At 33.3% G+C, this 57,671-nt stretch carries 56 protein-coding genes, 13 tRNA genes and 1 rRNA gene; 14 read left to right on the forward strand and 56 right to left on the reverse strand.

Going from position 1 to position 57,671, the window contains the following annotated elements; translation table 11 throughout:
• Positions 1-89 precede the first annotated feature (89 nt).
• A complete protein-coding gene (locus FS935_RS10850) occupies positions 90-1,187 on the reverse strand; it encodes a GGDEF domain-containing protein (protein ID WP_146948464.1) in 1,098 nt (365 codons plus the stop codon).
• 189 nt (positions 1,188-1,376) lie between these two features.
• Positions 1,377-1,847, reverse strand: coding sequence for a DinB family protein (locus tag FS935_RS10855; RefSeq protein ID WP_146948466.1), 471 nt, complete (start codon positions 1,845-1,847; stop codon positions 1,377-1,379).
• 344 nt (positions 1,848-2,191) lie between these two features.
• Here FS935_RS10855 and FS935_RS24185 point away from each other — a divergent pair, with 344 nt between their 5' ends.
• The gene (locus FS935_RS24185; RefSeq protein WP_146948468.1) at positions 2,192-3,898 is read left to right on the forward strand and encodes a methyl-accepting chemotaxis protein; all 1,707 of its coding nucleotides are present in this window, start codon (positions 2,192-2,194) and stop codon (positions 3,896-3,898) included.
• Positions 3,899-4,013: 115 nt separating this feature from the next.
• On the opposite strand, the gene FS935_RS10865 is transcribed toward FS935_RS24185, so the two are convergent.
• Positions 4,014-4,376: a hypothetical protein gene (locus FS935_RS10865; protein ID WP_240050887.1), complete on the reverse strand. Its 363-nt coding sequence runs from the start codon at positions 4,374-4,376 to the stop codon at positions 4,014-4,016.
• Between the two features lie 190 nt (positions 4,377-4,566).
• Between FS935_RS10865 and FS935_RS10870 the strand changes: the two genes are divergently transcribed.
• On the forward strand, positions 4,567-5,427 hold the full coding sequence (locus FS935_RS10870; protein ID WP_146948470.1) for a methyl-accepting chemotaxis protein: 861 nt from the start codon (positions 4,567-4,569) through the stop codon (positions 5,425-5,427).
• 89 nt (positions 5,428-5,516) lie between these two features.
• On the opposite strand, the gene FS935_RS10875 is transcribed toward FS935_RS10870, so the two are convergent.
• From FS935_RS10875 to FS935_RS10910, 8 genes are all read right to left on the reverse strand, one after another.
• The gene (locus FS935_RS10875; protein WP_240050888.1) at positions 5,517-5,834 is read right to left on the reverse strand and encodes an immunity protein CdiI family protein; all 318 of its coding nucleotides are present in this window, start codon (positions 5,832-5,834) and stop codon (positions 5,517-5,519) included.
• A 306-nt stretch (positions 5,835-6,140) separates the two neighbouring features.
• Positions 6,141-6,503 (reverse strand): hypothetical protein, encoded by a 363-nt coding sequence (locus tag FS935_RS10880; protein ID WP_146948474.1) that lies wholly within the window; start codon positions 6,501-6,503, stop codon positions 6,141-6,143.
• Positions 6,504-6,516: 13 nt separating this feature from the next.
• Entirely contained in the window at positions 6,517-7,236 is a 720-nt protein-coding gene (locus FS935_RS10885; protein WP_146948476.1) for a cytochrome c biogenesis CcdA family protein, read from the reverse strand.
• A gap of 745 nt (positions 7,237-7,981) precedes the next feature.
• Positions 7,982-8,230: a protein YuzH gene (locus tag FS935_RS10890; RefSeq protein WP_146948478.1), complete on the reverse strand. Its 249-nt coding sequence runs from the start codon at positions 8,228-8,230 to the stop codon at positions 7,982-7,984.
• A 50-nt stretch (positions 8,231-8,280) separates the two neighbouring features.
• Positions 8,281-8,613 carry a DUF3895 domain-containing protein gene (locus tag FS935_RS10895; protein WP_146948480.1) on the reverse strand — a complete coding sequence of 111 codons (333 nt, stop codon included), beginning with the start codon at positions 8,611-8,613 and terminating at the stop codon, positions 8,281-8,283.
• Between the two features lie 66 nt (positions 8,614-8,679).
• Positions 8,680-9,039, reverse strand: a complete 360-nt coding sequence (locus FS935_RS10900; protein WP_146948482.1) for a DMT family transporter — start codon at positions 9,037-9,039, stop codon at positions 8,680-8,682.
• 17 nt (positions 9,040-9,056) lie between these two features.
• Entirely contained in the window at positions 9,057-9,371 is a 315-nt protein-coding gene (locus FS935_RS10905) for a DMT family transporter (RefSeq protein ID WP_146948484.1), read from the reverse strand.
• Between the two features lie 3 nt (positions 9,372-9,374).
• Positions 9,375-9,911: a TetR/AcrR family transcriptional regulator gene (locus tag FS935_RS10910; RefSeq protein ID WP_146948486.1), complete on the reverse strand. Its 537-nt coding sequence runs from the start codon at positions 9,909-9,911 to the stop codon at positions 9,375-9,377.
• Positions 9,912-10,443: 532 nt separating this feature from the next.
• Here FS935_RS10910 and FS935_RS10915 point away from each other — a divergent pair.
• Positions 10,444-11,802 carry a YjiH family protein gene (locus FS935_RS10915; protein ID WP_146948488.1) on the forward strand — a complete coding sequence of 453 codons (1,359 nt, stop codon included), beginning with the start codon at positions 10,444-10,446 and terminating at the stop codon, positions 11,800-11,802.
• A gap of 76 nt (positions 11,803-11,878) precedes the next feature.
• On the opposite strand, the gene FS935_RS10920 is transcribed toward FS935_RS10915, so the two are convergent.
• Positions 11,879-13,072: an ornithine--oxo-acid transaminase gene (locus FS935_RS10920; RefSeq protein WP_146948490.1), complete on the reverse strand. Its 1,194-nt coding sequence runs from the start codon at positions 13,070-13,072 to the stop codon at positions 11,879-11,881.
• 267 nt (positions 13,073-13,339) lie between these two features.
• On the opposite strand from FS935_RS10920, the gene FS935_RS10925 reads away from it, so the two are divergent.
• Positions 13,340-14,755, forward strand: coding sequence for a sigma-54 interaction domain-containing protein (locus tag FS935_RS10925; RefSeq protein ID WP_439116639.1), 1,416 nt, complete (start codon positions 13,340-13,342; stop codon positions 14,753-14,755).
• A gap of 67 nt (positions 14,756-14,822) precedes the next feature.
• Here FS935_RS10925 and rocF read toward each other — a convergent pair whose 3' ends face one another.
• Positions 14,823-15,731: an arginase gene (rocF, locus tag FS935_RS10930; RefSeq protein WP_146948492.1), complete on the reverse strand. Its 909-nt coding sequence runs from the start codon at positions 15,729-15,731 to the stop codon at positions 14,823-14,825.
• Positions 15,732-16,067: 336 nt separating this feature from the next.
• Here rocF and FS935_RS10935 point away from each other — a divergent pair, with 336 nt between their 5' ends.
• Positions 16,068-16,859: a formate/nitrite transporter family protein gene (locus FS935_RS10935; RefSeq protein WP_146949003.1), complete on the forward strand. Its 792-nt coding sequence runs from the start codon at positions 16,068-16,070 to the stop codon at positions 16,857-16,859.
• Positions 16,860-16,955: 96 nt separating this feature from the next.
• On the opposite strand, the gene FS935_RS10940 is transcribed toward FS935_RS10935, so the two are convergent.
• The 3 genes from FS935_RS10940 to FS935_RS10950 all read right to left on the reverse strand — a co-directional run bounded on the left by FS935_RS10940 (position 16,956) and on the right by FS935_RS10950 (position 20,426).
• The gene (locus FS935_RS10940; protein ID WP_146948494.1) at positions 16,956-17,510 is read right to left on the reverse strand and encodes a hypothetical protein; all 555 of its coding nucleotides are present in this window, start codon (positions 17,508-17,510) and stop codon (positions 16,956-16,958) included.
• Positions 17,511-17,638: 128 nt separating this feature from the next.
• Complete coding sequence (locus FS935_RS10945) at positions 17,639-18,256, reverse strand: acetate uptake transporter (RefSeq protein WP_146948496.1); 618 nt, start codon at positions 18,254-18,256, stop codon at positions 17,639-17,641.
• 454 nt (positions 18,257-18,710) lie between these two features.
• Entirely contained in the window at positions 18,711-20,426 is a 1,716-nt protein-coding gene (locus tag FS935_RS10950) for an ABC transporter ATP-binding protein (protein WP_146948498.1), read from the reverse strand.
• Positions 20,427-20,684: 258 nt separating this feature from the next.
• On the opposite strand from FS935_RS10950, the gene FS935_RS10955 reads away from it, so the two are divergent.
• Complete coding sequence (locus FS935_RS10955; RefSeq protein ID WP_146948500.1) at positions 20,685-21,731, forward strand: lactonase family protein; 1,047 nt, start codon at positions 20,685-20,687, stop codon at positions 21,729-21,731.
• Between the two features lie 316 nt (positions 21,732-22,047).
• On the opposite strand, the gene FS935_RS10960 is transcribed toward FS935_RS10955, so the two are convergent.
• The 6 genes from FS935_RS10960 to FS935_RS10985 form a co-directional block, all read right to left on the reverse strand.
• Positions 22,048-23,019, reverse strand: coding sequence for a Gfo/Idh/MocA family protein (locus FS935_RS10960; protein ID WP_146948502.1), 972 nt, complete (start codon positions 23,017-23,019; stop codon positions 22,048-22,050).
• Between the two features lie 225 nt (positions 23,020-23,244).
• The gene (locus FS935_RS10965) at positions 23,245-23,880 is read right to left on the reverse strand and encodes an HAD-IA family hydrolase (RefSeq protein WP_240050889.1); all 636 of its coding nucleotides are present in this window, start codon (positions 23,878-23,880) and stop codon (positions 23,245-23,247) included.
• Between the two features lie 217 nt (positions 23,881-24,097).
• Positions 24,098-25,603, reverse strand: coding sequence for a glycosyltransferase family 2 protein (locus tag FS935_RS10970; RefSeq protein ID WP_439116648.1), 1,506 nt, complete (start codon positions 25,601-25,603; stop codon positions 24,098-24,100).
• A gap of 307 nt (positions 25,604-25,910) precedes the next feature.
• The gene (locus tag FS935_RS10975; protein WP_146948504.1) at positions 25,911-26,306 is read right to left on the reverse strand and encodes a VOC family protein; all 396 of its coding nucleotides are present in this window, start codon (positions 26,304-26,306) and stop codon (positions 25,911-25,913) included.
• A gap of 237 nt (positions 26,307-26,543) precedes the next feature.
• Positions 26,544-26,924, reverse strand: coding sequence for a DUF2500 domain-containing protein (locus FS935_RS10980; RefSeq protein WP_240050890.1), 381 nt, complete (start codon positions 26,922-26,924; stop codon positions 26,544-26,546).
• A 70-nt stretch (positions 26,925-26,994) separates the two neighbouring features.
• Positions 26,995-28,800, reverse strand: a complete 1,806-nt coding sequence (locus tag FS935_RS10985) for an ABC transporter substrate-binding protein (RefSeq protein WP_158638596.1) — start codon at positions 28,798-28,800, stop codon at positions 26,995-26,997.
• A 101-nt stretch (positions 28,801-28,901) separates the two neighbouring features.
• On the opposite strand from FS935_RS10985, the gene FS935_RS10990 reads away from it, so the two are divergent.
• Positions 28,902-30,155: an MDR family MFS transporter gene (locus tag FS935_RS10990; RefSeq protein ID WP_146948508.1), complete on the forward strand. Its 1,254-nt coding sequence runs from the start codon at positions 28,902-28,904 to the stop codon at positions 30,153-30,155.
• Positions 30,156-30,253: 98 nt separating this feature from the next.
• On the opposite strand, the gene FS935_RS10995 is transcribed toward FS935_RS10990, so the two are convergent.
• Positions 30,254-30,796 carry a hypothetical protein gene (locus FS935_RS10995; RefSeq protein ID WP_146948510.1) on the reverse strand — a complete coding sequence of 181 codons (543 nt, stop codon included), beginning with the start codon at positions 30,794-30,796 and terminating at the stop codon, positions 30,254-30,256.
• A 212-nt stretch (positions 30,797-31,008) separates the two neighbouring features.
• Between FS935_RS10995 and FS935_RS11000 the strand changes: the two genes are divergently transcribed.
• Positions 31,009-31,473: a YndM family protein gene (locus tag FS935_RS11000; protein WP_146948512.1), complete on the forward strand. Its 465-nt coding sequence runs from the start codon at positions 31,009-31,011 to the stop codon at positions 31,471-31,473.
• Positions 31,474-31,990: 517 nt separating this feature from the next.
• Here FS935_RS11000 and FS935_RS11005 read toward each other — a convergent pair.
• The 3 genes from FS935_RS11005 to copZ form a co-directional block, all read right to left on the reverse strand.
• A complete protein-coding gene (locus FS935_RS11005; protein ID WP_146948514.1) occupies positions 31,991-32,842 on the reverse strand; it encodes a DUF8832 domain-containing protein in 852 nt (283 codons plus the stop codon).
• 16 nt (positions 32,843-32,858) lie between these two features.
• Complete coding sequence (locus FS935_RS11010) at positions 32,859-35,276, reverse strand: heavy metal translocating P-type ATPase (RefSeq protein WP_146948516.1); 2,418 nt, start codon at positions 35,274-35,276, stop codon at positions 32,859-32,861.
• Positions 35,277-35,350: 74 nt separating this feature from the next.
• A complete protein-coding gene (copZ, locus tag FS935_RS11015) occupies positions 35,351-35,554 on the reverse strand; it encodes a copper chaperone CopZ (RefSeq protein ID WP_146948518.1) in 204 nt (67 codons plus the stop codon).
• A gap of 590 nt (positions 35,555-36,144) precedes the next feature.
• On the opposite strand from copZ, the gene FS935_RS23430 reads away from it, so the two are divergent.
• Positions 36,145-36,333, forward strand: coding sequence for a hypothetical protein (locus FS935_RS23430; RefSeq protein WP_158638597.1), 189 nt, complete (start codon positions 36,145-36,147; stop codon positions 36,331-36,333).
• A 62-nt stretch (positions 36,334-36,395) separates the two neighbouring features.
• On the opposite strand, the gene FS935_RS11020 is transcribed toward FS935_RS23430, so the two are convergent.
• From FS935_RS11020 to rrf, 18 genes are all read right to left on the reverse strand, one after another.
• Positions 36,396-36,869 (reverse strand): hypothetical protein, encoded by a 474-nt coding sequence (locus FS935_RS11020; protein ID WP_146948520.1) that lies wholly within the window; start codon positions 36,867-36,869, stop codon positions 36,396-36,398.
• Between the two features lie 102 nt (positions 36,870-36,971).
• Entirely contained in the window at positions 36,972-38,246 is a 1,275-nt protein-coding gene (locus FS935_RS11025; RefSeq protein WP_158638598.1) for a DUF2254 domain-containing protein, read from the reverse strand.
• A 333-nt stretch (positions 38,247-38,579) separates the two neighbouring features.
• Entirely contained in the window at positions 38,580-38,894 is a 315-nt protein-coding gene (locus FS935_RS11030; RefSeq protein WP_146948524.1) for an iron-sulfur cluster biosynthesis family protein, read from the reverse strand.
• Positions 38,895-39,018: 124 nt separating this feature from the next.
• On the reverse strand, positions 39,019-39,207 hold the full coding sequence (locus tag FS935_RS11035) for a YbxH family protein (RefSeq protein ID WP_146948526.1): 189 nt from the start codon (positions 39,205-39,207) through the stop codon (positions 39,019-39,021).
• 165 nt (positions 39,208-39,372) lie between these two features.
• Positions 39,373-39,446: transfer RNA gene (locus FS935_RS11040), tRNA-Arg, on the reverse strand.
• Between the two features lie 38 nt (positions 39,447-39,484).
• Positions 39,485-39,559 (reverse strand) — tRNA-Asn (locus FS935_RS11045).
• A 13-nt stretch (positions 39,560-39,572) separates the two neighbouring features.
• Positions 39,573-39,652 (reverse strand) — tRNA-Ile (locus FS935_RS11050).
• 12 nt (positions 39,653-39,664) lie between these two features.
• Positions 39,665-39,738 (reverse strand) — tRNA-Gly (locus FS935_RS11055).
• Positions 39,739-39,745: 7 nt separating this feature from the next.
• Positions 39,746-39,819: transfer RNA gene (locus FS935_RS11060), tRNA-Cys, on the reverse strand.
• A 180-nt stretch (positions 39,820-39,999) separates the two neighbouring features.
• A tRNA-Trp gene (locus FS935_RS11065) sits at positions 40,000-40,073 on the reverse strand.
• A 115-nt stretch (positions 40,074-40,188) separates the two neighbouring features.
• A tRNA-Tyr gene (locus tag FS935_RS11070) sits at positions 40,189-40,272 on the reverse strand.
• 50 nt (positions 40,273-40,322) lie between these two features.
• A tRNA-Met gene (locus FS935_RS11075) sits at positions 40,323-40,399 on the reverse strand.
• Between the two features lie 88 nt (positions 40,400-40,487).
• Positions 40,488-40,580: transfer RNA gene (locus FS935_RS11080), tRNA-Ser, on the reverse strand.
• Between the two features lie 9 nt (positions 40,581-40,589).
• Positions 40,590-40,663 (reverse strand) — tRNA-Ile (locus FS935_RS11085).
• 19 nt (positions 40,664-40,682) lie between these two features.
• Positions 40,683-40,756, reverse strand: a tRNA-Met gene (locus tag FS935_RS11090).
• Between the two features lie 40 nt (positions 40,757-40,796).
• Positions 40,797-40,872, reverse strand: a tRNA-Ala gene (locus FS935_RS11095).
• A gap of 93 nt (positions 40,873-40,965) precedes the next feature.
• A tRNA-Val gene (locus FS935_RS11100) sits at positions 40,966-41,041 on the reverse strand.
• A 46-nt stretch (positions 41,042-41,087) separates the two neighbouring features.
• A 5S ribosomal RNA gene (gene rrf, locus FS935_RS11105) occupies positions 41,088-41,202 on the reverse strand.
• A 505-nt stretch (positions 41,203-41,707) separates the two neighbouring features.
• Between rrf and FS935_RS11110 the strand changes: the two genes are divergently transcribed.
• From FS935_RS11110 to FS935_RS11125, 4 genes are all read left to right on the forward strand, one after another.
• Positions 41,708-41,971, forward strand: a complete 264-nt coding sequence (locus FS935_RS11110; protein WP_239589373.1) for a DUF1292 domain-containing protein — start codon at positions 41,708-41,710, stop codon at positions 41,969-41,971.
• A 19-nt stretch (positions 41,972-41,990) separates the two neighbouring features.
• A complete protein-coding gene (locus FS935_RS11115) occupies positions 41,991-42,377 on the forward strand; it encodes a hypothetical protein (protein WP_146948528.1) in 387 nt (128 codons plus the stop codon).
• Between the two features lie 18 nt (positions 42,378-42,395).
• A complete protein-coding gene (locus FS935_RS11120) occupies positions 42,396-43,661 on the forward strand; it encodes an erythromycin esterase family protein (protein WP_146948530.1) in 1,266 nt (421 codons plus the stop codon).
• Between the two features lie 117 nt (positions 43,662-43,778).
• Positions 43,779-43,973 (forward strand): hypothetical protein, encoded by a 195-nt coding sequence (locus FS935_RS11125; protein ID WP_146948532.1) that lies wholly within the window; start codon positions 43,779-43,781, stop codon positions 43,971-43,973.
• A gap of 195 nt (positions 43,974-44,168) precedes the next feature.
• Here the strand turns inward: FS935_RS11125 and FS935_RS11130 are convergent, their stop codons facing one another.
• The 4 genes from FS935_RS11130 to FS935_RS11145 all read right to left on the reverse strand — a co-directional run bounded on the left by FS935_RS11130 (position 44,169) and on the right by FS935_RS11145 (position 47,622).
• Positions 44,169-44,900 (reverse strand): ABC transporter permease, encoded by a 732-nt coding sequence (locus tag FS935_RS11130; RefSeq protein ID WP_146948534.1) that lies wholly within the window; start codon positions 44,898-44,900, stop codon positions 44,169-44,171.
• Entirely contained in the window at positions 44,893-45,813 is a 921-nt protein-coding gene (locus tag FS935_RS11135) for an ABC transporter ATP-binding protein (RefSeq protein WP_146948535.1), read from the reverse strand. The genes FS935_RS11130 and FS935_RS11135 overlap by 8 nt, the downstream gene beginning before the upstream one ends.
• Before the next feature lie 77 nt (positions 45,814-45,890).
• Positions 45,891-46,916: a sensor histidine kinase gene (locus tag FS935_RS11140; RefSeq protein WP_146948537.1), complete on the reverse strand. Its 1,026-nt coding sequence runs from the start codon at positions 46,914-46,916 to the stop codon at positions 45,891-45,893.
• On the reverse strand, positions 46,903-47,622 hold the full coding sequence (locus FS935_RS11145) for a response regulator transcription factor (protein WP_146948539.1): 720 nt from the start codon (positions 47,620-47,622) through the stop codon (positions 46,903-46,905). The genes FS935_RS11140 and FS935_RS11145 overlap by 14 nt, the downstream gene beginning before the upstream one ends.
• 276 nt (positions 47,623-47,898) lie before the next feature.
• Between FS935_RS11145 and FS935_RS11150 the strand changes: the two genes are divergently transcribed.
• On the forward strand, positions 47,899-48,849 hold the full coding sequence (locus FS935_RS11150) for a 3'-5' exonuclease (RefSeq protein WP_146948541.1): 951 nt from the start codon (positions 47,899-47,901) through the stop codon (positions 48,847-48,849).
• Positions 48,850-48,883: 34 nt separating this feature from the next.
• Here the strand turns inward: FS935_RS11150 and FS935_RS11155 are convergent, their stop codons facing one another.
• From FS935_RS11155 to kamA, 8 genes are all read right to left on the reverse strand, one after another.
• Entirely contained in the window at positions 48,884-49,939 is a 1,056-nt protein-coding gene (locus FS935_RS11155) for a hypothetical protein (protein WP_146948543.1), read from the reverse strand.
• A gap of 391 nt (positions 49,940-50,330) precedes the next feature.
• The gene (locus FS935_RS11160; protein WP_146948545.1) at positions 50,331-51,626 is read right to left on the reverse strand and encodes an aminotransferase family protein; all 1,296 of its coding nucleotides are present in this window, start codon (positions 51,624-51,626) and stop codon (positions 50,331-50,333) included.
• A gap of 49 nt (positions 51,627-51,675) precedes the next feature.
• Entirely contained in the window at positions 51,676-52,974 is a 1,299-nt protein-coding gene (locus FS935_RS11165; protein ID WP_146948547.1) for a peptidase, read from the reverse strand.
• Between the two features lie 24 nt (positions 52,975-52,998).
• Positions 52,999-53,661 (reverse strand): 3-oxoacid CoA-transferase subunit B, encoded by a 663-nt coding sequence (locus FS935_RS11170; RefSeq protein ID WP_146948549.1) that lies wholly within the window; start codon positions 53,659-53,661, stop codon positions 52,999-53,001.
• A 68-nt stretch (positions 53,662-53,729) separates the two neighbouring features.
• Complete coding sequence (locus FS935_RS11175) at positions 53,730-54,434, reverse strand: CoA transferase subunit A (RefSeq protein ID WP_146948551.1); 705 nt, start codon at positions 54,432-54,434, stop codon at positions 53,730-53,732.
• A 15-nt stretch (positions 54,435-54,449) separates the two neighbouring features.
• Complete coding sequence (locus FS935_RS11180) at positions 54,450-55,784, reverse strand: aspartate aminotransferase family protein (RefSeq protein WP_146948553.1); 1,335 nt, start codon at positions 55,782-55,784, stop codon at positions 54,450-54,452.
• A gap of 25 nt (positions 55,785-55,809) precedes the next feature.
• Entirely contained in the window at positions 55,810-56,082 is a 273-nt protein-coding gene (locus FS935_RS11185) for a YokU family protein (protein ID WP_146948555.1), read from the reverse strand.
• Between the two features lie 33 nt (positions 56,083-56,115).
• Complete coding sequence (gene kamA / locus FS935_RS11190; protein WP_146948557.1) at positions 56,116-57,516, reverse strand: lysine 2,3-aminomutase; 1,401 nt, start codon at positions 57,514-57,516, stop codon at positions 56,116-56,118.
• Positions 57,517-57,671: the final 155 nt, after the last annotated feature.

Raw genomic sequence — 57,671 nt, forward strand, 5'->3', positions numbered from 1 at the left:
GAACTCATTTTACCCAAGTTGCCTAAAGAAATAACCGTGTCTAACTTTAAGGGGTCACTTCATTTCTCAGAAGGTTTTTTGTTTCTTAATTAATTTTCAAACATCACTTGATTCTTCCCATTACGTTTTGCCTTATATAAAAGGGCATCCGCTTGCTTGAAAAAATGGAGCTTACTGAGTCCCGCGTTAAAGTCCTTTAAACCAATACTTACGGTTACTTTCACAGCTTTCATTTCTTCATGGTTTATCTGAGAAATATGTAATCGAATATCTTCTATAAGTTGATAAGTTTCTTCAAGACTTTTGTTTGTTAGTAAAAGAGCAAACTCCTCACCACCATAACGAGCAACAATATCATTTTCAGTTACTTTATCAACAATTGCGTTTGCCAGACGCTTTAATACTAAATCACCAACACTGTGTCCGTACGTATCATTAATCGTTTTAAAGTTATCAATATCTAGGATTGCTAGTTGAAGAGGCATTTCATATTTTAAGCTTTGTTCAACAAATTGATCTAAATATTCTTGAAAGGTCTTATGATTATATAAATTTGTAAGTGCATCTATTTTCGTCAATCTTTCCATCATCGTACTTTTAACAAGCAATTCCTTTTCCTTCTCAGAAGCTTTTTTTACAATTTGTAATACTTCATTTCCTCTTTCAAGTATGGCCAAATAAATAAAATAACCTGCAAATAAAGAAAGTAAATAAGAGAAAAATTCGTATTCAGATACAGATTCTCTTATAGCTGGAAATATATAAATAACCGATAATGCAACCATATTAACAATAAAGCTAAAAAGCAGCTTACTTTTGTCAAAATAAATTAAAGCCACTGACATCGGCAATAACAACATAACCTGTAATCCTGGAACATCAGGATGTGTCAGAATAATAACCAGAGCTACCAAAGTACCAGAAATGGTCAAGAACCTAGAGCTGTAAATTTTCTTTACTTTAATAAAATAAACACAACCTAGCATAATTAGTAGTTGCACACTTGTTGGTAAAATTATTTTGTATACAAGAAATTCACTTATCCAATCTGGGTAGTTGAGAAATGTAACAAATAAACCTATACATTGTCCTAAAACAGATATTATCACCATTAACCAATAAAATCCGAGGATTTTCTCAAACCATTGTTTATAATCCATTCTTGATAGATTATGATACTTCTCCACTGAAAATCCCTTCCTTCAACATAGCTATCGAACTAACTGTTTTATAATTCATTATACACCTAAAATAGGTCTATACACCCAAAAATATGAAAATACCAATCATGTCTTTTTCGACAAAAAGTTCACTTTTCCCTTCTTTAAGTAGATATTAAGAGTCAAATTACCCATAAAATTCTTCAGCTGTATTATTTATTCAAACAGTGAAACCTTTAATTCTTTGTTACAACAATGAACAAGCATAGCATGTAGCTGGCCTCTATGATGATATAGATGTGCTAAGATCTCTAAAAGCCATTCATACCTTGTATAAGAAACACCCCAATATGTTGTTACTTTCTCTGTAAGATCTACCCCAGACAAACTTAAATAATGCTTTTTTAATTGAAGAAAGTTACGATTTATAGCTATTTTCATTTCACTTATTGAATTATATGAAACACTAGAATAATAGTGTTTCATTTCTCTTTCTGACACAGAGTTCCCAATCATCAAATCCGCCTCACAAATATTTGTTAGATGTTCTAAGAGTTCACCTATTGATGCCTTGTTTGTAGTTGGTCTTTTATTAAGGTCAGAATTGTCTAACTCATCCATCATTTGTATCAATGTTTTTATTGCAAATTCAATCTGATGTAAAACACTTTGAACGTGATTATTCATTCCATTCAACTCCATATTAAGTTTAGTTTAAAATCTAGATGCACCCAGAAAGTCATGTTACATATTTTTAAAGAAGGCTGTTTTCATAAACTTTGTTGTTTCTAGAAGCATGATGGAAATAACAAAGTTTAGTGGCATCTTTTCTTCTACAAATCGCACCTTTTATGCGATAACACACTGGTTGCAACAAATAATGAAGTCTAATAGAAACAATCTTTCAAAAAAGAGCATTAAAGAAAGATCAAATTAAAAACAATTAATTGATTAATATATTAAGATTTCACACAAATTTGTCGATATATAGGAATATAACACCAAATCTTTTGTATTGAGGAGATTCAAAAATGATCGTAAAACTTTTAAGAAATATTAAAATAGGCTGGAAGTATAGTGTAGCATTAATTTTTTCAATTGCTCTATTTGGAATATCGGCATTGATTATTTTCGGACAAATGCAAAATGTAAGCGAAGAACTTAACGCATTGGAAAGACGAAGTGAAAGAGCAGTTAAAACAGAGGAAATGTCCGCTCTATTTTCTAGTAAAGATATTAGAATTGCAGATTACATTAACAACCGAAATGATAACTATATTAAAGAATTCGAAGAGAGAAGAACTGAATTCAATACCTTACAAGAAGAACTTCAAAAGTCTATTGATACAAAAAAGGAAGAAGAATTATTTACTTTAATCGCAAAAAATGATCAAAAAGTAAACGACATTTTCTTAAATGAAATCGTACCTGCAGTTAATAATGGAAATACAGCAGTAGTATTAACAAATAGGGAGCATACACAAATTTTAAGAAGTGCTTCAATCAGATTATTAGATGATTTAAGAGAACTTATTAATGACCAACGTGATGCTGCAATGACTAACACTAAAAATAGTATACAACAATCCATCTACACGTTAATCATTTGTATTTCTATTTCTATCATTGTGGGGATTGCTATCGTACTTATTGTTAACCGTATCGTACAAAAGGGCTTAAATTCAGTAATTGACATGGCTAAAGAGATTTCTGAAGGCAATTTATCTATTGAAGAAAATACGTATTCTGGAAAAGATGAGATTGCTCAACTAAGTACAGCGATGAATGAAATGCTTGTTAACTTAAAGGATATGGTAAATCAAATATCTAATGTTTCAGAAGTAGTATCTAGTCAAAGCGAGGAGCTAACTCAGTCTGCAAATGAAGTAAAAGATGGAAGTAATCAAGTTGCAGCAACTATGCAAGAACTTTCCGCTGGTTCGGAGTCACAAGCAAACGCTTCAACAGATCTAGCTGAAACTATGATCTCTTTTATTGGCAAAATACAAGAATCTAACTCCTACGGTGAAAACATTGTCACATCATCTCATTCTGTTTTGGGATTAACTGAAGAAGGAAGTACTTTAATGAGTTCTTCTATAAATCAAATGCAAAATATCAATCATATAGTCAAGAGTTCTGTAGAGAAGGTCAAGCAACTTGATACGAAATCAAAAGAAATCTCTAATTTAGTAGGTGTTATTCAATCTATTGCTGAGCAAACAAATTTACTTGCACTTAATGCAGCAATCGAAGCGGCTCGTGCAGGAGAACATGGAAAAGGCTTTGCAGTGGTTGCTGATGAAGTGAGGAAATTAGCTGTAGAAGTATCAGATTCAGTAGCGAATATTACTGGAATTGTTGAGAGTATCCAAGTTGAATCCAATAACGTTGTATCAACTTTAGAATCTGGTTACGAAGAGGTGGAAAAAGGGACGTCTTCTATCCAAACAACCGGTAAAACATTTGAAGATATTAAATCAGCTATTTCAGCTGTTGTCAATCAAGTTCAAGATGTATCAAATAGATTAAAAGAAATTGATCAAGATTGTGGAAATATGAGTCATTCTATTGATAATATCGCATCTATTTCTGAAGAATCAGCAGCAGGAATTGAACAAACATCTGCTTCTATTCAACAAACAAGCAGCTCAATGGAAGAAATATCTTCTAGTGCAGAACATCTGTCAAAATTAGCAGAAGATCTTAACGGATTAGTAAGAAAATTTAGATCTTAATTATTAACTTATATAATGATGACTCAAAGCCGACATTATGTGGCTATTGAGTCATCTTTTATTATGTAGAGAAAGACCTTACAAGAGTATTTCCCTTAATCGTTTCCATACTAGTTCAAAAAGCATAATGATATAATCCATAATATAATGGACCTATAAGTATCACTAACATTAGAAATGATAAAACGATTCTGACAGTCTTAGGTATTTCCTCAAAATCCTCATCCTCATAATGATCTTGGATAAATAGTCCAAAAAAGATATCCCAAGCAATCCCTCCAAAGAAGACTATTTTCCATACAAGCGGTGTTAATATTTGTATATTTGTAACAAACCCAAATAACCCAATCCATGTGATAATTGAAATAACAAAATCTACCTTCGTTAATTTTGTTTTATACATACCTTTAATAAGAAAAAAAATTGCAGTTGTCCCTAAAAGCCCTAAATAAATAATCCATAAAATATGTCCATTCATTTTTCCTTCATCTTTCTATCTAATTATTTACTAAACTTACTAAAACTAGAAATTAATTCTAAAAAAAGTATAAAGAAGAAGATTTCTTCAAAAAAGATATAAGTAAAAAAGACTATTTAATTTATTTACCCCATATAACTAGTATAATAGATATAGTACTATATAAGACAACATTCATGGGGGAAAATTAATGACTACAAAAATAACTAAACACGATATAGGAGAAACTCAGGAAGATCGCCATATACTTGACTCAATTATTATGGTTATTCCAATTATTCATTCTATGCTTCCACACATCGCTATTGGTGTGACAAATACTGAAGAATGGATTGCATATTATCCTGGTAAAAAGATCGATATTGGAGCAAGACCTGGTCATAAAATTAATCCTAGAGAACCTCTAGCAGATTGTATTAAAAACAGGAAAATCATTCGAACAGAAGTAGATCCCGAATTTTTCGGATTTCCATTTACAGGGTTAGCAACACCAATCATCGAAGGAAATAAAGTTGTAGGTGCCATTGCTATTCAAATTCAAGAACAAAATGAGAAAGAATTACGTCGAATTTCAGATCAAATAGTTATCTCCATTACTCAAGCAAATAACCGTGTAACAACAATTGCAGAGGGAGCTGACGATCTCTCTCAAACTAGTAATACCCTTCTCTCTCAATCTAAAAAAGCAAAGGATGAAGTTAAGGACACAGACGATGTTTTAACTTTCATTAAAAGAATTGCTGATCAAACAAACCTATTAGGCTTAAATGCATCAATTGAGGCTGCACGTGCAGGTGATATGGGTAGAGGTTTTGGAGTTGTAGCTAACGAAATTAGAAAGCTTTCAAATGAGACAGTTTCCTCTACAGAAAAAATCCGTACAACACTAACAAACATACAAAAATCAATGGATGATATATCAGCTTCTATTGAAAAAGTTGTTGCTGTAGGTAAAAATCAAGCAGCATCAACTGAAGATATTTCATCCTTCATCGATGAAATCGAAAAAATGAGTAAAGACTTAAATAAATATGCATCAGAGTTAGGATAAACATTTTCATACATTAAAGGAGCAGAGATATTGCTGCTCCTTTTTTTCTTATAACATAAAGGGTGCTTCATTTATCAACAATACCAAAATTAGTATTTATTATTACTGTAAGCCATTACGATTTTGGAAGGAGAAAATAGAACCTTCCCTTCTAGAGAAAGCTCTGTTGCTAACTCATGAGTTAATTTTTCACCATTAGCATTATGAATGGCTTCCATTTCTGCAGCATTTGGCACCAATGTATCTGTTGTCCAATCAATCCATTTTCCATATTGACTAATCCAATTCATTAGTTTTTCTTCAGGGTTTTTTGATATCTTAAAATCCTCTATATCTAAATTATAACCACACTTATTACACCAAATTGGATCTGCCCCAATATCTGCTTCGACCTTAAATTCAAGCACTTTATTTACTCCACATCCACATTCCATATTAGTACCTGCCTTTTAGAGTTCATGTCTTTACATCACTATACAGTTTCACATCAAATACCTCAGTCATTAATTGATCATTCTTTTCATTACTTGTTAAAGGTTTTTTCTGTGTATTGTTTCCTTCAAGTTACCGATGGAAATTATAGTCTACGAAGCAACTCTATTAAAAAACCACTCACAAATTGAGTAGTTTTCATACTTATTATAATCTAAATTTACTAACAACTGATTTTAATTCTTCTGCCATTTGCGTTCAGAACTACAAATGATAGTTAATTACTCCCTGCTACTTTTTTTATCCAAAAAGTCATTATAACTTTCAACATAATAAGGTGTTTTATCTTTCTCAAGAATAATAAAACCAGAACTATAATTAAATCTCATTTTCTCATGAGCTTTTCTAAAAGAATCATCGACCTTATAATAAATTGTGAGACCGCTAACTGACTGATCTTCCTTAAATTCATCAATACTCTTCTTAAAATAAGTAGTAGTGTTTTTTTCATCTTCATATCCTACAACATAAAATTCATTTTCACTTTCTGGTATAAAATCAATGAATTCCTTAGGTATTGTATTTGTGCTTGTACAGCCAGTTAAAATAAGTAAAAAAATTAGGAGTATTAATTTGCATCTCATATTTAATTCCACCTTATTTCTTCTGTAATAAATCTAATAGCTTATATTGAAACTCTTGAAACCAAATCGTGAAATAAGTCATTTGATCAAAATATAGTAAAATACCAAGAATAATCATGACAAATCCACCAATTTTCATAAACATTCGTGAGTACTTCAAGATGAATTTTGTTTTGCTAATAAAAAAAGCCATAATAATGAAAGGTAAACAAAACCCGAGTGCATAGCCAGTAATATTGATCATCGCTTGTGAAGGATTCAGGGCACTCGTATACATAATAACACCAAATATTGGACCAATACATGGAGTCCAACCAGCTGCAAAACCAAGGCCAATAAAAAAGGAATTTATATAACCGATTTTTCCTTTTTTCTGTGATCTAGTATCCTTCAGCATAAATTTCGCTTGAAAAACTTCCAGCATAAACAACCCCATTAAAACAATAAATATACCACCTAACATTCTAATTAAATCTTGGTACTCTTTGAAAATTGCACCAACACTACTCATCGAAAATCCTAATATATAGTAAATAACAGAAAATCCGATTGAAAAGAATACAGAATGTGTAAGAATCGTTTTTCTATGTAAGTTGGACTTCTCACCCTTTAACTCACTTACTGACATACCAGTAATATATGAAATAAACGATGGATAAAGCGGCAAACAACAGGGTGAAATAAACGCCAACAACCCTCCACTAAAAGCTAATAAAAAAGTCACATTTCCCATATAATCCCTCCTAACACCCATTATAAAGAAAAACTAAGCAAAAGCAGGTGGAAAAGATGAACGTTTTATAACGAATGGATTAGGGGTGTTGTTAATAGCTGTTACAATTATTTTATTTCTAGACAAAGGCCTTAAATTGTAAATGTACGCCTTGATTGTCTCTTCCTCCATTACAAGTATCATGGTGTAAAAAATAAGTTATAAATAGAAAATGAATGAAGGATATAGTTTTATAATGAAATGACAAACATTGAAGTTAACAGAAGAAAAATAGAAGAAATAAATATTATATTTTGACGTGGATTAAATGACGGATATGCATTAGGAAACGTAACAGGTGCTGCTAATGAAAAATATTGTTTTTTTAATCATTTTATAATTCCTAGTTGAATAAGCAATGATTATTAATGCGACACCACAATTCTGCATAAAAGATTGCGAAACTAATGAAAATTCTTCAATTGACAGTGTGATGATCAAAAAATTACAGACCTACTCTAAAGATATTGTTTTAGTGGAGACTATTTAGGGTTGATTGGAGCGGAAGGTGCGAGACTCCTGCGGGTGCAGCGGGACAGGTGAGATCCCACAGGCGCTGTGCGCCGAGGAAGCTCACCGCCTGCCCTAGGAAAAATTTCTTTTTGAAAAAGCCGGCAGTTGGGCATTTTCAATATTTTTCCCCGCGGAAAGCGAGCATCCTGTAGCAGAAATCAACTATCACAATACTTATATTTACCCCTACGTCCTATCTACTATACTCTTTATATGCTTTTCTATCTTTATAAAAATCTAAACAGCCCAAAAACTCATTAGCTAGTATCTCCATTTTCTCTAAATCATTTCTAGTCACAACAGAATCGGCAGGATCCCACCTCACCGTTCTAACAAAATAATAATTTTTAATCGGTGAAAAAATAACTTTTGAAAAAGGATAGTCATCAAACATAAATTCAATAGTACCTCGTCTTTTATAGGAATGATTGATAATTTTCATGAATAACTTTCCACACCTTTTATCTTGTTGTTTTAGTCAATCTTGCTTCTTTAAAAAAGAGAGAGTTGCATATCTCCATCTTCATGATCGATATTCTCTTCTACATTTTCCTCACTTTTGGGTTCAGGATCCTGAATCACCTTTGATACAACCTCATATCTACAATCATGTTGATCCTTCTCCAATGATTTCAATACATCACTCTTCAGTAATTTTTCTAGGTAAATAACAACTTCAACATATAGTTTAGGTCTTCCTGTAGAAAATTGTTTATCAGAAAATCCATAGTTTTCGATTAGTTCATTACATAATGTCATAGCGGAAATTTGATCATGTTTTTCTATATAGCTTGCAATATCTAAATATAATTTTTGCTTATTCATATAGCCCACCTTTTATAGTTCTTCCTTTATTATAACGCACTCTTCTTACAACAAAAATAAGCATGTTTATACATTTTCACTAACACTCACTGTATTATCTTCAACCTTCTGGGTTGTTGAGTTTAATACATAAATGCCAGCTATAACAAGACATAACCCTACCATCTTGTATAAATTAAAACTTTCTTGAAACAGAAAAACACCAATTAATGCTGTAAGAGCAGTACCTAAGCCAGACCATGTTGCATATGCTGATGATAGCGGTATTGTTTTAAGTGCATAACTTAAAGCCAAGAATGCTAGTGAAAATCCAACAATCACACCAAGTGAAGGTATAAAATTTGTAAAACCATTTGATAGTTTTAACATTGTTGATCCAAAAACCTCTGATAGCACAGCGATCATTAAAAATAGTATCCCCTTCATATTTTCCCCTTCCTTTTTTAATTACTCATATTCATTAGTACTAAACCAACAACAAGTAGACCTATTCCCACAAACCCCTTTTTATTGATTTTTTCCTTAAAAAGAAAAACACCTACACACACTGTGAAAATAGTTCCAACACCACTCCATGTCGCATAAACAATACCTAAAGGTAGTGTTTTCAATGTAATGGAGAGTAAATAAAATGCCAATCCATAACCGATAACTACACAGATCACAGGAATTAATTTTTTAAATCCATCAGAAAGCTTTAACATAGTTGAACCAAATACCTCTAGCAGGATTGAACAAAATAATAATAGATAGGCCATTAACTATACCTCCTCAAGCTTTCCCAGTAAATATTTGATAAGATGAACAGCTTCCTCTTTTTCAATAACATCTAAGTGAAACATGCTTGAAAACCAAAGTCCATCACAAACAAATCGTATAGTTAATACATCTTCTCGTTTTACCTTTTCTCTATTGAAATCAAGTTCCCATTGTTCATATTGCTTTCTCCATAGTGTCAAGGCTTCTATATTATTTGCCAATGAAGCTAATAAACTTGAATTTAGTAATATATGATTTGATTCTGTAAGTTCATTTATTGTTGCCAATGCATAAGCTCTTAAGAATTTCCCATTTTCTTCTTTTATATTTACCAATTCAAGATTAATCTTTCTTTTGAACTCCTCTAAAGCATAAACATTGAGTGCTGTTATTAACTCTTCTTTGTTAGGAAAATGATAAAGTAATCCGCCCTTACTAATTCCCGCTTCTTTAGCGACCATTTCTAATGTTAATTTATTTAACCCAAAATCAACAATAACTCTAGAAGCTGCTTCTAAAATTTGTGATTGTCTACTCATGACCAGCACCTCTCTTCAACTGTACCGACTGGACGGTTTTGTGATTAGTTTACAGCCTTACGTTCCTATGGTCAATCGTTTTTCTAAGCTTTCATGCTATTTAACTGCTATTATAATCAACTTTTAAAACAAGGTAAAAACCTTACTATAAAGTAGGTAGCAATATTTTTTCTCATTAACTGTCCAACCAATTATTAGCTGAAACCCTCTTTTATTCATATTCGATAAGTAGTAAGGCTAAATAGTTTTTTTATTATCATCTATTGAAAAGTTTTACATAATGACATTATAATAGTGAATTCGTCTATATATTGTATCTATTTTCCTTAATCAAAATATAGAGTAATATATTTATATTGCTGCAAATATATTTTGCAGGTTCTTCCATGAAATTAAGGTATATAACCAACTTGTCACTTGGCACAAAACTTGCTTATTAATTTTTATATATTATGACTATTCAAAAAGAAAGAAAAAAAGGAAAGGGGTTTAAATATGATTAAACACACTACTATAACAAGGGGTGTATTCAATGGATAAACGGTTAAAAAAGGAAGAAGTGTATACAACTAGAGACTATTTACAATTTATCCTTCCATCGTTAATAGGAATTTTCCTTTTTGTTATCCCTTTGTCAATCAATGGGGAGTTTACAATTTCTGTTGCATTAATGGCTGGATTTGTCCAAACTGCTTTTGGAGAAGCGCTTCCTTATATCGCAACTTTTCTTATTACGATTGCTGCTCTCTTATCTCTTTTTACAAAGATAATTCAGCCTAGCTTAATCATTAATAGACCTTTTTTAGATAAACTATTTAATGTTTCTTGGATTTGGCAAATAACAAGATTATTAGGAATGATTTTCTCCATCATCGCATTGTTTAAAATAGGTCCTAACTCTTTATGGAGTGAAGCCACAGGTGGGCTATTATTATTTGATTTGATACCAGTTTTATTTTCAGTGTTTCTGTTTGCAGGATTATTTCTACCTCTGCTATTAAACTTTGGCTTACTAGAATTATGTGGGGCATTATTCACAAAAATCATGCGCCCTTTATTTACCTTACCAGGACGATCTTCGATAGATTGTTTAGCATCTTGGTTAGGAGATGGAACGATCGGGGTTCTTTTAACAAATAAGCAATATGAAGATGGTTATTATACCAAACGTGAAGCAGCTGTTATCGGCACAACTTTTTCAGTTGTATCAATAACCTTCACAATTGTCATTATGTCATATCTTAAGTTGGAGCAATACTTTGTATCATTTTATTTAACGATTGTTATAGCAGGGCTTGCATGTGCTTTTATTAGCCCTAGAATTCCACCTCTATCTCGTAAATCTAATACATTTTATAATGAGAATGAAAAAGTCGATGAAGCAATTCCTTCTGACATTTCATCATTAAAGTGGGGTTTCCAACATGCTATCAAGCAAGCTAGAGGAAATAAATTCACCACTAATCTCAAAGGAGGAATTGAGAACGTACTAGACATGTGGCTTGGTGTCCTTCCTATTGTTATGGCAATTGGGACACTGGCTTTGATCATTGCAGAATATACACCTTTATTTAAAATACTAGGATATCCGTTTATTCCAGTATTAGAGCTCATGCAAATCCCTGAAGCTTCAGAGGCTTCACAAACAATGCTAATTGGTTTTGCTGATATGTTTTTACCGGCTATTATCGGAAGTGGAATTGAAAGTGAGATGACCCGATTTGTAATCGGCTGCTTATCCATCACACAATTGATCTACATGTCAGAAGTTGGTGGGCTACTTCTTGGTTCAAAATTACCTGTTTCATTCTTAGATTTAGTTCTTATTTTCTTACAACGAACGATTATTTCATTACCGATTATTGTTGTGATTGCTCATATCATTTTTTAGATTTACAGCATAAAAAAAGAATGAAATCCTGTTGGATTTCATTCTTTTTTTATTTTGAGTTTTTTACTTTTATTCATTAAGCTAATACGTTTTTAATTCGCTCGATCGCCCAATCTAATTCTTTTTCTGTTATAACAAGTGGTGGTGCAAAACGAATAACGGTGTCATGTGTTTCTTTACATAATAATCCCTGTTCCTTAAGTTTTTCACAATAACTCCTTGCTGATTCTGTTAATTCTACTCCAATAAACAATCCTCTTCCACGAATTTCTTTAATTAATGGATTGTCTATTTCTTTTAAGCGTTTAACAAAATAGTTTCCTAATTTTAAAGATTGTTCTACTAGGTTCTCTTCTTCTATTACATCTAAAGCAGCAATTGAAACAGCGCATGCTAATGGATTACCACCAAATGTTGATCCGTGTGACCCTGGATTAAACACTCCTAAGACGTCACGGTTTGCTACAACACATGAAATCGGAAAAACTCCTCCACCTAATGCTTTTCCTAAAATATACATATCAGGAACAACATCTTCCCAATCACAAGCAAACATTTTACCTGAGCGTCCAAGACCAGCTTGAATTTCATCTGCAACAAACAGTACATTATTTTCTTTACATACACGTGATGCTTCTTTTAGAAAACCGTCTTCTGGTATATTGATACCAGCTTCACCTTGAATAGGTTCAAAAATAAATCCTGCTGTTTCAGGTGTGATCGCTGATTTTAAAGCCTCTACATCTCCATATGGAATTAGTTTAATTCCTGGCAACATCGGTCCAAATCCTCTGCGATATTCTTCTTCAGAAGATAATGATACAGCTGACATTGTACGGCCATGAAAGTTACCTTCACATGCAATAATCTCAGCTTTGTTATCCGTTATTCCCTTCACTTCATAACCCCAACGTCTAATAGCTTTAATTGCAGTCTCCACAGCTTCAGCACCTGTATTCATTGGTAGGGCCATTTCTTTTTTAGTTATTCGAGAAATTCTTTCATACCAAGGCCCTAACTGATCATTATGAAAAGCACGAGAAGTTAGTGTCACCCGATCTGCTTGATTTTTCAACGCGTCAATAATTTTAGGATGTCTATGACCTTGATTCACTGCAGAATATGCACTTAACATATCTAAATATTTATTACCCTCTGGATCTTCTACCCATATTCCATCAGCTTTTGATATAACGATTGGTAAAGGATTATAATTATTAGCACCAAATTGTTCGGTTTGCTTAATAACATTTTCTGATACAGTTTTCATTCTATATTCCTCCTATTTTAATTGTGATTTTTTTGAATAGCTATATAGTAATAAGCAAATTTCTTGCCATCATTTTAATACTCTTGCAGTGAAACTTAAGTAATAAGGTCATTAATAAAGAATGGCTATTAGTAGAATTATCAGCTTTCGTGCAAAATAATTATCGATAATTTGAGCTCTCTATTCAAAAGTGCAAATTTTCGTTGCATTCATATCAACTATCATCTACCCTTGAAGTAGTAATTTCTACTTTGGAGGTTAAAGGCAATGAATTTAGAGAATATGCTCAAATTAGATGATCTTCAAGCTATCTTACATACATTAGTAGATAATATTGATACTGGGATACATATCATTAATCAAGATGGATTAACGATTTTATATAATAAAAAAATGGCTGAAATTGAAGGCATGAATCATAGTGATGTACTAGGAAAAAACATTCCTGAATTATTCAACTTTCAAAAGGAATCTGAAAGTACATTAATGTCTGCATTGCAAACTGGAGCTGTTACTAAATCTTCAAAACAAACCTACTTTAACCAAAAAGGACAAGAAATCACCACCATTAATGATACATTTCCCATATATGATTGTAATAAACAAATTATTGGAGCAATCGAAGTCGCAAAGGATATTACAAACCTAGAACAAATCATACGTGACAATATATTAAATAAAGGTGATACAAAATTCACGTTCGATTCTATAATTGGTAGATCTGTTAATTTTCAAGAAGTAATTGAAAATAGTAAGCGTGCAACTAGAACAGCTTCGTCTATATTAATAGTCGGTGAAACAGGCACAGGAAAAGAATTATTTGCACAAAGCATTCATAATGGTAGCAAACGCTCTTCTGGTCCATTTATTAGTCAAAACTGTGCTGCTTTACCAGATAGTCTGATAGAAGGCATATTGTTTGGAACTAAAAAAGGAGCTTTCACAGGATCAATAGAAAGACCTGGATTATTTGAACAAGCCGAAGGTGGCACCATTTTACTAGATGAAATTAATTCATTACATCCTAGCTTACAAGCAAAGCTATTACGAGCTCTACAAGAAAGAACAATTCGACGAGTCGGTGATACAAAGGATAAAAAAATTGATGTTCGAATCATCGCTACAATAAATCAAGACCCTATTGATGCAATTGCGAACGATCAATTGCGCAAAGACCTTTACTATCGTCTAAGTGTTGTTTCACTATTTATTCCACCACTTCGTGAAAGAAAGTGTGATATACCTGAACTTTCTAAGTTCTTTATTCAAAAATTCAATATCCTGTTTGATTTGAATATCAGAGGAATAAGCAAGCATGTTTTTTCTCTATTTGATGCTTATGATTGGCCTGGTAACGTACGTGAACTTGAACATATTATTGAAGGAGCAATGAATTTAATCGAACCTGAAGAGGAAATTATCGACTTTCCTCATTTACCTTTGCCCTTCAGACAAAAAACAAGTTCACTTGAGCCATCTATATCAGAAGCAATGATTTCTGACATGTTTAAAGATATTGATGATGATCACCTTTCGCTTGAAAAATATATGGTGAATACAGAAAAAAAATATCTGGCAAAAGTACTGCAAGACCATGATTACAATATCTCAAAAGCAGCAAAAACATTGGATATAAGTAGACAAAGCTTGCAATATCGATTACGAAAATTCAATTTAAAATAAAATCATAATGTTTAACAAGTGAAAGATTGTCTCTCCCCACCATTACATTCGGTGGGGTCTGACCCCATTATAGTAATTTTTCGCCGAATAAAGATCCCATTAATGCTACAGCAACTGTAGCTGTGCTGTTTCCATGATCTAAAATAGGATTTACTTCAACGAATTCAGCAGATGTAATTATTTTTGATTCTTCTAAAATTTCCATTGCTAAATGACTTTCGCGATAACTAATTCCACCTAATACAGGTGTGCCAACTCCAGGTGCATCACTTGGATCTAATCCATCTAAATCTAGTGACAAATGAACACCATCTGTTTTGTTCTTTAAGTAATCAATTGCTTCTTCCATCACCTTTGTCATTCCTAGACGATCGATTTCATGCATAGTATAAACCTTTATACCTTTTTCACGAATAAGTACTCTTTCTCCTTCATCAAGGGAACGTGCTCCGATAATCACAATATTTTCAGGCTTTACTTTAGGCGTATAACCTGCAATATTAGTTAAAGTTGGATGACCAATACCTAAACTAACAGCTAAAGGCATTCCATGAATATTTCCAGATGGAGATGTATCAGCGGTATTTAGATCTCCATGTGCGTCATACCAAATAACACCTAAATTTTTATAATGCTTTGAAACTCCTGCTAATGTTCCAATGGCAATACTATGGTCACCGCCAAATACAAGTGGAAAAGATCCTTCCTCAATTACTTCATCAACAGCAGAAGCTAGCTTTTCACTTGCCTTTGATACAGCACTTAAAAATTTCAGATTTCCATCAGAAGCCAAAACATGTTCATCCTTACCAGGTCTACCAATCTCGATATCTCCTCTATCATGAATCTTGTACTCTAGCTCTTCTAATCGTTCAACAACTCCAGCATAACGAATTGCGCTCGGACCCATATCTACACCACGTCTAGATTGCCCTAAATCCATTGGTACACCGATAATTGATATATGTTTTTTCACGTTAATCTCCCCCTTACCAGCAATTGTATCGTAGGCTTCATCAATGACTCAACTCAACATCTCCATGTATTTTTATGCACACATATACAAAAATTAATATTTCAAGATATCTATTTTAAGTTAATTTTATTGTTTTAACTCCTTATAACAAAATTTATTAATATCTTAATAAAATAAATGAAAAACAAAAATAGACCATTTTCTAGCTAAATAGTCGGAAAACTTTTTTCTTTTTTACTAAGTAGTTTTGTTTGTGATAATCATCACGTTTAAATTTCTCTTTTTACAGTAAGATATAAATAGAAAAGAGATACACAGCTTGGAGTGTGAATGGAATTGGAACAAGAAGCCTTATTACTTGTAGAGGAATTATCAAATAAGAAGAAGAAAATTTATGATCAAAGCCCATTAAGATACATACTAAGATCAATACTTGCTAGTATGTTTATTGGATTTGGTGTTATCGTTGCATTTAAAGCTGGAAATTTTTTTTATGTAGAACATTCACCATTAGCTTATCCGATCGCTGCTCTAACATTTGGTGCTGCTATCATCTTAATTGCATATGGAGGAGGAGATTTATTTACTGGTAACACTTTTTATTATTCATATACCGCTCTGCGAAAAAAACTAACATGGAAAATGGCATTCAAGCTATGGAGCACAAGCTATGTTGGAAATATAATTGGAGCTTGTTTTTTTGCTTTTTTCATCTATGCAACTGGCTTATTTTCCGATGAATCAACTACAGGGTTTTTATTAAGTGTTGCTGATAAAAAGGTTCACCTTCCAACATCCGAACTATTTTTTAGAGGCATACTTTGTAACTGGCTCGTTTGTCTTGCTTTCTTTATACCAATGAGATTAAAAGGAGATGGAGCTAAGCTTTTTACAATGATGCTATTTGTCTTTTGTTTTTTCATTTCAGGCTATGAACACAGTATTGCCAACATGTGTACTTTTGCTATTGCATTTGTTTCAAATCCACCTGATAGCTTTACAATGCAAGGTGTTATCCATAACCTTGTACCCGTTACACTTGGGAACTTTATAGGTGGTGCAGTGTTAATGGGCTGGATGTATCATTTTGTTAATAAACCTTTTATAGAGACAAAAAAAGCTGATTGATTTTATCAGCTTTTTTTATGTTATAAGGTTTTTCTTAGTCACTCATACTTGAAGGTTACATTGTTATGGAACCAAATATAGCCACGTTCGTTTTTTTTATTTACTAATCGTACTATTTGTTTTTTTAGGAAAGATCGTATAACTGAAACTTATAATAAAATCTATAACTAATACAAGTAACCAAATATAGATAACATTATATATTTCCTGTGTTCTTTCCTTATCATCTACAATTAAAATGATTGAAAATAGTAATACATTTCCTATGCCCCATCCTAATAGATGACGAATCCACCCTTTTCGTTCTATACGTGCTCGTTCAATTCCATATCTCGGTTTTCCTTGTGGTTTTGGTCCATTTGCAAATTTGTAAGCAAAACGTCGATCAGCCCACCGTATCATTTGATGACCAAATGCTACAGTCATACCTATATAATAAGCAGCAATACCATGAAAGAAAGTGGCTTGTTGACCATTTTTCAAGTCAATAATCGAAGCAACGATTAAAATAAGATCAATAATCGGTGTACATAACAGGAAAGCCGCTCCTAATTTATTCTTCTTAAAAACATACCTTGTTATTAAACCAGCAAGTACAAAAATCCAAAAACCTATTTCACAAAATATAATTAACCAACCAATGTTAGTCATTCTAAAACCCCTTTTTAATACAACTATATTAAAAATAATATAGCACGATTGTATTAAAAGCACTAAAACTAATTAAATCTTCTTACCATTGAAAAAGGAGACTAACAACTTGTTTAGTCTCCTTACTACTAGCTTTTAAAAATAGCGAATGGTTTTCCGACTGGCAAAATTACTTTTCCAAACTGATTATTTAAAACAACTGCTGCAGATCCATAGAAAGATAATAATGCGATAAGAAGCTCTGCAATCGCTGCTATCATATGAGTAGTTTCAGGCATGATCCCAAGTGTACTTAAAGATAAGCCGATAAATAAGAAATCAATAAATACAAAAATAAAGAATAATACCTTGTGTGTTGCCATTGCTCCAACAGTCATAAAAACACTGAAAATCAAATAGCCGATAAATGCTACACCAAGCTGTTTTGGATCAGCATTAGCAGCTAACTCTTCACCAAATGCACCTAATTGAATTAACCAAGTCATACCAACACCAAACCAAAACAAACCAAATGCACCAAAAGCCGTTGTACCAAATGTATTGTTATGCTTAGAATCAAGGACACTTGCAAATAGTTGAGCTAGTCCACCCAAGAAAAATGCCCATGGTAATATTAATGATGTTCCTTCTGTTAAGCCTAATTTCTGTGAAGATGCAACAAGAGTGACCATCGCTAGTCCAAATAAACCTAGTGCCGAGGGATCAGCTGTTACAATTTTCACCTGCTGTGTATTTTGCTTACTCATAATTTCCTCCTAATAAAAACATACTTACATAAGATACATAAGTTAGAATCGACTGTCAATCACTTTTATAGAAGTCTAATTATTGCAAAAAAGCCTTTATATATGGGGTTCTTGCTACTATTGATTTGTAATCGCAACCATTTATTATTTCTATAAAAAGAAGTTTTTTTGTAGATAAGAAATTAGAGCCACAATAATAACTGATTAAATAAATTCCATGATATTATTCTTCTGTTTTGCTTTTATATTCCTACTCCTTATTAATTGGTTATCCATTATTTGCTTTATATGCAAATATATTTGCTGCTTTGCTCTATTTATTTGCGGATTCACTTCATTTATTTGCTGTTTTATTGATTTTATTTGCTCTCTTCCACAGAATATTAGTTTTTCGACACAATTCGCCACCCGCTCCACAAAAAAAGACAGAGCACAAAGCCCCGTCCCATCTCTCTTATCTTTGAAATTGTACACGATGTAAATTCGCAAAAATTCCGCCCTGCTGTATTAATTCATCATGATTTCCTTGTTCAGCAATACCCTCTTCTGTGACAACAACAATTTTATCAGCATTACGAATTGTTGCTAAACGATGAGCAATAACAAGTGTAGTACGATCTTTTGCAAGCTCAGTTAATGCTCTTTGGATAATCATTTCTGTTTCAGTATCCAAAGCAGATGTTGCTTCATCTAAAATTAAAATCGGTGGATTTTTTAAGAACATTCTAGCAATAGCTATTCTTTGCTTTTGACCACCAGATAGCTTCAAGCCTCTTTCACCTATCTGAGTATCATAACCAAATGGAAGTGATTCGATAAAGCTTTCCAAATGTGCTCTTTTTGCAGCTTCCTCAATCTCCTCTTGTGATGCATCAAGTTTTCCATAAGCAATATTCTCTCTAAGTGTACCTGTAAATAAGAATACATCTTGTTGCACTATACCTATATGTGATCGAAGCGATTGCTTGGCCATATCGCGTATATCGATGCCGTCAATTTTTATTGAGCCGCCATCAACATCATAAAAGCGTGGAATAAGCGAACAAATTGTTGTTTTTCCAGCTCCTGATGGACCTACGAATGCAATTGTTTCACCAGAAGTAATATCTAAATTAATTCCTTTAAGAACCTGTTTATGCTCGTCATAACCAAAAGATACATTTGAGAAAGTTATATCACCTCTAAGTGACTGAACCTCAACAGCATCCTTTACATCTACAACATCTGGATCCATATCTAATAATTCTGTAAAACGCTTGAATCCAGCCATACCTTTTGGATACAACTCCATTAAAGCACTAATTTTATCAATAGGTTTAAATAATACATTAATATATAAAACAAAGCCCACTAGCTCTCCATAAGACAGCTGCCCTGTGTAGCTTAACCAAGCACCATAAACAAGAACCGCTAATGTGACAAACCTTGTCATCATATAAATGCCTGATAAGCTAAATGACATTACCTTATATCCACCAAGCTTAGCTTTTCTAAATTTTAAATTATTTACAGAAAATCGGTTGTTTTCAAACTCTTCATTTGTAAATGATTGTACAACTCGAACTCCTGAAACACTGTCCTCTACTCTCGCATTAACATCTGCTATTTCAGTAAACATCTTCTTCCAAGCCTTATTCATTTTTAAGTTACTAACAATCATAAGCAATGCTAAAAATGGTAAAACAATCAACGCAACTAATGCAAGCTTTGCATTAACTGTGAACATAATCCAAAATGCACCAATAAAGGTCATAATCGAAATAAACAAATCTTCTGGTCCATGATGAGCGAGTTCGCCAATATCCATCAAATCATTTGTTATTCTACTCATAATATTACCAGTTTTTGTGTTATCAAAAAACTTAAAAGATTGCTTTTGAACATGTTGAAACAGCTGTTTCCTCATATCTGTTTCTATATTAATTCCTAGCTTATGTCCCCAATAATTGACAACAAATTGTAAAAAGGTACTTATAAAATAAAGTACTAGAAGGCCAATACTTACAGACACAATCGCTGACCAATTTTCACTAGGAAGTAAAGAATCTATAAACCACTGAACAGCAAGCGGAAAAGCTAGCTCTAAAATCGCAACAATAATGGCACTGCTAAAATCGAAAACAAAAAGCTTTTTATGTGGTATGTAATACGAAAAAAAACGTTTTAACATCTTTCTTTCTCCTTTTTTCAATATCTCAGCTGTTAAGTTTTGCTTTTAGTCATTCTATCATGCAAGGATACTGATAGAATTTAGTCAAGTCACAATTACGTCTAGTTACTAAAAGCAGCAAAATTAACAAAAAAACCTAATTATCATAAATACTATTATATTCGTAAATGATAGTAAATTGATAGCTTAAATTATTGGTTACTCTAGTTAACAAACGCTATAATGGATAATAGAACATGTTGAAAGGAGTTTTTTATTATGCCAAAATTAATCGGGTATATTGGTACATATACAAAAGGTGACAGTAAAGGTGTTTATAGCTTTACATTGGACACTGAAACAAAAAAGCTTGGAGATGTTAAAGCTGTAGCTGAATTGGACAATCCTACATACGTAAATCTTAGCGAAGATAATAGTACTCTTTATGCTGTTGTAAAGGATGGCGATCAAGGTGGTGTTGCTGCTTTTAAAATTAACCAACAAACAGGAGATTTAACTGGAATCAATCGAGAGCTTCTTGATGGTGCATCACCATGTCATGTTAGTGTAGATACTACTAATAACCACGTTGTAACAGCTAACTATCATTTAGGAACAATAGTGTCACATAAAATAAATGAAAATAATAGTATTTCACCAGCATTATCAGTTATGCAGCATGAAGGTACAGGTCCCCATGAGAGACAGGAAAAACCACATGCTCACTATTCTGGCTTTACACCTGATGAAAAATATGTTGTTGCAGTTGATTTAGGAATTGATAAAATTGTGACGTATAAAATTTCTGACGGAAAGCTCGAGGAATCGCACAGCTTATTAGTTAAGGCTGGTAGTGGCCCTAGACATATTACGTTCCATCCAAATGGAAAATATGCTTATGTAATGACAGAATTAAGTAATGAAGTCATAACGTTAAGTTATAATTCAGAAACGGGAATTCTTACTGAACTTCAATACATACCTGCAATTCCAACTGACTTTATAGAAAATAGTCAAGGAAGTGCTATTCATATTTCCTCTGACGGACGTTTTGTATATGCAGGAAATCGCGGACATGATAGTATCGCAATTTATAGTGTAAATGAAGAAAACGGTGAGTTATCATTTGTTGAATATACCTCAACAGAAGGAAACTGGCCACGTGATTTCGCTTTAGATCCAACAGAACAATTCTTAATTGCTTCAAATCAAGAAAGCAGTAATCTTGTCTTATTCTCAAGAGATACAAATACAGGAAAACTGACTTTATTACAGTCTGATGTATCAGTACCTGACCCTGTTTGTGTGAAGTTTTTGAATGTATAAAGTTATTATAAAGAGGCTAAAAACATAATTATTTTAGCTAATGATATACCCGAATTATTAGGTGATACTTCAATTAATTTTCACCTAATAATTCGGGTCTTTATTTGCTGTTTTCAATGGCTTTTTATTTTGTATACTATTTTTAAGGACTAATGAAAAGTGAGTGTCTGCAGCCAATGGAACGAACTTGTTTTTCCAGATAAACTGATTAATAGAAAACAGTATGATATAGTAACTATTTTAGGATTATATAAATTTATTCGTCTTTATGGATGATTTCTTTAATATGTCCCTAGTCTCTTTTTACTTTTCATGTTTAACCTATTTTAACCGGCAAACCTTCTTTAGCTGATCTTAATGCCGCAACAGTTATTTCTTGAGTTTTATATGCATCTTCATAAGTTGATAATATTTTCGATGTATCTCCTGTTCGTACAGCATGTAAAAATGCTTCGTTTTCTTTAACATAAGGATCAGTGGTGTCTTCCTTTATTGCTATTTCCCCTTTTTTTGAAATCTTTAATGTATCAAACCCTAATTGGAGGATTCCTTTATCAGTGTAGTAATCTAATCCTACCTTTGAATCACCTTCTGGTAATATACATGTATTTGAAAGGTTGGCAATAACTCCATTTGTAAATTTCAATGTTACAGTTCCAATATCTGATACTGTTACATCTTCATAACGGCTTGGTAAAGATCTACTTCCATAAGCGGCGTAGACTTCCTTCACTTCTCCAACAGTATGGCGAAGCAGATCAACTAAATGAGTTGTTTGTTCAATAAATTGACCACCTGAAGTTTGTTGATTTCTCCACCAGTAAACACCTGGCATCGAACCCATCCAGCTCCCTGTTATCATTCCGATTGTACTTTGGTTAAGTTCATTTTTTAATATATCGATAGATTCACGATATCTAAAATGATAGCCAACAGAGGTTATTAATGGCTGATCTTTTAGCTTTTTCAGGATTTCATCAGGAATATCAAGATCAACACTTAGCGGTTTTTCCACTAAAAATGGAATTCCTCGATTTATTAGTTCTAACTCTATTTCACCATGCGCAAAGGGTGGAATACATATGTAGACAGCATCGAGATTTTCACGATCGAGCATCTCGTTTACTTCACCATATCCAGTAGCATTAGGATAGTTACTAGCATATTTCTCTGCTTTTACTTTACTTGAGCCACAAATCCCCATAATACAAACGTCTTCCATTTTATTAAGAATATTTGCATGAACACCACTAAACCAACCGGTACCGATTATTCCTATTTTCAGCATCTACTCATCTCCTTTTTGTCCTTTACAACTTATATTATTTCACCTTACTTTCATGTAACCACTTACAATCATACTCTTTATTACACTTAAAATAAAAGCTATTAATTTATAAAGTGACAAGTTGCTTCCACAAAAAATCTAATGAACGAATCTATCTTCCAAAACAGAATTTATTTTATCTTAGGCAACCAAATATTTATTTTCCCTCTACTCCTCGATAGAGTTCTATCTTTTCTTAACAATTTCTAAAATTTCATCTGGTTTTTTTACCATATAATCAGGCTCAGCAGACTTAACTACATCTAACCCATCATATCCCCATTCTACCCAAACAATTTTCACATTACTTTTCTTACATGCAATGATATCTCTGATTTCATCACCAATATAGATCATTTCTGATGCTTGCAATTTTTTTATTTTTAAAAACTGATCTATCGTTTTATCTTTGCCAAAAATTCTTTTAGCACTTATAACATCCGTTATTAAATGATCAGCATGATTTCTTTTTAAAGCATTTTTAATATTTCCCTCTGAATTCGAAGAGATGATCGCGATTTTATAGCCTGTTTTGTTCAATTTTTCTAATAAACTCTTAACACCAGGAAACAATGTAATATCCACTACGGAATCTTTATATAGTTTAATAAGTTCAGGCATGACAAAAGGAATTTTGTACAAAGGAAAATTCAATAAAACACTACGTTCTTTCATATTTAACTTTTTTATTGTTTCTATTTGTTCTAATTTAATTTTCTTATAACGATATTTGTCAGCCAACTTATTCCATGCATACATAAATGCTTCACTGGTATCTGCTAGTGTTCCATCAAAATCAAATACTACATATCTTATTGTCACATTAATCTCTCCTATAAAATTAATTTCTCGAAACCTTTCGAAAATGTAGTTTATAAAAACTATGTATTTATCTATTCTAATCTTACAATAAATAACATTCTAGGTTTTTATACTTATTGTATTAACCCCTTCCAATATGTATACGAATGATTAACATTAGTGGTTTGAGTCTAAATCAAAAGAAACACATCTCTCCATGAAATGTGTTTGATCTTAACTATGCTGTATGCTTAGCTCTAAGCGTCCAAATTTGATACATCATATGTAGTGTAGCAAATATTGTTAAATAGGTTAATAATGTCCAGCCTATTGTGATGTATGGTTGTGTTGCCAATTGAACAACTTGACTTGTTAAATAATCTTGGTAATATACACAAAATCCTAATCCAACCATTATTATGATAATAGCCATTAAAATTCCCTGGACGATTCGACTACTTGTTTTGCCACTTTCAGCGTTATATTGGTTTGCCCATCCATCTTTTTTGGTAGCTGAAAAACGATCTAACCAAACATGAATAAAGGTTATTAAATTCACCCATAAATAAATTTCCGGACTAATAAGTAAGGCTGCCATAATGACATCAACTGGTCTGTTCATAGGGGTTTTCATTGCAAGAATTGTATTTAATATAGATGCGATAATAATAGGGGTAATCCAAATCCAGGACCACTTGAATTGATCTGTGGCTATTGATACGACCAATAAAGTTAAAAATAAAGCACGTATGATCAAATTAATAAAAGCTTTTATTTGTGAACGCCAAATTTTCCCTGTATGTTTGGTTTTAACACCTATATCACTGTTTGTTAGTAACCCAACTGTTCCTGATTGCCATTTATTTCGTTGTTGTCTAAATGTATGATAATTTCTCATAGCATCAACAAAACAACGAGCTTTTGGGCTAATAAGGGTCTTCCATTTCGATTTTTGTAATTGCCATGTTAAAAGCATATCCTCTACATCACTTTCATCTTGCCATGGTCCATCTAATTTATTTTCATCAACAATGTTTTGAAGTGCCTCAGGACGAAAAAGTGTTGCTTGACCACCTAGTACATACGTACTTCCCCCATGATATTGAAGATCAAGTAACCAGCTTGCCATATCTTGTTTTTGTTGATGTGTCCACCATCTGGTAATAGGTCCGCCATATTCACCACTAGCAAGCTTTTCTTCATAATGAACATCATCTTTCGAAAGTGAGCTTTTCTTTTTTGGCATCCTCATTGTATATTTTGCCATTACACCCCCGATATTTCTTGCGCTCATTAAGCCTTCCCACATATATATAAGTCCATGTGGAGCAAGGCGACTATCAGCATCCATACCAAGAATTCCTTTTATTGATTGCTTATAAATTTTTTGATATGGAGTTAACTCCTTAAAGTAGATATCGAGGTGATCTCCATATATATTTTTCCAAGCATGGTTTAATGCACCAACCTTTCTTTGTTTATTATTTTTTGTTTTTAAAACATATAAATTTAACCTAAATTCATCTCCAGCATCCAATGCCCTTTCTTCTGTTCGATCTGTGCAATTATCAGCAATAACAAATATATCTAGCTCAACTCCAGTTGGTAATTCTTGATCTCCTAGTCCTGCTAGACAATCTCTAATCGATTTTTCTTCATTATGAGCAGGGATAAACACCACAATTCTTGGTCTCATATAAGAATTTTTTACACCTGGAGAATTTGTAATGCTCTCAGTTAACATCTTATTCTGGTTACGCCAGTCAAGTTGTCGATTATTATCTTCAAGACTCATTGAATATCTCCTCTCAAAACATGAAAGCTACTTTCTACAAAGTTCACAAAAAACCTTAATAAGAAACAAGAGATAATAACATACTTTTATTTATGAGTCTTTTTACACATTTATGTTCTATATATTGTTTTTTTACCGTTCAAAAGAATGATAATGAAATTACTTTTAAGGTTTCTCCTGGTAAATTAGTCTAAAAAATAAGGATAACTCTTAGTGAAAGCTTTCTCCACTGAGTTATCCTTATTTTTCAAATACGTTATTTTTTAAGGGTTTTCTGGTCTACATTAAATTCAATTAAATTAAAATCGGGATCATTGCAAAAAATCTGAGCAAACCCACTTTTACTCTTTGGCTTTTCACTAACCTCAAGGTTTTTTTCTTTTAAATATGCTAACGTTTGGTCATAATCTTTTACACGAATTGCAAAATGTCCATCTCTTGAATTCAATTCATTACTTTTTCGTAATGTTTTAGAATCTTTGTGTTGGATCAAGTGAAGCTGTTGACTTCCGACTTGGTACCACGCTCCTGGGAAGTCAAAGTTAGGACGATCTAGTTCTTGAAAACCTAGAATTTGACCATAAAAATGTTTTGATTTCTCTAAATCTGTTATCGATAAGCTTACATGATGGATATTTTCTATATGTAGCATAAATACATCTCCCTCAGCTATGAATGTTTTATTCGATAGATAATTAAAGCAATGATATTCGCAAATAAAAATAATAGGTTTCCTCTTTTGCTTTGGACTTTGCTTCCTCTTCTTTTAAAGTACTAGAAGACGATATTGCATAGGCAATATGATTAGTAAAATAAGTATAAAAACGGCAATAATAATTAATAGAACTTAAGAGCATTTCTTATTACCACTCAACTGTCATTTATTATATTAACTCTCTTTATTTACTTTACGATCAAATGCTCCGTACCTTGTTCCCTGGAAAGTCAAAACACCTATATCACCCTCTGCTAACTGTCCATATTCCTTACCTGAAACCTTAAATTCACTACGATCACCACTTGAAAACTCAAAGGTTACATAGTAAGAAGTATGTGAGTGATGATCCTGACCACCTGATCTTACTGAAGTACGCTTCGTTTTTATTTCTGCCGGAACAGATAGTTTTGGGGATTGCTCATTTTTATTGTACGTACTTATTCCTTTAGCTATATTAATAATAAAAAAACTGATAACAATAATAAAAATAATTCCAATAAATATTGGGCCGATTTGAAACATCAAATCACCCATAAAAAAAGGTTCTTCCACAACCAAATCCCTCCAAATTCTTTATCTATATGTTTATCTACGATTAAAGTGTATTAAAAGTTCCATTAAGTTATGGAATGTAGATGGAGTAACTCGCATCTGCTTGCTTTTCAATATCAATTTTTGGTTTTACCCAAAGATGACGAAAATCTGGCATTCCATATCCTGAAACTGTAATTCCATTTAAAGCTTTGTGGTAATTTTGTTCTTCTAAGGTATGATAAGTTTGGACAAGGACCGCTACTTCTTTTAGCCATTTCTCAATAAAATAAAATCGATCAACCCTATTTTTTATCTCTTTCTCCAGCAATACCATCTTCAATTTCTCATCAATTTCAAGTCGAAATTCAGTACTAAGAGCTCTACGAAGTATACTGTGTTCACTTGAATATAGCATATACAAACTTAATTCTTCATTTTCTTCAAATGTTTCTCCTGTATAGATCAAATCATAGCAATCAAACCGATCGTTTTGATAGATGTCTGTAGAATTTATTGTTGATATATCTATATTCAAACCTATCTGATCACATCGTTTCTTCAGCCAATTCATGTCCTCTATAGCTTCTCTAAAATCAAACGTAGCAAGCTTTAATACTTCACCTTTGTACATACTCGATTGTAGTAGCTGTTTCGCTCTAGTTAATGAAGTTTCTAAACAATGTTCTTGACTACTTCTTTCATAAATAAAACTATAAGCAGGCATTCTTCTTGGGAAGCCTAAATCTTCAACAAGCTCTTTTGAATCGATAAGCTGCTGAAATGCTAAGCGAACACACTGATCTTGGTGTGGACCTTGCTTCTTCATATTAAACATAAAGAAAAAACTACCAAGCTCTTGAAATGTTTTTATGTTATGTTCGGAAAGATTAACAGGTTCTTTTTGTTTTTTATTTTCGAGGTTTAAGGACATTGGCACATGCCAAATCTCAATCGTGTCGAGAAATGCTCTTCCTAGAAAATAGTAAGGAAATACTTCAAGCACTAGAAGATGATCATCATGTTTTGCTACTTTATAAGGTCCAGTGCCAATAGGTTTCGCTGGATTTACTACACAATCATGAGGAAGTATTGATGAAAAAAAGCTGCTCATGATATCTAAAAACATGTAATTTACTTCTTCTAGAACAAATTTAACTGTAATTTCATCGATAATCTCTACACTTTTTATACCGCTAAATAAAGTATGATAGGGAATTTCTTTGTTATTTAAGATTCGTTGAATTGTATATTGTACATCTTTAGCCTCTACTAATCGACCATGATGAAATAGTACACCTTTACGCAAGTAAAAAGTCCACTCTTTTCCACCTTTTGTTTCATCCCAAGCAAGTGCGATTCCTGGAGAATAAGATTTACTGTTTTTATCATAGCGAATAAGTGTATCAAATATATGATAAGCAATATGTGCTTCATGAACAATTCCAATAAAAGCTGGATCTAGTGTGTGTATTTTCGTTTCCTGAGGTATTTTAAGTGTGTCTTTTCTACCACTGGAAAGTGTTATAGATTGCAGTCCAAATTCACTTTGAATTCCACTAAGAAGGGTATCTTTTATAGATTGAGAAAACTTTGTTTCCATTATATATCTGTATGCCTCTTCAAAGCTCTTCTCTTTTAACAGACGTTTTACATTTAACGAAGCTGCATCATTTAGAGGTAAGTGAAAAATAAGTGCGGATTTCCTTCCTCTTCCTTTTTGTGGGATCCAGTTCAAATAACCATTCTCATTCATCTTGTTGATTAAATGGTTCGTGTTTCTCATTGTGCATGAAAGACAATCAGAAATAGCAGCTGTAGTCGTTTCGATTATTTCTTCCTCTTCAGTATCCATAAACGCCAACCGCAAATTAATGTAATGCTCAATAACGTTCATTGCTGCCTCCCTAAAATACGAAATTTCCATAATCTGATTTACGGTTTTTCTTCTTTTTTTATTTATTATAATAAAAGTATCAGAAAGAAGGTAGAAAACAAATGAGATTTCGTGATTTACATCAAACGATAAAAATTAGAATTATGACAGATTTTTTTACTGATATCACTCAAATGTCTATTCTGCCATTTATGGCAATCTATTTTAGTAGTCATGTGGGAGCAGGCTTAGCTGGGATATTGTTAATGATGAATATAATCATTTCAATAATTGTAGGGCTGTACTCTGGTTATTTATCAGATCGCATAGGACGTAAGAAAATGCTTGTCATTGCACAAATAATACAAGTTTTTGCTTTAACTGTAATGACTATCGTAAACTCACCATTGATTACTTCAGTATGGATAACATATTTGATGTTTATTTTTAGTAATGTGAGTTCTAGTTTAATAGGTCCTGCAGCAAGTGCAATGATTATTGATGTTAGTTCTGAAAAAGAACGTCCTTATATTTATGGACTTGGTTATTGGACTGGAAACATTGCAATAGCACTTGGAGCAACACTGGGCGGATTACTTTTTGAGGAGCATAAGTTTCTATTATTTTTGATGTTTTTAATTGTAAGTATTGCAACATTGATTATCATTGTATTTTTTATAAAAGAATCATTAACAGAGGCTGATATTGATCATCACGAACAGCCAATAAAGCTCGGAATTTTTAAAAACTATCTAAATGTATTAAGAGACCGAAGCTTTATGTTATTTGTATTTGCAACAGTATGCATTATGTCACTTGAATTCCAGCTTGATAAATATGTAGCCGTAAGATTAAAAGAACAATTTCATACTGACTTTTTCTCATTTGAAATAACCGGGGTCAAAATGTTTAGTATTATTATGTTAATAAATACTGTAATAATTGTTCTTGCAACACTCCAACTTTCAAAGTGGCTTGGAAAATTTAATGCAAAAGCTGTTCTAACATTGGGGCTTGCTATTTACTCTGTTAGTTTTACAACATTCGCATATAGTAACTCATTTCTATTATTAATAGTAGCTGCACTATTATTTACATTAGGTGAGTTAATGTATTCTCCTATTAGACAAACAATCTTAGCCGGAATTGTTAACGAGAAATCACGTGCTTCTTATATGGCAGTTGATAATTTATCTTATAATGTGGCCATGTTAATCGGAAGTTTTGGCTTGACATTAGGTGCATGGCTTCCATCAAGTGTGATGAGCATCATTTATTTGGGGTTAGGTATAAGCGGACTTATTTGTTATCGAAAAGCAATAGATCTAAAGCAGAAAGCAACAAATTCACAGCACGAACTCATACAAGTAAATTAATTATTTAGGAACTATGTGTTGAATATGACAATTCAAAAGAAATATCATAGTACAAACTTAGGCCCCAGATTTTAAATCCGGGGCCTAAGTAGGTCTAATTATATACTCACATGCTCTTTTTCTAAATATCTAATAATACGTTGAATATTCTCAGAGTTTTTTCCATAGTCAACTAATGTAGTTGGAACAAGTGGTCTACTCTGAATAGATACTCGCGTAGAATTAGCACCTACTTCTTCTACTACAACCTCAATAATATCTCCCCAGGTTTTCCAACTGATTCCGGTCTTTATTATAAGCAACCCTTTTTGTTGGTTTTCATACGAAATCCTTGCACCATTTAAAACAGAACCTACTTTTTTACATACTTTAAAGGCCTCATGACCAGGTAGCTGCACCTCTATCGACCCTTTTTTATGTACCCCACTACTCTTTCCTTCTCCAATTGACTTGTTAGACTGGTAATCTAAAATTGTCAAAATTAATGACATAAACAAACCAAAAACAAGCCCTATTATAATATATAAAGAGGCACTTGGTTCAGAATTATTAAATATCAATGCTTGTATATACATGAAGAAGCCAAAAGGAATGGAAGTAAATATGAAAATTTTGATGAATGTTTTTATGATTGTGTTCATGAATGTTTAAAACTCTCCTTAAACTTATATAGAATTTCAGTAACATTTTACCATATTATTTCTTACTAAAGATTATTTTTATAATAATGCTTTATCAAAAAATATAACAAATCCCATAGAACAATCGAAACCCTTTTATCCTATTTTAAAATTTATAAAATATGTATGACTTTCCCTACTTTAATTAAAACTAACAAAAGGAGGTTTTTCATTTGAAGCATTCGACCATTTTAATAATCAAATTTATAACTTGTGTCATAGCGTTTGGACTTGGACTTGATTTATTTTTTGAAGCAACAATTATTGATATTTTATCATTTAGCTTATTTGTTACCGTTACATCGTACATTGTTGGAGAGTTAATTATTTTACCTCAATTGGGTAGACGAGCTGCTGCAGTTGTTGATTTTTTATTAACTTACTTAAGTGTGTGGATATTCGGCAGCATTTTATTTGAAAGCTATTTGCAGATTGCATGGGGAAGTATTATTTCAGCAGTCATTGTAACAGGTGCAGAAATTTTTATTCATTTGTTAGTTGGAGAACGTGGACCAGCTGCTCAATATTTTGAAAAACGTGGACCTGTGGTTAAACCAAGCCTTGCATATGAATTTGCTGAAGAGGAAAATCTTTCTGATCTAGCTAAAAGAGCACAGAAAAAATTAGAAGAAGAATAAATGTATACCACCCCTCTTTTTTAAAGGCTCTTTTCTAAAAAATTGTTGCTACGTAACCAAAATATCCATTAGAATCAATTTGTTTTTGCATAGGCTCTGTTAAACTTTGTTGTTGATTTCCGTTACAGGCATTCGCTTTCCGCGGGCGGTCCGGGAGCCTCCTCGGCGCAAGCGCCTGTGGGGTCTCCCTTTGACACGCTTCTCCCGCAGGAGTCTCATGCCTTTCACTCCAATCAACAATGTGCTAAAAATCAACAGTAACCTTTAACATTGCCTTTGCATATAAGGATACCATTTTATGAAGAAAAGATGCCACTAGACTTAATATTGTGCTGATTTCTTCGGGTATGTAAAAGCAACAAAGTTTGCGAAAATAGCCTTTTTAAACTAGTTAAAAAAAATTTTCGCTTTAGAAAAAGTACTGGTTATTTATAGTCATGTAAATCGGCATTTGTTACGTAAAACATCTCAAAAGAAGAAGGAATCCATCAAAAACAGTGGATTCCTTTTTTGTCTTTTATTTCACTTCAACTACAAAAGGGTATGCAGTTACCTCTCCATTAACCTGGAATTCTGCCCAAATTTTATAAATACCAGCATGTGGAAATTCAGTTTCAAATACTGTTTCCTGTTCATTTGGTGGGTGCACATGTAAATACTCTTCCGCTTTTTCATCTAATATGACCACATGTCCCATCGCCCCTAAATATGGCTCTAGTTCAGCACCGTGAACATCAAACGTTAATGTTACTGGTTCACCGACTACTAAATTCGTAGTTGTAAGTGTTACACTATTTTCATTAATTACTTTTTCTAGGTTTTTATCAACCTCTAATGAAGCATGATTATGTTCAACTGTTGAGGGATTCCCTACTTCAAATGGTACGGGATTCACATTATAAGCTAAATTCTCTGACTTTATATCTACAAACGCTTTATAATTTCCCTCATTTAATTGACTTTTCACTTTAAACTGGCCAGCTCCCATTTCTTCTGGGTGTAAATGGTAATATTGATCTAAGTGTTCATCAACAACTATAAGATGCATTACTTTTTCATGATTAATTTCTAAATCATTAAGAGGATTACCTGACAAATCTTTTAAAGTAATAATAATATCTTCATTTGCTTCTTGTACTTGAACATTTATTTGATTTTCTTCCTTATTATGTTCATGTTGTTCATCAGACTCTTTACTTGAAGCATTACCATGTGTTCCATGATCTTCAGTCGCACTATTTTCTGATTCTTTGTGCTCTTCTTTATGCATTTGTTTACTTTCTACATTTACAGCATAAGAATCATATACAATATAGGCAAATATCACAATGATTAAATAGGTAACAGCTGATAATATCCATTTTTTCATATCATTTTATTCCTTTCTATAGTTTTACTCTCTGTAATCGTAATGCATTTAAGACAACAGATACAGAACTAAATGCCATTGCGGCTCCTGCTAACCAAGGTGCAAGAAAGCCTAATGCAGCTATTGGGATTCCCAGTGTGTTATAAGCAAATGCCCAAAATAAGTTTTGTTTAATATTTCGAATTGTTTTTTTACTCATATAAATAGCATCAGCAATACTGTTTAAATCACCGCGCATTAACGTAATGTCTGCTGCTTCCATCGCTACGTCTGTACCAGTTCCAATTGCCATACCGATATCAGCAGTTGCAAGTGCTGGTGCATCATTAATTCCATCCCCGACCATCGCTACAATCTTTCCTTGTTTTTGTAACTTCTTCACTTCTTCGGCTTTACCTTCTGGTAAAACCTCTGCTACAACTTGGGTAATTCCCGCTTCTTTAGCTATTGCTTCTGCTGTTAATTTATTGTCACCAGTAATCATAACCACTTCAAGACCCATTTCCTTTAAACGTCTAACGGCTGCTTTTGAAGTTATTTTTATTGTATCTGCAACCGCAACTAAGCCTGCATACTTATTATTGATTGCAATAAGCATTGCTGTTTTGCCATTTGCCTCAAGCTGTTCCATTGTTGCTTGAGCACCCTCGATCATTACACCGTATTTATTCATTAGCTTTCTTGTACCAGCTAGAACAACTTGACCTCCCACCTTAGCTTGAATACCATAGCCAGGTATTGCCTCAAACTCTTCCACTTCCACAAGTTCAATATTCTTTTCTTTTATCCCAGCAACTATTGCTTGTGCTAATGGATGTTCTGATTGCTTTTCAGCTGTACCTACTAATGTTAAAAACTCTTTTTCATTTATATCTTTTTCAATTAATACATCTGTTAAAACCGGCTCACCATTTGTAACAGTTCCTGTTTTATCTAATAATATTGTTGTTAATCGATGTGTGCGCTCTAGATGCTCTCCACCTTTAAAAAGAATGCCAAATTCAGCAGCTCTTCCTGAACCAGCCATAATAGATGTAGGTGTCGCAAGACCTAATGCACATGGACATGCAATAACTAAAACTGCGATTAATTTTTCTAATGCTTCAGCAAAATCACCAGGAGCCACAATAAAGAACCATACTAAAAATGTGATAAATGCAATTCCAACAACAATAGGTACAAAAATACCTGAAATTTGATCAGCTAAACGTTGAATTGGCGCCTTTGATCCTTGTGCCTCTTCTACCACCTTAATTATTTGTGATAAGGCTGTGTCCCGCCCTACCTTTGTTGCTTTAACCTTCAAAAATCCATTCTTATTAATTGTTGCTCCAATAATTGAATCTCCCACTGTTTTATCAACAGGTACACTCTCACCAGTTAACATTGATTCGTCTAACGCTGAACGGCCATCAATAATAACTCCATCAACCGGAACTTTTTCACCTGGTTTTACATAAACAATATCCCCAACTAATACATCCTCAAGAGCTACTTCAATCTCAACACCATTTCTCTCAACAACTGCTGTTTTCGCTTGAAGCCCCATCAGTTTTTTTATAGCTTCTGAAGAACGTCCTTTTGCTCTAACTTCAAATAACTTGCCTAAAATGATTAATGTAATTAAAACTGCACTTGTTTCATAGTAAAGCTCTACCATGTGTGCATTGCTACCAATAGAAATAATTGATAAATATAAACTATAGAAATACGCTGCAGAAGTTCCCAAAGCAACGAGAACATCCATATTTGCACTTTTATTTCTTAACGCTTTATAAGCTCCTACATAAAATTGTTTTCCTACAACAAACTGGACTGGTGTAGCTAACGCTAATTGGACCCAAGGATTCATAAACATATCAGGCAGATAAATAAATGATGTGAAGCTAAAGTGGCTAACCATTGCCCATAGTAATGGGAAGGATAAAATAAGTGAAAAGATAAATTTACCTTTTTGTGTTTCTAATTCCTTCTCTTTAAGATCTGCAATATCTTCTTTTTGCTCACCTTTTTGGTTTGCTTGATAACCAAGCTTTTCAACTTTTTGGATCATTTGTGATACATTTGTTTGAGCAGGATCGTACTCTACTGTAGCACTTTCTAATGCTAAGTTTACCGATGCTATCAAAACACCATCAAGCTTGTTTAATCCTTTTTCAATTCTTGTTGAGCAAGCCGCACATGTCATACCAATAATGTTCAACTCAACTTTTTCCTCTATTACCTCATATCCTAAATTCCTTATCTTCTTTTTCATTGCATCTATATTCGCTACAGTTGGATCATATTTAATAGATGTTTTCTCAAGAGCAAAATTTACTGTTGCTTCTTGTACTCCTTCAACCTTATTAAGTCCTTTTTCAATCCTCACAGCGCATGACGCACAAGTCATTCCTGCAATAGGTAGTGTAGCTTCTTTTATTGTTTGTGCCATTGTAAAACCCTCCTTATACCTATTAGAGGTATATAACTTCATATTAATATTTTCACACACGTACGTAATTCATACTACTTAACATCATAGCCTTGTTCTTCAATTACATCCATTATTTCAACTGATGAAACAGTATTGTTATCATATTCTACATTTACTTTACCTTCACTTAAAATAACCTCTACATTAATTACTCCAGTTAATTTTCCTACACTGTCTTTAATTGACTTAACACAGTGACCACAAGACATTCCATTTACATTAAATATTTTCTTCATTTTTTATTCTCTCCTTTGAAGTGCATTTTTTGATTAGTTCATTTACTTATGAGTACCATTTTTATGCGGTTGAAACTGATGTGTTATTTACATTTATAATGTTTCCTTAAATCTAATATACTATACCCCCCTAACCTATGTAAAGTGTTTTGAAGAAATATTATCCAATTTTTTCTATTGACTAAATTGAGCAAACAAAATAATAACTATAGATAATTGCAAAATGTAAATAGAAAGAAAAGCAGCTAGCAAAAATATTACTTCAAACTACATAACAACCTCTGAATATACTAAACAAAATGTACAGGAGATTATGATTCTGCTAAACATTGTAAAATGATATTTAACTCAAAAAAAGATATCTCAGGAATCACTCACCTTTTGGATATCTCTTTCTTCTTTCTATTTACGTTGTTTTCTTAAATCCAAAACAAATGGTATTATATGAATGATCAAAGAGTGTAGCATCTTTCATTAATAATGCTTGTTGCAAGTAATTAATTGCTAAGATTGTATAAAGAATTTAATTTTTTACCTTCTATACATTTTCAACCTTTCCCATTATTAATATTATGTAAGGAGTGTTATAGTTGAAGTTTATCATCAAATATGAGAAATTTTTCTATTTTGGGATTGTTTTATTAATGATTCTTACTAGTCTAACCTTAAAAAGTCCTGAAATTAAAAATACTTTAAGTGCTATTTTCTTTTCTCTAGTTTTTATTATCAGGATAGCAGTTTATAAATACTCGAAAAAAGAAAAGCGTGACCTAGATTGAGTTCTGACTAAGGCAAATGTATTCATGTAAGGTGCTTCGCAGCAGTCATTGATTTATCTAATTTAACCTACTTCTCTATCGTCAATATAACGATCCTTAACATATTGAAAATAGTATAAAAGAAGTGATTTGATTATAAACAGTAATGATAAATTAAGTCTTTTTAACCTAACCAAAGATCCTAACCCTAACTTTTGAAAAACATTCATTAAATAATAGGTGAAAAATGAATCGATCAATATATTAAATAAAATAAATTCCTTGAATTTTCCATAAGTTAATTTTAATATCCACAATGACCCAACAAAGAATGGACCAATAATTAACGGAGTGTCTCTACTTAATTTTGGATGAAGTTCCTCGTAAAACCACCACCATTTTCGTTTCTTGGCAATATAGCATTCAAATTTCACAACTATAGAAATAAATAAACTTGCTGGCAGAAATCTTTTGAATGCTGTTTTTCCGAAGAAAACTAACGAAAACCACGGAACTATCATCATTAATGTTAGTATTAATTTAGGATACTTATACATCACAAAATTCCTCCCATTCAGGATTAATATCTCCATAAGAGAGAAATATTATGAAATATATTATACTTTTCTAAAATTGACCTTAAGTAAATAAGTTCGTTATTATTTTTGATTCACTAAACGTTTCTTTCTGTCTTTCAATGATCTTTGATCTAATTCAGGGAATGAATGAATATCTGCTTTTTCAAGAATATATTCACTAAATTGAACTGTTTTTTCGATAATCTCTTTTGTATTAGACGTTGATATTTCCAATAAAGCATCAAAGATTGCTTCTAAAATCGAGATATCCTTTTGTCCATAATGACAAATTTGGTAAAAGCATGACCTGAGCACTTCTTCAAAAGGTCTTTGAGGTATTGAGAGTACAACTATATTATCTTTATAATAAGCTAGGTAATTAGCATCAAGGCTACTAACTTTTTTTAAACATAAACCTAAATTTCGTATACAATCAATCGCAGTGTTAGGATCATTTATTCCCGGAGAAATAGCCCTTAAAGCAACCTCCGTTAATTTTTGCAAGCCAAAATCTATATCTTGCATTGTAGTTCGTTCATTTCCAAGTGTGATTTCTTCTAACTCTTTATTATCAGCTACTCCGTTGTGATGAATTGTCATAACTAATTTATCAGGCGGTAAGAAACTTCCTATTGGATGATGAATTTCTATGAAATAATCTTCTTCACATGCTTGTTTGTATAGCTTTTCTTCATCAATTAATTGAATATAACCAAAATCGTTATTTGTTATCTCGATTTCCTTTGAGAATTTATACGCACTAGGAGTGCTTGTTACTAATATGACATGATCACTTTTCTCTACTTTACTAATTTTATTATGTATTGATTTAAGTACATCGTTTGAAAGTTGCTCAATTAATTTACTTACTCTAACTGAAGAAGCTACATGATGAATAAAATAAGCAAATACCCCAACACATACAGAAGCAATAATAACACTAATCGTTACTGCTAAAACATAACTTTCTGACTCTTGTTTCATAAATAGCAAGGAGAAAATAGAATAAACAAATCCTCCAATAAATATTCCTAATACTCGCATTGTTACCATATCACGAATAAAATTTTGAAGAGTTCTTGGAGAAAATTGAGAAGAATATGTTGTCAAAACAACCATTATTGTTGAAAATGTAATGGTTGTCATTGTTAACAGAGATCCGGCAATTGTTGATAATATTGTCTGAGCAAGGTCTCGATCAATTGTAAGAAAAGCTTTTATAATTTTAGTATCATTCAGATTTATGAACTGATCTAAAAAAGCTACAAATACGGCTAAGAAAAATGAACCTATAGAAAAAATAGTTGGCAAAAGCCACACTCTACTTTTTATAAATAAGAAAAGTTTATTAAACACAGGTTTCCTCCAAAAAACATATTTAGTGTTTGAATAATACCCTGTTATAGAATTATTAAACAGTAGCTATGTTAAATATTAATGTTAATTTTCAGCACTTTGTTGATTGGAGTGAATATATGAGTCTCCTACGGGATAAGGTTTCAACTGGAAAGCCACAGTTGCGTAGCTTACGATGGTGCTCCCGGACCTAGTAAGAATTGTTATTGCATGTAACGGAAATCAAAAACAAGATTTAACAACGCCTAAAAATAATAGTAAAAAGCAGACGAAAATCCTGAGAATCGTCTGCTAAATGAGCATTATATAATCCTTGACATTAATTTATTTTTTTCACTTATTTTCTTTTAGTTGGAGATTATATTTATACGTTTCTTGATCAGAAGATATTTTGTATCCTAATTGTGGACTATAATCTAAAAATATATTCTCATCAAGATACTTTTGGCTTTTCTTTGATATAACAACTGGTATATCTTCAACCATAAAAATATCGTCATCATCTTGTTTTATATCAACTAGAAGACTATGTTCAGCATAAATTGTGCAGCTACCTACAAAAGTTGCTTCTATCCTAATCCCTTCATTTTCCTGAAATTCCCTACCTCTTAATTGATTTATTGCTTCTGGTTTTATGACTATATTCATCTGTAACACACTCCCTTAATTTTTATATACCTTAAATAGGTAAAATTAAATCATATTTTTAGGATTTTATTTGTGTACAGTTAGATACAACACTTATCACAGTTAAATATAACGGTCTCTCTTATTATTTATTTTTTTCAAAATATTGATCAATTATTTCCTCGATCTGATCATGTTCAGGAAATTCACCATTAAAAACAAACTTTATTTCTTCAATAAATTTACCCTTTTCATAAACATGGATCGCACCATTTTGATGAATAACACTAAATTCAGGTTCAAAACGATAGCCATTTCTTTCAACTGCTCCCACCTTAAATCAACTCCTATAAATACAGAACTTGATATTATTATGTCCTATGTACAATCATTCTATTTCTCTATTGTGAATAATGCTATGTTATTAATAATTAGGTAGAGAACTTGAAAATTAGTACTAAAAAAGTGTACTCAATTAATGGAGTACACTTTTTTAGTACGCGCCTTAGAGGATTCGAACCTCTGACCGACGGCTTAGAAGGCCGTTGCTCTATCCTGCTGAGCTAAAGGCGCAAAATTAACTTTTAGTTTTTTTAGCATTATTGAATAAATGGCTCCGCAGGTAGACTCGAACCTACGACCGATCGGTTAACAGCCGAGTAGCTCTACCACTGAGCTACTGCGGAAAAATATGTAAGGTGATCCTAAATGGACTCGAATCATCGACCTCACACTTATCAGGCGTGCGCTGTGCGCTCTAACCAGCTCGCTATAGGTCCAATTGTTGTCTTTGGAGCGGGTGAAGGGAATCGAACCCTCATCATCAGCTTGGAAGGCTGAGGTTTTACCACTAAACTACACCCGCATTTTTTTGGAGGCACCACCCGGATTTGAACCGGGGATAAAGGTTTTGCAGACCTCTGCCTTACCACTTGGCTATGATGCCTTATGTTTTGGCTGGGCTAGCTGAATTTGAACCAACGCATGTCGCTGTCAAAGTAAGATGCCTTACCGCTTGGCTTATAGCCCTATGATTGTGCTTCGACGTAATTATGGAGCGACTGATGGGAATCAAACCCACGAATGTCAGAACCACAATCGCCATTTTAAAAGTGGGTATATTTTTTGGCAGGGGCAGTAGGAATCGAACCCACACCAAAGGTTTTGGAGACCTCTATTCTACCGTTAAACTATGCCCCTAAAACAAATAATAAATGTTATTTCTTATGGTGAAGACCAGCATGTTCTTTGTTATTTTTGCTTCGCAGTGCAATTAAACCATATTGTTTGTTATTTTCGCTTCGCGAAAAAACATTGGTGGAGGGGGGCAGATTCGAACTGCCGAACCCTAAGGAGCGGATTTACAGTCCGCCGCGTTTAGCCACTTCGCTACCCCTCCATATTTTGTTTTGTGCAATAATGGCTTCCCGGACGGGATAACAAGAAAGTTGGTTGCGGGGACAGGATTTGAACCTGCGACCTTCGGGTTATGAGCCCGACGAGCTACCGAACTGCTCCACCCCGCGATAATAAAAAAACTCTGTTAATAGGTCCTGTAATATACAGTATATAAACCATTATATATTTCGTGACCACTTTTATGAACGTTTTTTATGGAGGAGGAAGGGGGATTCGAACCCCCGCGGGTTTTGACACCCCTGTCGGTTTTCAAGACCGATCCCTTCAGCCGGACTTGGGTATTCCTCCGTAAATTAATGGACCCTGTAGGACTCGAACCTACGACCGGACGGTTATGAGCCGTCTGCTCTAACCAACTGAGCTAAGGGTCCAATAGTCATTTACCTTGTATAGCGGCGGAGGGAGTCGAACCCACGACCTCACGGGTATGAACCGTACGCTCTAGCCAGCTGAGCTACACCGCCAAATGTTAAAAACTCTTAAGTCTTGATTATTATTATTATCTGGTGGAGCCTAGCGGGATCGAACCGCTGACCTCCTGCGTGCAAGGCAGGCGCTCTCCCAGCTGAGCTAAGGCCCCATATGTTCATTTAGTTTTGCTTCGCCGAGTAAAGGTTTGTTATTTTTGCTGCGCGAGTTTAAGGTTCGTTATTTTCGCTGCGCGAAAAAACGTTGGTGGAGGATGACGGGATCGAACCGCCGACCCTCTGCTTGTAAGGCAGATGCTCTCCCAGCTGAGCTAATCCTCCATTAAATCAATATTATATAAGATCGTATAAATATGTTCATGAAATAGTCTGTCAACGTCCTACTCTCACAGGAGGAACCCTCCAACTACTATCGACACTGAAGCGCTTTACTTCCGTGTTCGGCATGAAAACGAGTGTAGCCTCTTCGCATTATTACTAGACACGTATATTTAGTGACAAATAATATTATAATTTTTTCTTAGAATAAATCAAGCATTTCTCCGAAAAAAATCTCTTTGAAAGCGTATAGTTTTTTCATTGATAAACTATATCTTAACACCTCTTCATTTTTAATAAAAGTCCTTTTAAAATGGTTGTTAAACTATGATGTTGATTTATTAAGGCTCTTTTAAACTTTGTTGTTTTTAGAATCATAATAAAACAGAACTATATAAAGTTTAGTGGCATCTTTTCTCCTACAAATGCGATAACACCCCGGTTACAATCGGTAATGACGTCTATAAGCAACAATCTTTCAGAAATGACTTTTTAAAAGCCCTTCAATTTCCTTTTATAAGCTTATTAAGCATCTTTATATGATTTTCTTGATTCATTTAATTTCCCCTTTTAAAGACAGCTCCTTAAAACTTTTTACTCCATTTAATAATACAATAATTAAAATACCTTCAGTAGGGAAAAATACAATTAAATTAGGAGGTTGATAACATGATAAACGATCAAGAAAGAGATTTTATAGTAGTAGAAGATGAACAAGGCCATGAAAAACAATATATTGTCGAGGCTTTATTTGATATAGAAGATGAAACCTTTGCTCTACTTCAAGAAAGTGAAGATCATACAAATACAATTATCATGCAAGTTGAAGATGAACAAGACGGACAATATCTTGTAAATATAGATGACCACAAAAAGAAAAATATGATTCTAGATGCATATGAAATCGCCGTTCATGCTAATCCAGCTGATTGAGTAAGGTGTAGGAGGATTCATGAAAAACAATGTAAATAAAGTGATTGACGTAATAGATGAAAACCTAAAAAAACAAATAGAGAATGAAATAAAAGGAATGACTTTTACTAAAAATTTCAGATCACCCACTGCTGAAGAGTGGTATGTGTTTTTACCAAGCTATAAAGATCCTTTAACAGGTGGTGCGCCTGGGAAAGCTATTATTCATTACAACCTTTTTGATACAAAACATATCTTTATTAATACAACAATTATATTTGATGATCCAGAACTACATAAAAGTAAACTATATCATCTTGTTTACTCTATTTCTGATGAAATCATAAATAGACTTGTTGGATATGCTGATACGCTTTTATCGGTTCATTCTGGTGAAAACTCATACAATGCTCAGTATAAACAATAAATATGTTAGGAGATAATCATGAATCAACAACTAATTCAATCTATAAAAGATTATGCTATACCGTTAAGAACAGCTAATGATTATGATTTTCTATTAAATACAGTCAACGAACAAAGTCTAGTATTACTAGGGGAATCATCACATGGAACATCAGAATACTACAAAGAAAGAGCCGAGATTTCAAAAAAACTAATTACTGAAAAAGGCTTCACGTTTTTAGCAGTAGAAGGTGACTGGCCAGCATGTCAAAAAGTAAACAGATATATAAAAGGCTTTAACGATAAGTTCAAAGATGCTCGTGAAGTATTAAAATCATTTAATCGCTGGCCTACTTGGATGTGGGCAAATGAAGAAATGATCGAACTCATTGAGTGGTTGAAAGAGCATAATATGAAGCAGCCAAAAGAAAAACAAGTTGGATTTTACGGTATAGATATATACTCACTCTGGGAGTCAATGGATGAAATTATTTCTTACTTAGAAAAAACAAATTCTTCCCTTGTCGAAGAAGCAAAACAAACCTTTTCATGCTTCGATCCCTTTAACCGCAAACCTGAGAAATATGGTATTTCAGCAGCTTTTTATTCTGAAGGATGCCATGAAGAGGTAACAAAACTTTTAACAGAAATTTCTTTAAATAAGCATACTTTTAAAGATAATGAAGAAAGCAGTTTAAACATAGAAATTAATGCACTTATTACATCAAACGCTGAAAATTACTATCGAACAATGGTGCTAGACGATAACCAATCCTGGAATATTCGTGATCAACATATGGTAGAAGTAATTCACAAAATAGAACAATTTCATGGTGAAAAAGCAAAAGGAATTGTTTGGGAACATAATACTCATGTTGGAGATGCACGTGCGACAGATATGGCAAATCAAGGTGTTGTGAATGTTGGCCAGCTACTTCGTGAACAAAAAGGCAATAATAAGGTGTTAATTGTTGGTTTCGGTACTCATCGAGGGACAGTAATAGCAGCTGATCAATGGGGAGTTAATCTTGAAAACATGATTACTCCTCCCGCTCAGGAAGGCAGCTGGGAAGATGCTATGCATAAAGCAGGTCCATCCAATAAACTACTGTTGTTTACTCAAGAAAATCGAAATCTTTTCAGCCAGCCAATTGGGCACAGGGCAATTGGGGTTGTCTATAATCCTCAATATGAACAATATGGAAACTATGTACCATCTGTCATGTCAGACCGTTATGACGCATTTGTTTACATCAATAATTCAAAATCTCTTCAACCATTAGATGTTAAGGAGGTCTTTTTATAAAATAAAATATACCATTCTACTCCCAAAATTTTTAAAAGTAAAGTCTAGAAATAAAATCTCACCTTGTTATAATGCTTAATAGGATATATAACACTAAAAGCTAAAAGGTGGGCACTTATGGGAAACACATGTAGGTATGTTGTGAATGCTGTTGGAAAATGTGGAGAAACATACTATACTCAAATTGATTCTAAAAGAGAATTACAAAATTGGATAGAAGATCATAAAGAAAAGCTAATACTGGATGAATTGAAAGTTGTGGATCGTAAAGTACCACCGTTTGTAAATTGGCTGCTACGTGTTAGAGGATAATAAAGATTTTGTGATAGGATATAAGTATTTAAATTATAGATAAACCCGAATTTTTAGGTGATCGTTCAATTAATCTTTCGCCTATTTGTTCGGGTCTTTATTTGCTGTGTTTAATAGAATTTTTGGTTTTGTTGCTATTAAATGAATGATTTGATTAGACTAACAATAGACTGCGACAAGGCAAACAATTTAAACTTATACATCAACTCTTCTAAAATAGACAAATGAGCTAATAAATCCTACGAGAGAAGTAAGCGTAATTATGATATATGAAACAGCCGGATCATATGTCGGTAGAAGAGTATGATTAGAAATATCTCCTGCAGCTGCCCACGGAAATAACCCTCTATGCTCTGAACTTCCGCCCATTACATTTAACATTGTGATCACAATTGTAAAAATAATTGTTGGTACATAACTTTTTGATACTAAAGTGACAAATATAATCGGTGATGAGAGGACAAACAACAAGCCAGCACCGATACTAAATTGTTTAATTGACTGCAAGAGCAATTCAGAGTTTAAACCTTTAAATTGGAAAATCAACCCTAGAACTACCGCTAAGCTCCATGCTACAAATGTTAACAAACAAATCCATAAAAACAACATGGTAATTTTACTTATCAAAAAGCTAGAACGAGATACTGGAATTGTTAAAAGATTTTTTAGCGTATCCTCTGTATACTCTCTGGTTATAAGATAAGCTGTTACAACACCATATAATGGTACGCCTAGTACCAATACAGTATACAAGTTGGTTTGATAAAACAACTCATCAAATGCTACAATTACATTTGCTTTTGTTTGCATGTGTATATAGGAGGCAACAACAACCATAAATGGCGCTACTGCAGCACCAATAATACTTATTAAAAACATCCTTGATCTTTTTAGCTTTAATACTTCTGTCACTAATAAATTAACCAATTGTGCCACCTCCAACTAACTTTGTGAAATATTCTTCTAGTCGATCTTCACTCATTGTTAATCTTGTAACTTCTATCTGTTGCTCGATTAGCATTTTATTTAAATTGCCTTGCATCCCTATATGTGAATAAATGCGGATAATTCCATCATCATGTACTTCATAATCTGTTATATCAAAATGTTTTTCAAGAAGCATCGTTGCTTTATTTTCATCGTTTACTTGAAATTCAAGGTATTTACGATTTCTTTTTCTAAGCTGATCAAAAGAAATCTCTTCAAGGAGCTTACCTTCATGAATAATTCCCAACTGATCAACTAACTGCTCAACTTCTGATAAAATATGACTAGAAATAAAGATGGTCATATTCCTCTCCATTGCTAATGTTTTAATAAGCTTACGCATTTCCTTAATACCAATTGGATCTAAGCCATTTGTTGGTTCATCTAAGATTAATAGTTCAGGATAATGCAAGAGTGCCCTTGCAATGCCTAATCTTTGTTTCATTCCTAAAGAATAATTGCCAACTAGCTTTTTCGGTTCCTTGTGTAGGCTGACAATTTCTAAGGCTTCTTCTATCGCATTCTTTTTATGAACACCCATAATTTTTGTATTAATTAGTAAATTCTCTTTTGCTGTCAGATTTTCATAAAAACCTGGCACCTCAACAATTGATCCAATTCTGCGTAATATTTGTTTCTTATTATTTTCTAATTTTTCTCCAAAAAGCTCAATCTCCCCTAATGAAGGCTTTATTAATCCAAGAAGCATACGAATGGTTGTTGTTTTTCCAGCTCCATTTCGCCCAAGAAATCCATAAATATCTCCCTTTTTAACTGTTAAATTGAGGCAATCAACAGATTTTTGTTTACCATATTTCTTAGTTAAATCCATTGTTTTTATAATTGTTTCCATACCAATCACCTGCTTTCTATTAGCTTATGATCTTAGTATAAGCAGGAGTTTTTAACTGCCCTTTAACTAATTCTTAACTATTTCTTAATTGTATAACTTTCACTCTTAGGTAGTGCTATAGTAAAGCTCGTTAAAAAGAATGGCGTGCTTTTCACCCATATCCTCCCGTTATTTTTTTCAGTTAAGCTCTTTGCAATCGCAAGTCCTAAACCACTTCCACCAGATGAAAGATTTCTTGAAGAATCAACACGGTACATTTTTTCAAATACATGTTCCAAGTCTTCTTTTGATAAGCCTGGACCTTTATCCCATACTGTCAACTGATATTCACAATCAACATCAAAAAGTGTCACCCCTAACACTTTTCCTTGCTGTCCATATTGAATAGCGTTTTTAATGAGATTTTCTAAAATTCTTACAACACTAAATTGATCTGCTGTAATAGTACATGCAGAATCAGGAATTTCTACTTCTATCTTTATTCCTAGATTTTTTAGTTGCGGAAGAAACTCAATCAATATTTCTCTAGTTATTTCTGCAAAATCTACTTGTTCGAAATTCATCGGTAATTCATCAGCATCTAATTTTGCTAAATTAAATAACTCCTCGATTAAACACTTTAATTGAATTGACTTTTTTGAAACGATTTCTATGTATTCTTCCTTTTCTGTTTGTGTTGTCGCAATATCATCCTTAATTGCGTCAATATAACCGATAATAGATGTAAGAGGAGTACGAATATCATGAGATATACTTGATAAAAGACTCTTCCTTGCCGCTTCAGATTTGATTTTATCAGAATGAAGATTCTCCAATTGTTCTATAAGCTCATTTAATGAAAAAATTATATCGTTAACAAGATGATCATCGTTTGCTAATAGTCTGGTATGGAAATGACCCTTTTTAGCTCGCGTTAATTCTACATTCAATTCACTTAATCTTTTTCGGAATTTCAAATGGTTATTCAGTAGCGTGACTGAAATAACATTTACGATTAAAAATAGTAAAATGGAGTATGCTTTAACATCTTTAAACATAATAAAAAGGACCGTCATTACGATCCACTGAAAGCTTAGCAATATTGTTACTTTATCGAACTTCATCTTTTTCACCTACAAACTTATAACCTATACCCCAGACTGTTTGAATATATTTAGGATTTGATGGATCATCCTCAATTTTTTTACGGAGTTTACGAATATGGACCATAACCGTATTATCATCTTCTATATAATTGTTATCCCATACCTGACGGAACAGTTGTGATTTTGTAAAAACCTGTTCTGGATGAGTCATAAATAGTCTTAGTAAATCCAGTTCTTTTGCAGTTAAGGATATTTCCTGATTATTAACAAAAACTGTATACTTCTTCAAATCAATCGACAGTCCTTTAAAATGTACAATGCCAGAAGCTTCCTGTTTAGTCAATTCACTCCCTAGAACTAGAAATCTCCTCATTAACGCTTTTATTCTTGCGACAACCTCATTTATACTAAATGGCTTTGTAATATAATCATCAGCTCCAATAGTTAGCCCAATAATTTTATCAATTTCATCATCTTTAGCCGTTAACATTAGTATAGGTACATTCGAGCTACTTCTAATTTCTTGACATACTTGGATACCATCAATTTTAGGCATCATCACATCTAAAATCAGCAAATTGTATGTAGCTCGATTAAATAATGTTAGAGCTTCTTCCCCATTACAAGCAACATCAACATGGTAAAATTCCCTCTCAAGATAAGCCTTCAGTAAATCTCTAATTTCTTTTTCATCATCAGCAATAAGCACACGTATATTAGACATCTCTCCACCTGTTTCTACTAACTTATAATATCTACTACCCTTTTATTTTACCGTAATTTGTCAATAAATTAAGAGCTTAAGTATTCGACAAATTTCGATACTTGTATTAATCTCATCGTCTAAATTAATATTTTAAAGCATATGATAGCTTGCAGTATTGATGAATATCGACCAAATTATTCTGCTGCTAAAGTCAGATTCCGCTGAAATTTACAATAATTAGTACTTCCACTCTATAAATATCCCTTTTATAATGACTGAATGGAGGTGAAGCGGATGGCAGGTATTAAATATTTTGTGTTTTTCGATTTTGAAATGTTATGTTCTGATAAAGGAATGCCATATGAAAAAATGGAAGCCATTCGTTTAGGTGCAGTAAAATATGATCTTGAAACAAAGAAAATAGATTTCTTCGATCAATTTATTAAACCAAAAAATTCAGATCCTCTTTCCGAGTTTTGCAAAACGTTAACAGGTATCCAAGATGAACAATTAGCTAATGCACATGATTTCAAGAGTGTGTTTGAAGATTTTGTAGAATGGATTGGCGGAGTAAAAAAAGCTCGATATTTTTCTTGGTCTACAAGTGATTTATCAAGATTGAAATTTGACTCAATTTATCATGAAATTCCTCCACGAACGATAAGAAAAATTGAAAATAACTATATAGACTTCCAAGCTACGTTTAAAAAGAGAGTAGCAAAAAGGAATGTAAGTGTTGAAGATGCTTTATCACTTTATTCTTTACCATTTATCGGCGAAGCTCACAACCCGATGTATGATGCGTATAACACGCTACGTATTTATTTAGCATTCTTAAATCAACCAATTGAATCAGACATAATTATGCTAAAACAGTTTATCTTTAATGATGAAAATGATCTTAGTTTATATAACTTAAAAGACATTAATTTCTATCTAGCACAGCAATTGGTGAAAGATTCTTCTGTCTTAAATGAGCAATTAAGAGATTTATATCGACTGAAAGATGTAAAAAAATTAGTAAAGCCTTTAAAACGAATGGCTGAAAAATATCAAAATATCGTTGTGAATCGAAGCGGATTGTTTACTGAAGAAAATATAGCTAGTGCGGAGATTATTATTACTTTATATGACGAAATTCTTTTTCATTATGAAGAACACTTACTGTATCAATCTAAAATTGTGATGTTCCATGATCATCTCCTAAAACCACTTAATAAGATGATAGAAGAATCAACACTATAATTAGAAAAAAGAAGGCTGGGAACAAAAGCAGCCTTCATTTAATTTTTGCTGATAATGCATCATAAAATCCTTGTGGGTCATCAGGGCGAAGATGAACTTTTGTTACCTTTTTCTTAAAACCATACATGAATTTTGCTTCCATTGGCGCATATAGCTCAATTTCAAAAGCTGGTTTTTCTTTAGTTATATCAGGTAGAACACAATCAAAAACTTCTTTACTTTCTATTGAAGATAAAACTTCAGGTCCTTCATACGGAGTAACCGACTTGATGCATTCAAGTGGAACTGAGAGTCCCTTACCTAAACCTACTTGTAAATAAAGATGGGTTTTTGTTAGTACAATGGGATTCAAACGGACCGCTTGAATTTCCCCTATAAAATAAATCAAACCATAAATATTTAGAGCTAATGAAATATAAGCAATTATTTCATTCCAATTATGCAATAAAAAGTGTAAACCAACAGATTCAATAACAAGAGCATGTATGAGCATTATATATAAAGCGATCACACTTGTTTTTTGATGAAAAGTAAATATTTGCTGATCTTCTTTTGGTGTAACTCGTTTGGCTTTCCACGAAAATAAACTATAATAAAACATTGAAATTTCTGACGTTATAATATCTACTAAACGTGATGATGATTTTAAATGACTTGATAAAGATTGTGCTATTTGATTTTGAAAGAATGGTACATCAATTTTTTTCATATATCTTATGATCGAAGGTAAATTCTTCACCAATTTGAAAACAATATAAAATTCGACTAATAGAAATGCACCTTCACCAGCCAGAACTATATATTTTACAAATGAGTATGAAGACAAAAAACCATGAGGAATAATTAGTAAAGCTACACCATAGCCGGCAAATGCCAATGGAACCATATATTTTAATGAATACTTCTTTTTCATTAAGAAGAAATAAATAAGAAGTGGAATCACAAACATAAGATCTATTAATGAACCAAGAGCAACTTCACTTGGTAGCGGTTGCATAAATTCCAAACGATAAATAAGAAAATTAGAAATAACAATTAGTGCCACTAGAAAACCAACTAATAACAAGTTCTTTCTTCGTAAAGCAAACATGTAGAACTCCTCCTTGCTTAATCCATTTATATCTTAATTATACCTTAGGTTCGTTACTAATAATGGAAGGAGTATGGGAACTTTTTTACAAAATTATGTCTTTTTTATAAAGGATACTTTCCGTGAACTTTTTGCTTTAATTTATATAGGTAAAAATGCTGTTTATAAAAGGCTCTTTTCTGAAAGATTCTTTGCTAATTGACGTCTTTATCTGTTGTAACCAGTGTATTATCACATAAAAGGTGCAATTTGTAGAAGAAAAGATGCCACTAGACTTTATACAGAGTTATTTCCAGCATGATTCTAAAAGCAACAAAGTTTACGATAACAGCTCTATAAACATAAGTTATTCTTCTTCATCAATTTACTAGAAAGAAGCATTTACTAAAGCTTAGCAACAATCTCGAACCTCTGTAAATGTTTCATTAAGGATAGATAGAACACTCTGTATTTCATCTGAATTAATAATTAGTGGTGGCGCTAAAACAATAGTGTCCTGTCCATCAAACGTGACTGATCTACATATAAGTCCTTTTTGTTGTGCTTTTTCTACAATTAATGGTGATAATGAGCTATTACTTCCAGACTTACATTCGATGGCCACCATTAAACCTAACCCTCTTACCTCTGAAATATTGTTCTGGTTGGCTTTTAACTTTATTAATCCATCTAAAAGATGAGCGCCCATCCCTTTAGCGTTTTCTACAAGTTGTTCTTCCTCAATTAATTCAATGTTTTTCAAAGCAACTGCACATGCCATCGGGTGACCACTGTAGGTGTATCCATGTAATAAAGTTCCTGATGACTTCTCCTTAAACGTTTTAAACATATCTTCAGAAATTATAACACCACCGAGCTGAGCATAGCCGCTAGTAATTCCCTTCGCAAAGCACATCATATCAGGGACAACAGCATAATGGTTAATTGCAAACCAATCACCTGTTCTTCCAAAGCCTGTAATGACTTCGTCTGTAATAAATAAAATACCGTATTCTGTACAGATTTTCTTAATTTCTCTAAAATAATTTCCCTCAGCAATGTGGACTCCTCCGGCTCCTTGAACAGGTTCTGCAATAAATGCTGCAATGGTTTCAGGGCCTTCTTTTTCTATTAAATCTTTTAATGCTTCTGATTTTACAGAATCCACATGGAAGAAATCAGTTGCTAAAGAATTCGTGAAATCACGAAACGGCTTTAAACCAGTCGCACTTGTAGCACCTAAAGTAACCCCGTGATAGGACTTTGTTCTTGAAATAATTTTCTTTCTTTCTGGCTGCCCTTTAAGGATCCAATAATGTCGAGCAAGCTTATAGGCAGTATCATTTGCCTCAGAGCCTCCTGATGTAAAAAAGGTAGCTGTCAAATCTCCAGGTGATATTTCTGCAAGTTTAGCAGCCAGTCGTATGGCTGGTTCATGGCTGAAGGTAGCAAAACATGAGCTATAAGCAAGTTTCGTCATCTGTTGCTTTGCAACCTCCCCAAGCTCTAACCTTCCATGTCCAACATTCACATTCCATAATGATGACATACCATCTATCAATCTATTACCTTTAAAATCTTCAAGATAAATACCACTGCCTTTTTTAAAGATAAAGGTAGGTCCAGATGTTTGCTGCTGCTCAATCGATGATGTAGGATGTAAAAAATGCTTCTTATCTAACTCCTCAAGCTCACGAATATCATCCATTGTTTCATCACTCTTTCTCTAATATATTAAGTCATAAATCCCTTCGACATTAATCAACAAAAAGCGGGTCGTGACAGGCACCACACCATTCCACAACAGTTAAAGCAATAATTTCCGCTGCTTCAAACAGTTTATCTAATTCAATGTATTCATCTGGATGATGAGCTTTTTCTGTTTTTCCCGGACCAAAGACGATGGTTGGTGTTGCTGCGACATTTGTTAGTAAGCCACCGTCTGTTCCCCATGGAGATGCCTCAATTATGGCTTCTTCTCCTGTAACATCAATAACGCTACTTGATAAACATTTCATTAATTTATGATCTAAATCGATTGTTCCAGGAACCCATCTTGCCCCAAACCATTCTAATTCTACAGGATTATGGTCGAACCAGGAATTTTTCTCAGGTAGAGTTTTTAACCACTTGGTCATTTCGTTCTTAGCTTCTTCAATTGTTTCATCAGGAGAGACTCCCATTCTACCTTCTAATTTCACTAAATCAGCTACTGATGATGGCCAATCTCCACCTTCAATTTTTCCGACATTAATAGGAATTGGGATTGGAATATTTTTATAAAGATTATCTGTAATTCTATTATTTCTATGTTTCTCTAACTCTCCAATGTGTTTAACCACATTAAAGGCATTTTCAATCGCACTTACCCCCTCATAACGTGTACCACCATGTGCTGAACGACCATGAACTGATATTCTAAACCATATTGAGCCTTGTTGCTTCGGGAATATTTTCATATTTGTAGGCTCAGGAATAATAGCTGCATCAGCTACATATCCTCTTTCTATTGCAGCTAGTGTACCAAGCCCACCACTCTCTTCTTCTATAACACTTTGAAAAATAACGTCTCCCTTTAACTGAATACCTAGTTCACGTATAGCAGTAATTGCTAGTAATAATGCTACGTTTCCACCTTTCATGTCAGTTGATCCTCGACCATATAGCTTCCCCTCAACGACTTTTCCACTGAATGGATCATCTGCCCATTGACTAACATCTCCCGCTGGCACAACATCGATATGACCATTTAAAATGATAGACCTTCCTCCACCAGATCCTTTTAATATGCCAACAACATTCGGACTATCTTTAAATTCATTTCTATCACAAGCAAAAAAGGGATGTGTTTGCAATTGAATTCCATCTGGTTCCCATATATCTATTTCCATACCTATTTTTTTAATCGTTTCAATCACGATATCTTGAGCGGCTTTTTCATTTTTTTGAGTACTACTAGCTTGCACTAACTTTCTTAATAGGTTAATACCATCTTCACGATTACTTGATAGCCATTTGTGTATTTCTTCTTTTAAAAGTTTTCTTTGTTGATCCAATTGACTACACTCCTTTTTTGTAACCTAGTGTATCGTTTTAATATTCTCTGAGATTAGTAAAGGAGCATTCGTTTTTATCATAACTTCCTCTATTGTATTTGGACTCATGATTTCTTTTAAAAGCAATCCATGCTTTGTGACTTCTATCACAGCCTTATCTGTCATAATCATATTTACACATTTTTTTGCTGTTAAAGGTAATGTACATGTTTCTACAATTTTTGATTCACCATTTTTATTGCAATGATTCATAACAACGATTACTTTTTTTGCTTTTTGTGCTAATTCCATTGCCCCGCCAATCCCCGGAACTCTTTTACCTGGGACGATCCAATTTGCTAGATCTCCCTTCTCACTAACCTCAAGTCCACCAAGAATTGTGAGATCTAAATACCCTGAACGAATCATGCCAAATGCAGTGGAGCTATCAAAGTAGGAAACTCCAGGAATTGTCGTTACAGGAAATCCTCCTGCATTACATAACATCGGGTCTTCCTTACCTTCTTCTGGAGATTTACCAATTCCTAAGATGCCATTTTCCGCATGAAACATTACATGTAAAGAATTTGGTAGATGATCTGGAACGAGTGATGGTATTCCTATCCCTAAATTCACTATCATCCCATCCTGAATTTCCTCAGCTGCACGCTTTGCTATTCGATTTCTTATATCAATTTTTGAATCCATATCTTACTCTCAACCTCCTTGCCATCAGTTATTATTCGACAAAACCCGGGAAGTGACAGGCACCACAATTACTCCCATGCCCACTTCCAATCAATTCCTTTGCTTTGAATAACAAGATCTACATAAACACCAGGTGTGATGATTGCTTCTGGGTCGAGTTCACCTACTTCTACAATTTCTTCAACTTCTGCAATTGTATAGCTTCCTGCCATTGCAACAAGAGGATTTGTGTTTCTCGCACTAGTTTCATAGATAAGGTTTCCAAAGGTATCAGCTTTTTTCGCGTATACTATCGAAACATCTGCAGTTAAAGCTGTTTCGATTAAATATTCTTGCTCATTTATTATTGTTTTTTGTTTTCCCTGTTCCACCATGCTACCTACACCTATATCTGTTAAGATCCCTGCTATTCCAACACCACCTGCTCGAATTCTTTCAGCTAATGTTCCTTGTGGGCTAAATTCCACCTTTAGCTTATCTTCGAGCATTAATTTTCCTGCAATAGGGTTTGAGCCAATATGTGAAACAATTAATTTCTTAGCACGCCCCTGACTAACAAGCTTACCAATACCAATATTAGGAAATCCTGCGTCATTTCCGATTAATGTTAAATTCTTTACACCCTTTTCTAACAGCCCATTTATGATTGTTGGTGGATTTCCAATTCCTCCAAATCCACCAAACATCACTGAACAATGATCATTTATTGAAGCTAGTGCTCCATCTAAATTACCTACCTTACTTTTCCCTTTTATCTGAATAGGCTCTCTCACATTGATCCCTCCTTATTAGGACAGTTCACTTTCTACTTCTAAAACAGCTTCTATAAAAAGCTTAACAAGCTGATCTATTTCATGTTTTTCAATAATAAATGGAGGAGAGATAATAACCGCATCTCCATAAGCTCCCTCTTTTCCTGCTGAAGAAGGATATATGAGAAGTCCCTTTTCTTTCGCTTTTTGTACAACATAATTAGTTATTGAAATATCTTTACTAAAAGGCATCCTAGTATCTTTATTTGAAACAAATTCAACACCAATTAGAAGTCCTTTTCCTCTAACCTCTCCAATTATGTCAATTGATTTTGAAGCATTTTTTAGTTCATCAAGCAAATATTCTCCATTTGTTTTCACTAAATCCAATAAAGAATGATCTTCTATATACGTAAGAACCGCTAAGGCAGCAGCTGCTGATTGAGGATTTGCACTATAGGTGTGGCCACTCATTATAGAATTAGATCCTTTTAATATAGGAGTCATTACTTTTTCACTTACTAGTGTTGCAGCTATAGGGGCATAGCCGGCACTCATTCCTTTACCAAGCGCAATAATATCTGCTTTAACACTCCAATGATCCAACCCGAGCATTTTTCCTGTTCGACCAATCCCTGTCATCACTTCATCGGAAATAAACAGAATTTGATTACGATCACAAATTTCTTTTATTTGCTCATAATAGCCTTGTGGAGGAATGATAACTCCTCCTGCTGCACCTACAATTGGTTCTGCAATAAAAGCTGCAATGTTTTCAGCACCTTCTCTTAAAATTGCGGTTTCTAATTCTTTTGCACACGCCAATTGACATGTCGGATGAATTAATTGTAAAGAGCATTGATAACAATATGGAGCAGATACTGTCGGGTAATCCTCTAACAATGCTACAAACCGTTCACGTCTACTCACATGTCCTGACATCGATAAAGCACCTATCGTTATACCATGATAGCTAACCCAACGTGAAAGGATCTTTTGCTTTTTATTTTCCCCCTGCTCCTGCCAATATTGAAGAGCTACCTTAAGTGCTGTTTCTGTCGCTTCTGATCCACTATTAACAAAAAAAGACCAATAATCCTCTTTATCACAAACAAGCTGATTAAGTTTTGAAGCCAGCTTTTCTGCAGGATCTGAAGTGAATTGAGATCGATAAACAAAAGAAACATGTTTGGCTTGAGAATGCATTGCGTCAATTATTTCTGGAATTGCATGACCAATACTAGCTGTGACCGCACCAGAAGATCCGTCTATATACTGTTTGCCCTTATCATCATAAAGATAAATTCCTTTACCATGTGTAACTACAGGATAGCTTTCGGTCAAGTTAGGCTTAATCAAATATGATTTCATGTACCAAACCACCTCATGTTCTTACTTAAAATTTGAAATAATTACGTTTTAATAATTTTGGTTGAAGCATAAGTTTTTCATATGAAATGACTTTATCTATCTTAGAGGAATCAATTAATAATAGATGATCTTCAAGCTCTTCAATTCTTTCTTCCGTTTGATAATCCATCCCACATAAGTTGCAACTCATTGCTGGAGTATTTGTTATTTCAATTGCTCGAGTACCATCAGGAAGCTCCCAATAAACTGTATTTTCCGTTTCCTTCACATCTGATTTGCCACACCACTCACATTTCATTCATAATCGCCCCCTTTTTCTTAGCTGAGTCTTTCAATCATCACCTTTGTTTTGCTTTTTTATTTGAGCCTGATATTTCTTTTCTTTTAACTCATCACGTTTTTCTCGCTTATCCTTTAAGGAGGAATACGTTGAACTTTCCTGAAAGCTTTGTCTGCGATCATAGCGTTCAAGTGAATTCGGTACAAGATTCAGTTTTTGGTCATTTAATAATGCACTTATTCCAGTTTGTGACAAACTCATATCCTGATTTTGATAAATTTGTTGGAAATATTCATCACCACGACCCGCAACATAATTTTCCGGTTCAGGATAAGTAGTCATAACACCCTCAAAATTACGAAGAACTGTTTTAGTTGGACTTTGCGAAATTAGATAATTTGGCTGTAAGGTAATTTTCCCTCCACCACCGGGAGCATCAACAACAAATGTAGGTACTGCATATCCACTTGTATGACCTCTTAACCCTTCAATAATTTCTAAACCTTTTGAAATTGGTGCTCTAAAATGTCCAATTCCTTCAGATAAATCACATTGATAAATATAATAAGGGCGCACCCGAATTTTCACTAAATCATGCATAAGCTTTTTCATAATTGCTACACTATCATTGATTCCAGCTAAGATGACTGCTTGATTACCTACAGGCACACCAGCATCAACAAGCAATTCACACGCACGCTTTGATTCTTCTGTTATTTCAATTGATGTATTAAAATGAGTATTAAGCCATACTGGATGATACTTTTTTAATATAGTACATAGGTTTTCTGTAATTCTCTGTGGAAAAACAACTGGGGCTCTTGTTCCAATTCGAATAATTTCAACATGTGGGATTTCACGTAAATTCTTTAAAATATACTCAAGTATATTGTCATTAATTAATAAACCATCACCACCTGATAAAAGAACATCACGCACTTCTGGTGTGTTTCTTATATAATCAATTGCTCCATCCAATTGTTTTTTTGGCACACCCATACCAATTTGCCCTGAAAATCGTCGGCGAGTACAGTAACGACAATACATAGAGCATTGATTTGTAACTAGAAATAATACCCGATCAGGATAACGGTGGGTTAACCCAGCTACTGGCGAATCTTCATCCTCCTCTAAGGGATCTTCTAAGTCATATTTTGTTTTATGAATTTCCTCACCAATTGGCACAGATTGCATTCGAATGGGACATCTTGTATCTTCGGGATTCATTAACGCTGCATAGTATGGAGTAATATTAAGTGGGATAGTTTTCGTAGAAATTCGTACCCCTTCTTCTTCTTCAGGAGTTAAATTGATGACCTTTTTTAAATCATCAAGAGTACGAATTGTATTAGTTAATTGCCAGATCCAATCATTCCATTTCTCATCTGGTACATCCTTCCATAATTCAATTTCCTTCCAATGACGATTTGGCTTATATAAATCCTGCCACATATTACATTCCCCCTTAAATTATGTTGGTCAGCTTATATTAAGCAAGTTTCATGCCAACATAAATAGTGGAAGTAAATCCCAGACAAATTACAACTACTTTTAATTTTGCAACAAAACTAAAGTAAGGTGTCAATTTTGTTTTGTTGCAGTGAAGC

It is taken from the genome of Metabacillus litoralis (assembly GCF_007994985.1).
Classification (GTDB): Bacteria; Bacillota; Bacilli; order Bacillales; family Bacillaceae; genus Metabacillus; species Metabacillus litoralis.

Coding starts and splice junctions, on each gene's coding strand:
- FS935_RS11110 (WP_239589373.1), top strand. CDS start 41,708: ATGATAAACGATCAAGAAAGAGATTTTATAGTAGTAGAAGATGAACAA.
- FS935_RS11010 (WP_146948516.1), bottom strand. CDS start 35,276: ATGGCACAAACAATAAAAGAAGCTACACTACCTATTGCAGGAATGACT.
- FS935_RS10960 (WP_146948502.1), bottom strand. CDS start 23,019: ATGCTGAAAATAGGAATAATCGGTACCGGTTGGTTTAGTGGTGTTCAT.
- kamA (WP_146948557.1), bottom strand. CDS start 57,516: ATGTGGCAGGATTTATATAAGCCAAATCGTCATTGGAAGGAAATTGAA.
- FS935_RS10985 (WP_158638596.1), bottom strand. CDS start 28,800: ATGAACGTTATTGAGCATTACATTAATTTGCGGTTGGCGTTTATGGAT.
- FS935_RS10945 (WP_146948496.1), bottom strand. CDS start 18,256: ATGAGTAAGCAAAATACACAGCAGGTGAAAATTGTAACAGCTGATCCC.
- copZ (WP_146948518.1), bottom strand. CDS start 35,554: ATGAAGAAAATATTTAATGTAAATGGAATGTCTTGTGGTCACTGTGTT.
- FS935_RS10955 (WP_146948500.1), top strand. CDS start 20,685: ATGCCAAAATTAATCGGGTATATTGGTACATATACAAAAGGTGACAGT.
- FS935_RS10890 (WP_146948478.1), bottom strand. CDS start 8,230: ATGAAAATTATCAATCATTCCTATAAAAGACGAGGTACTATTGAATTT.
- FS935_RS10870 (WP_146948470.1), top strand. CDS start 4,567: ATGACTACAAAAATAACTAAACACGATATAGGAGAAACTCAGGAAGAT.
- FS935_RS11185 (WP_146948555.1), bottom strand. CDS start 56,082: ATGAAATGTGAGTGGTGTGGCAAATCAGATGTGAAGGAAACGGAAAAT.
- FS935_RS11020 (WP_146948520.1), bottom strand. CDS start 36,869: ATGTATAAGTATCCTAAATTAATACTAACATTAATGATGATAGTTCCG.
- FS935_RS10915 (WP_146948488.1), top strand. CDS start 10,444: ATGGATAAACGGTTAAAAAAGGAAGAAGTGTATACAACTAGAGACTAT.
- FS935_RS11170 (WP_146948549.1), bottom strand. CDS start 53,661: ATGGATTCAAAAATTGATATAAGAAATCGAATAGCAAAGCGTGCAGCT.
- FS935_RS10920 (WP_146948490.1), bottom strand. CDS start 13,072: ATGAAAACTGTATCAGAAAATGTTATTAAGCAAACCGAACAATTTGGT.
- FS935_RS10900 (WP_146948482.1), bottom strand. CDS start 9,039: ATGAAGGGGATACTATTTTTAATGATCGCTGTGCTATCAGAGGTTTTT.
- FS935_RS11005 (WP_146948514.1), bottom strand. CDS start 32,842: ATGAAAAAATGGATATTATCAGCTGTTACCTATTTAATCATTGTGATA.
- FS935_RS11135 (WP_146948535.1), bottom strand. CDS start 45,813: ATGGAAACAATTATAAAAACAATGGATTTAACTAAGAAATATGGTAAA.
- FS935_RS10905 (WP_146948484.1), bottom strand. CDS start 9,371: ATGGCCTATCTATTATTATTTTGTTCAATCCTGCTAGAGGTATTTGGT.
- FS935_RS24185 (WP_146948468.1), top strand. CDS start 2,192: ATGATCGTAAAACTTTTAAGAAATATTAAAATAGGCTGGAAGTATAGT.
- FS935_RS10855 (WP_146948466.1), bottom strand. CDS start 1,847: ATGAATAATCACGTTCAAAGTGTTTTACATCAGATTGAATTTGCAATA.
- FS935_RS11150 (WP_146948541.1), top strand. CDS start 47,899: ATGGCAGGTATTAAATATTTTGTGTTTTTCGATTTTGAAATGTTATGT.
- FS935_RS10995 (WP_146948510.1), bottom strand. CDS start 30,796: ATGAACACAATCATAAAAACATTCATCAAAATTTTCATATTTACTTCC.
- FS935_RS10970 (WP_439116648.1), bottom strand. CDS start 25,603: ATGTTAACTGAGAGCATTACAAATTCTCCAGGTGTAAAAAATTCTTAT.
- FS935_RS11125 (WP_146948532.1), top strand. CDS start 43,779: ATGGGAAACACATGTAGGTATGTTGTGAATGCTGTTGGAAAATGTGGA.
- FS935_RS10950 (WP_146948498.1), bottom strand. CDS start 20,426: ATGTTAAAACGTTTTTTTTCGTATTACATACCACATAAAAAGCTTTTT.
- FS935_RS10880 (WP_146948474.1), bottom strand. CDS start 6,503: ATGAGATGCAAATTAATACTCCTAATTTTTTTACTTATTTTAACTGGC.
- FS935_RS10885 (WP_146948476.1), bottom strand. CDS start 7,236: ATGGGAAATGTGACTTTTTTATTAGCTTTTAGTGGAGGGTTGTTGGCG.
- FS935_RS10865 (WP_240050887.1), bottom strand. CDS start 4,376: ATGAATGGACATATTTTATGGATTATTTATTTAGGGCTTTTAGGGACA.
- FS935_RS10925 (WP_439116639.1), top strand. CDS start 13,340: ATGAATTTAGAGAATATGCTCAAATTAGATGATCTTCAAGCTATCTTA.
- FS935_RS10910 (WP_146948486.1), bottom strand. CDS start 9,911: ATGAGTAGACAATCACAAATTTTAGAAGCAGCTTCTAGAGTTATTGTT.
- FS935_RS11145 (WP_146948539.1), bottom strand. CDS start 47,622: ATGTCTAATATACGTGTGCTTATTGCTGATGATGAAAAAGAAATTAGA.
- FS935_RS10895 (WP_146948480.1), bottom strand. CDS start 8,613: ATGAATAAGCAAAAATTATATTTAGATATTGCAAGCTATATAGAAAAA.
- FS935_RS11180 (WP_146948553.1), bottom strand. CDS start 55,784: ATGAAATCATATTTGATTAAGCCTAACTTGACCGAAAGCTATCCTGTA.
- FS935_RS11030 (WP_146948524.1), bottom strand. CDS start 38,894: ATGAATATAGTCATAAAACCAGAAGCAATAAATCAATTAAGAGGTAGG.
- FS935_RS10975 (WP_146948504.1), bottom strand. CDS start 26,306: ATGCTACATATAGAAAATATCCATCATGTAAGCTTATCGATAACAGAT.
- FS935_RS11120 (WP_146948530.1), top strand. CDS start 42,396: ATGAATCAACAACTAATTCAATCTATAAAAGATTATGCTATACCGTTA.
- FS935_RS11160 (WP_146948545.1), bottom strand. CDS start 51,626: ATGGATGATATTCGTGAGCTTGAGGAGTTAGATAAGAAGCATTTTTTA.
- FS935_RS10940 (WP_146948494.1), bottom strand. CDS start 17,510: ATGACTAACATTGGTTGGTTAATTATATTTTGTGAAATAGGTTTTTGG.
- FS935_RS11115 (WP_146948528.1), top strand. CDS start 41,991: ATGAAAAACAATGTAAATAAAGTGATTGACGTAATAGATGAAAACCTA.
- FS935_RS11155 (WP_146948543.1), bottom strand. CDS start 49,939: ATGTTTGCTTTACGAAGAAAGAACTTGTTATTAGTTGGTTTTCTAGTG.
- FS935_RS11140 (WP_146948537.1), bottom strand. CDS start 46,916: ATGAAGTTCGATAAAGTAACAATATTGCTAAGCTTTCAGTGGATCGTA.
- FS935_RS10990 (WP_146948508.1), top strand. CDS start 28,902: ATGAGATTTCGTGATTTACATCAAACGATAAAAATTAGAATTATGACA.